Source organism: Streptomyces sp. NPDC052910, assembly GCF_055585605.1.
Genome location: NZ_JBVJJR010000012.1, coordinates 1 through 56,334 on the forward strand (window position 1 = coordinate 1; position 56,334 = coordinate 56,334).

General features: G+C 73.4%; 48 protein-coding genes, 1 pseudogene and 1 riboswitch. Of the genes and pseudogenes, 12 read left to right on the forward strand and 37 right to left on the reverse strand.

What is annotated here, in order from left to right:
- Positions 1–434: 434 nt before the first annotated feature.
- Entirely contained in the window at positions 435–995 is a 561-nt protein-coding gene (locus ACZ6X9_RS30245; protein WP_469781213.1) for a hypothetical protein, read from the reverse strand.
- Positions 996–1,126: 131 nt separating this feature from the next.
- On the opposite strand from ACZ6X9_RS30245, the gene ACZ6X9_RS30250 reads away from it, so the two are divergent.
- The gene (locus tag ACZ6X9_RS30250; RefSeq protein ID WP_469781214.1) at positions 1,127–1,639 is read left to right on the forward strand and encodes a PadR family transcriptional regulator; all 513 of its coding nucleotides are present in this window, start codon (positions 1,127–1,129) and stop codon (positions 1,637–1,639) included.
- A 193-nt stretch (positions 1,640–1,832) separates the two neighbouring features.
- On the opposite strand, the gene ACZ6X9_RS30255 is transcribed toward ACZ6X9_RS30250, so the two are convergent.
- From ACZ6X9_RS30255 to wrbA, 9 genes and pseudogenes are all read right to left on the reverse strand, one after another.
- Positions 1,833–3,152, reverse strand: coding sequence for a class I SAM-dependent RNA methyltransferase (locus tag ACZ6X9_RS30255; RefSeq protein WP_469781215.1), 1,320 nt, complete (start codon positions 3,150–3,152; stop codon positions 1,833–1,835).
- An 84-nt stretch (positions 3,153–3,236) separates the two neighbouring features.
- Positions 3,237–5,291, reverse strand: a complete 2,055-nt coding sequence (locus ACZ6X9_RS30260) for an APC family permease (protein ID WP_469781216.1) — start codon at positions 5,289–5,291, stop codon at positions 3,237–3,239.
- A 125-nt stretch (positions 5,292–5,416) separates the two neighbouring features.
- Entirely contained in the window at positions 5,417–6,652 is a 1,236-nt protein-coding gene (locus tag ACZ6X9_RS30265) for a cytochrome P450 family protein (protein ID WP_469781217.1), read from the reverse strand.
- Positions 6,653–7,101: 449 nt separating this feature from the next.
- A pseudogene (locus tag ACZ6X9_RS30270) lies at positions 7,102–8,502 on the reverse strand (cytochrome P450); the annotation flags it as partial.
- 5 nt (positions 8,503–8,507) lie between these two features.
- Positions 8,508–9,110, reverse strand: a complete 603-nt coding sequence (locus tag ACZ6X9_RS30275; protein WP_469781218.1) for a GTP-binding protein — start codon at positions 9,108–9,110, stop codon at positions 8,508–8,510.
- Entirely contained in the window at positions 9,088–9,450 is a 363-nt protein-coding gene (locus tag ACZ6X9_RS30280; protein ID WP_469781219.1) for a DUF742 domain-containing protein, read from the reverse strand. Before ACZ6X9_RS30280 ends, ACZ6X9_RS30275 begins: the two co-directional genes overlap by 23 nt.
- On the reverse strand, positions 9,447–9,887 hold the full coding sequence (locus ACZ6X9_RS30285; protein ID WP_436783700.1) for a roadblock/LC7 domain-containing protein: 441 nt from the start codon (positions 9,885–9,887) through the stop codon (positions 9,447–9,449). Before ACZ6X9_RS30285 ends, ACZ6X9_RS30280 begins: the two co-directional genes overlap by 4 nt.
- Complete coding sequence (locus ACZ6X9_RS30290; protein WP_469781220.1) at positions 9,884–13,267, reverse strand: ATP-binding protein; 3,384 nt, start codon at positions 13,265–13,267, stop codon at positions 9,884–9,886. Before ACZ6X9_RS30290 ends, ACZ6X9_RS30285 begins: the two co-directional genes overlap by 4 nt.
- Before the next feature lie 281 nt (positions 13,268–13,548).
- Positions 13,549–14,163, reverse strand: a complete 615-nt coding sequence (wrbA, locus tag ACZ6X9_RS30295; protein WP_469781221.1) for an NAD(P)H:quinone oxidoreductase — start codon at positions 14,161–14,163, stop codon at positions 13,549–13,551.
- Positions 14,164–14,648: 485 nt separating this feature from the next.
- On the opposite strand from wrbA, the gene ACZ6X9_RS30300 reads away from it, so the two are divergent.
- Positions 14,649–16,679: a helix-turn-helix domain-containing protein gene (locus ACZ6X9_RS30300; RefSeq protein WP_469781222.1), complete on the forward strand. Its 2,031-nt coding sequence runs from the start codon at positions 14,649–14,651 to the stop codon at positions 16,677–16,679.
- Between the two features lie 73 nt (positions 16,680–16,752).
- Here ACZ6X9_RS30300 and ACZ6X9_RS30305 read toward each other — a convergent pair whose 3' ends face one another.
- A complete protein-coding gene (locus tag ACZ6X9_RS30305; RefSeq protein ID WP_469781223.1) occupies positions 16,753–18,012 on the reverse strand; it encodes an IS701 family transposase in 1,260 nt (419 codons plus the stop codon).
- A gap of 499 nt (positions 18,013–18,511) precedes the next feature.
- Between ACZ6X9_RS30305 and ACZ6X9_RS30310 the strand changes: the two genes are divergently transcribed.
- Both ACZ6X9_RS30310 and ACZ6X9_RS30315 read left to right on the forward strand, forming a co-directional pair.
- Positions 18,512–19,180, forward strand: a complete 669-nt coding sequence (locus ACZ6X9_RS30310) for a potassium channel family protein (protein WP_152263938.1) — start codon at positions 18,512–18,514, stop codon at positions 19,178–19,180.
- Complete coding sequence (locus ACZ6X9_RS30315) at positions 19,180–19,857, forward strand: potassium channel family protein (RefSeq protein ID WP_004949287.1); 678 nt, start codon at positions 19,180–19,182, stop codon at positions 19,855–19,857. Before ACZ6X9_RS30310 ends, ACZ6X9_RS30315 begins: the two co-directional genes overlap by 1 nt.
- 84 nt (positions 19,858–19,941) lie before the next feature.
- Here ACZ6X9_RS30315 and ACZ6X9_RS30320 read toward each other — a convergent pair whose 3' ends face one another.
- The 4 genes from ACZ6X9_RS30320 to ACZ6X9_RS30335 all read right to left on the reverse strand — a co-directional run bounded on the left by ACZ6X9_RS30320 (position 19,942) and on the right by ACZ6X9_RS30335 (position 24,585).
- Positions 19,942–20,691, reverse strand: coding sequence for a DUF3159 domain-containing protein (locus ACZ6X9_RS30320; protein ID WP_469781224.1), 750 nt, complete (start codon positions 20,689–20,691; stop codon positions 19,942–19,944).
- Positions 20,692–20,694: 3 nt separating this feature from the next.
- The gene (locus ACZ6X9_RS30325; RefSeq protein ID WP_185943286.1) at positions 20,695–21,093 is read right to left on the reverse strand and encodes an OB-fold nucleic acid binding domain-containing protein; all 399 of its coding nucleotides are present in this window, start codon (positions 21,091–21,093) and stop codon (positions 20,695–20,697) included.
- A 167-nt stretch (positions 21,094–21,260) separates the two neighbouring features.
- A complete protein-coding gene (locus ACZ6X9_RS30330) occupies positions 21,261–21,950 on the reverse strand; it encodes a response regulator (RefSeq protein WP_436782449.1) in 690 nt (229 codons plus the stop codon).
- Positions 21,951–22,032: 82 nt separating this feature from the next.
- Positions 22,033–24,585, reverse strand: coding sequence for an ATP-binding protein (locus ACZ6X9_RS30335; protein ID WP_469781225.1), 2,553 nt, complete (start codon positions 24,583–24,585; stop codon positions 22,033–22,035).
- A 281-nt stretch (positions 24,586–24,866) separates the two neighbouring features.
- On the opposite strand from ACZ6X9_RS30335, the gene ACZ6X9_RS30340 reads away from it, so the two are divergent.
- A complete protein-coding gene (locus ACZ6X9_RS30340; RefSeq protein WP_469781226.1) occupies positions 24,867–25,631 on the forward strand; it encodes an SDR family oxidoreductase in 765 nt (254 codons plus the stop codon).
- A gap of 44 nt (positions 25,632–25,675) precedes the next feature.
- On the opposite strand, the gene kdpC is transcribed toward ACZ6X9_RS30340, so the two are convergent.
- The 7 genes from kdpC to ACZ6X9_RS30375 all read right to left on the reverse strand — a co-directional run bounded on the left by kdpC (position 25,676) and on the right by ACZ6X9_RS30375 (position 32,388).
- Complete coding sequence (kdpC, locus tag ACZ6X9_RS30345) at positions 25,676–26,329, reverse strand: potassium-transporting ATPase subunit KdpC (RefSeq protein WP_469781227.1); 654 nt, start codon at positions 26,327–26,329, stop codon at positions 25,676–25,678.
- 7 nt (positions 26,330–26,336) lie between these two features.
- Positions 26,337–28,448, reverse strand: a complete 2,112-nt coding sequence (gene kdpB / locus ACZ6X9_RS30350) for a potassium-transporting ATPase subunit KdpB (RefSeq protein ID WP_469781228.1) — start codon at positions 28,446–28,448, stop codon at positions 26,337–26,339.
- Positions 28,445–30,136, reverse strand: coding sequence for a potassium-transporting ATPase subunit KdpA (gene kdpA, locus ACZ6X9_RS30355; protein ID WP_469781229.1), 1,692 nt, complete (start codon positions 30,134–30,136; stop codon positions 28,445–28,447). Before kdpA ends, kdpB begins: the two co-directional genes overlap by 4 nt.
- Positions 30,137–30,144: 8 nt before the next feature.
- Positions 30,145–30,234: a K(+)-transporting ATPase subunit F gene (gene kdpF / locus ACZ6X9_RS30360; protein WP_109284084.1), complete on the reverse strand. Its 90-nt coding sequence runs from the start codon at positions 30,232–30,234 to the stop codon at positions 30,145–30,147.
- A 300-nt stretch (positions 30,235–30,534) separates the two neighbouring features.
- Positions 30,535–31,305 (reverse strand): DUF3710 domain-containing protein, encoded by a 771-nt coding sequence (locus tag ACZ6X9_RS30365; RefSeq protein WP_469781230.1) that lies wholly within the window; start codon positions 31,303–31,305, stop codon positions 30,535–30,537.
- Between the two features lies 1 nt (position 31,306).
- Positions 31,307–31,807 carry a dUTP diphosphatase gene (gene dut / locus ACZ6X9_RS30370; RefSeq protein ID WP_469781231.1) on the reverse strand — a complete coding sequence of 167 codons (501 nt, stop codon included), beginning with the start codon at positions 31,805–31,807 and terminating at the stop codon, positions 31,307–31,309.
- Positions 31,804–32,388: a PaaI family thioesterase gene (locus tag ACZ6X9_RS30375; protein ID WP_469781232.1), complete on the reverse strand. Its 585-nt coding sequence runs from the start codon at positions 32,386–32,388 to the stop codon at positions 31,804–31,806. The genes dut and ACZ6X9_RS30375 overlap by 4 nt, the downstream gene beginning before the upstream one ends.
- Before the next feature lie 59 nt (positions 32,389–32,447).
- Here ACZ6X9_RS30375 and ACZ6X9_RS30380 point away from each other — a divergent pair, with 59 nt between their 5' ends.
- Complete coding sequence (locus ACZ6X9_RS30380; RefSeq protein WP_469781233.1) at positions 32,448–32,915, forward strand: DUF3093 domain-containing protein; 468 nt, start codon at positions 32,448–32,450, stop codon at positions 32,913–32,915.
- Positions 32,916–32,971: 56 nt separating this feature from the next.
- Here the strand turns inward: ACZ6X9_RS30380 and ACZ6X9_RS30385 are convergent, their stop codons facing one another.
- The 4 genes from ACZ6X9_RS30385 to ACZ6X9_RS30400 all read right to left on the reverse strand — a co-directional run bounded on the left by ACZ6X9_RS30385 (position 32,972) and on the right by ACZ6X9_RS30400 (position 36,520).
- A complete protein-coding gene (locus ACZ6X9_RS30385) occupies positions 32,972–33,727 on the reverse strand; it encodes a hypothetical protein (RefSeq protein WP_469781234.1) in 756 nt (251 codons plus the stop codon).
- A gap of 101 nt (positions 33,728–33,828) precedes the next feature.
- The gene (locus tag ACZ6X9_RS30390) at positions 33,829–34,125 is read right to left on the reverse strand and encodes a DUF4193 domain-containing protein (protein ID WP_004949312.1); all 297 of its coding nucleotides are present in this window, start codon (positions 34,123–34,125) and stop codon (positions 33,829–33,831) included.
- Positions 34,126–34,572: 447 nt separating this feature from the next.
- On the reverse strand, positions 34,573–35,862 hold the full coding sequence (locus ACZ6X9_RS30395) for a sensor histidine kinase (protein ID WP_469781235.1): 1,290 nt from the start codon (positions 35,860–35,862) through the stop codon (positions 34,573–34,575).
- A gap of 4 nt (positions 35,863–35,866) precedes the next feature.
- Positions 35,867–36,520 (reverse strand): response regulator transcription factor, encoded by a 654-nt coding sequence (locus ACZ6X9_RS30400; protein WP_223770666.1) that lies wholly within the window; start codon positions 36,518–36,520, stop codon positions 35,867–35,869.
- 371 nt (positions 36,521–36,891) lie between these two features.
- Between ACZ6X9_RS30400 and ACZ6X9_RS30405 the strand changes: the two genes are divergently transcribed.
- A complete protein-coding gene (locus tag ACZ6X9_RS30405; protein WP_436781865.1) occupies positions 36,892–37,059 on the forward strand; it encodes a hypothetical protein in 168 nt (55 codons plus the stop codon).
- Between the two features lie 142 nt (positions 37,060–37,201).
- Here the strand turns inward: ACZ6X9_RS30405 and ACZ6X9_RS30410 are convergent, their stop codons facing one another.
- Both ACZ6X9_RS30410 and ACZ6X9_RS30415 read right to left on the reverse strand, forming a co-directional pair.
- Positions 37,202–38,011, reverse strand: a complete 810-nt coding sequence (locus ACZ6X9_RS30410; RefSeq protein WP_469781236.1) for an inositol monophosphatase family protein — start codon at positions 38,009–38,011, stop codon at positions 37,202–37,204.
- A gap of 85 nt (positions 38,012–38,096) precedes the next feature.
- Positions 38,097–39,224: a ferrochelatase gene (locus ACZ6X9_RS30415; protein ID WP_469781237.1), complete on the reverse strand. Its 1,128-nt coding sequence runs from the start codon at positions 39,222–39,224 to the stop codon at positions 38,097–38,099.
- A gap of 200 nt (positions 39,225–39,424) precedes the next feature.
- On the opposite strand from ACZ6X9_RS30415, the gene ACZ6X9_RS30420 reads away from it, so the two are divergent.
- Both ACZ6X9_RS30420 and ACZ6X9_RS30425 read left to right on the forward strand, forming a co-directional pair.
- Entirely contained in the window at positions 39,425–40,729 is a 1,305-nt protein-coding gene (locus ACZ6X9_RS30420) for an MFS transporter (protein WP_469781238.1), read from the forward strand.
- A complete protein-coding gene (locus ACZ6X9_RS30425; RefSeq protein ID WP_469781239.1) occupies positions 40,671–42,008 on the forward strand; it encodes a D-arabinono-1,4-lactone oxidase in 1,338 nt (445 codons plus the stop codon). Before ACZ6X9_RS30420 ends, ACZ6X9_RS30425 begins: the two co-directional genes overlap by 59 nt.
- A gap of 102 nt (positions 42,009–42,110) precedes the next feature.
- Here ACZ6X9_RS30425 and ACZ6X9_RS30430 read toward each other — a convergent pair whose 3' ends face one another.
- Positions 42,111–43,220: a hypothetical protein gene (locus ACZ6X9_RS30430; protein WP_469781240.1), complete on the reverse strand. Its 1,110-nt coding sequence runs from the start codon at positions 43,218–43,220 to the stop codon at positions 42,111–42,113.
- 379 nt (positions 43,221–43,599) lie between these two features.
- On the opposite strand from ACZ6X9_RS30430, the gene sepH reads away from it, so the two are divergent.
- Entirely contained in the window at positions 43,600–44,631 is a 1,032-nt protein-coding gene (gene sepH / locus ACZ6X9_RS30435; RefSeq protein ID WP_469781241.1) for a septation protein SepH, read from the forward strand.
- A 134-nt stretch (positions 44,632–44,765) separates the two neighbouring features.
- On the opposite strand, the gene ACZ6X9_RS30440 is transcribed toward sepH, so the two are convergent.
- The gene (locus ACZ6X9_RS30440) at positions 44,766–45,614 is read right to left on the reverse strand and encodes a sulfurtransferase (RefSeq protein ID WP_469781242.1); all 849 of its coding nucleotides are present in this window, start codon (positions 45,612–45,614) and stop codon (positions 44,766–44,768) included.
- A gap of 313 nt (positions 45,615–45,927) precedes the next feature.
- Here ACZ6X9_RS30440 and ACZ6X9_RS30445 point away from each other — a divergent pair, with 313 nt between their 5' ends.
- A complete protein-coding gene (locus ACZ6X9_RS30445) occupies positions 45,928–46,725 on the forward strand; it encodes a VOC family protein (RefSeq protein WP_469781243.1) in 798 nt (265 codons plus the stop codon).
- Here the strand turns inward: ACZ6X9_RS30445 and ACZ6X9_RS30450 are convergent.
- The 4 genes from ACZ6X9_RS30450 to ACZ6X9_RS30465 all read right to left on the reverse strand — a co-directional run bounded on the left by ACZ6X9_RS30450 (position 46,700) and on the right by ACZ6X9_RS30465 (position 52,148).
- Positions 46,700–47,389 carry a thymidine kinase gene (locus tag ACZ6X9_RS30450; RefSeq protein ID WP_469781244.1) on the reverse strand — a complete coding sequence of 230 codons (690 nt, stop codon included), beginning with the start codon at positions 47,387–47,389 and terminating at the stop codon, positions 46,700–46,702. The two genes, ACZ6X9_RS30445 and ACZ6X9_RS30450, sit on opposite strands and share 26 nt — an antisense overlap.
- 54 nt (positions 47,390–47,443) lie before the next feature.
- A complete protein-coding gene (locus ACZ6X9_RS30455) occupies positions 47,444–48,652 on the reverse strand; it encodes an alkaline phosphatase family protein (RefSeq protein WP_469781245.1) in 1,209 nt (402 codons plus the stop codon).
- Positions 48,652–49,239: a DUF5998 family protein gene (locus ACZ6X9_RS30460; protein WP_469781246.1), complete on the reverse strand. Its 588-nt coding sequence runs from the start codon at positions 49,237–49,239 to the stop codon at positions 48,652–48,654. Before ACZ6X9_RS30460 ends, ACZ6X9_RS30455 begins: the two co-directional genes overlap by 1 nt.
- A gap of 77 nt (positions 49,240–49,316) precedes the next feature.
- Positions 49,317–52,148 carry a bifunctional acetate--CoA ligase family protein/GNAT family N-acetyltransferase gene (locus ACZ6X9_RS30465; RefSeq protein WP_469781247.1) on the reverse strand — a complete coding sequence of 944 codons (2,832 nt, stop codon included), beginning with the start codon at positions 52,146–52,148 and terminating at the stop codon, positions 49,317–49,319.
- A gap of 108 nt (positions 52,149–52,256) precedes the next feature.
- Between ACZ6X9_RS30465 and ACZ6X9_RS30470 the strand changes: the two genes are divergently transcribed.
- Entirely contained in the window at positions 52,257–52,538 is a 282-nt protein-coding gene (locus ACZ6X9_RS30470; protein WP_469781248.1) for an HPr family phosphocarrier protein, read from the forward strand.
- Positions 52,539–52,729: 191 nt separating this feature from the next.
- On the opposite strand, the gene ACZ6X9_RS30475 is transcribed toward ACZ6X9_RS30470, so the two are convergent.
- The 3 genes from ACZ6X9_RS30475 to ACZ6X9_RS30485 form a co-directional block, all read right to left on the reverse strand.
- Positions 52,730–53,458, reverse strand: coding sequence for a GntR family transcriptional regulator (locus tag ACZ6X9_RS30475; RefSeq protein WP_469781249.1), 729 nt, complete (start codon positions 53,456–53,458; stop codon positions 52,730–52,732).
- A gap of 269 nt (positions 53,459–53,727) precedes the next feature.
- Positions 53,728–54,534: a M23 family metallopeptidase gene (locus tag ACZ6X9_RS30480; RefSeq protein WP_469781250.1), complete on the reverse strand. Its 807-nt coding sequence runs from the start codon at positions 54,532–54,534 to the stop codon at positions 53,728–53,730.
- Between the two features lie 13 nt (positions 54,535–54,547).
- Positions 54,548–54,704: riboswitch (cyclic di-AMP (ydaO/yuaA leader) on the reverse strand.
- A gap of 224 nt (positions 54,705–54,928) precedes the next feature.
- On the reverse strand, positions 54,929–56,296 hold the full coding sequence (locus ACZ6X9_RS30485) for a M16 family metallopeptidase (protein ID WP_469781324.1): 1,368 nt from the start codon (positions 56,294–56,296) through the stop codon (positions 54,929–54,931).
- Between the last annotated feature and the right edge of the window lie 38 nt (positions 56,297–56,334).

Consider the following 56,334-nt stretch of genomic DNA (forward strand, 5'->3'; position numbering starts at 1 on the left):
CGGCATGTACCGCGTGGCCATCGAGGACGTCAGGGCCTGGACCATGGGCGACTTCCACTACTCCGACCACTGACCCACCCGACACCCCACCACACGGATCACGCCGAGCCACCGACCGGGTCCGCACCCGCAGAGGACGCGAACCCGGCCGCACGCGCGCGCGGACACGCCCCCCCGGCCCGACGGGCGCGTCCACGCGCTGATCGTCGGACTTCGGCCGCGCTTCCCGGTTCGACGCCGAAAGGACGCGCGGCCGCGGACATTCACCTGCGACCCGTACCCGATCAGGCACTCGACCGGCCCGCGGAGACCGGCGTCGGCCACCCATGGGCCGTACGACGCCCCCGACCCACTCGGCCGCACCCGTAGCCGCAGGCGGTGGCCCTAGGAGACCGGTGCGCAGTCGCCGGCGAGGCGGCGGGGGGCGGAGGCGGTCATCGGGCCGCCTGCCCGGCCTTGGCCTGGACGTGGGCGACGTAGCGCGCGGTGAAGAGCATCGGGACGACGAAACCGGCGATCTGGACGACGGTCGCAGCGGTGGAGTGGGCGTGCCCGGCGTGCGCCACGAGCACGAGGGCGACGGCGGTGACGGCGAAGGCCGCGGTCCACACCGCCGTGATGACGACGTTGGTGCGGACGAACGGCTTGAGCCCCCACACCTCGCGCGGGGTGGTCCGCTTGGCGATGCCGAGGGTGAACGGCCTGCCCACGGCCAGCGAGACGCCCGCGATCACGGCGAGGGTGCCGGAGGAGAGGGCGGCGGAGTAGGGGTGGGCGCCGGAGTGCGGGTCGGCGAAGGCGACGACGGCCAGCACCGCGAAGAAGACGGCCGATCCCAGCTCGATGATCAGGGCGTCGAACCCCGCCCCGTCCCGCCGCTGCTGCGCGACGACCGCGACGGCGACGGCGAGCGCCGCCAGTGCGCCCCACTGCCAGATGCCCGAGGGCAGGACGGCGAAGACGATCCACGGCAGGAACGTGCGCAGACAGGACATCGATCTCTCCCCCTGTGATTTCCGGTGATCCCGGTGCTCCGGATCCCGGAGGCTTCAGGATTCCACTCCTGACATGTCGAAACTAGAAGGTCTACTCATGACATGTCAACAGTGGAATGTAGAGTGAGGGCATGAGCTTGAAACACGCACTTCTGGGCCTGCTCACGGAGCGCCCCGCGAGCGGGTACGACCTGCTGAAGCGCTTCGAAGGGGCCTTGGCCCACGTGTGGCCGGCGACCCAGAGCCAGATCTATACGGAGCTGACGAAACTCGCCAATTCCGATCTCATCACCGTGGCCGCCGAGGGCCCGCGCGGCCGCAAGGAGTACGCCCTCACCGACGAAGGCCTCGCCGAGCTGCGGCACTGGCTGACGGAGGCGAAACCGCAGCGGACCTCCCGCAGCGACGACCTGCTGCGCGTCTTCTTCCTCGGCGTCCTCGAACCCGCCCAGGCCCGCGCCTACCTGACCGGCCTGGCCGGACAGTCCACCGATCTGTACGACGAACTCCGCCGTCTCGTCGACACCGTCGACTGGGACACCGTCGATCTGTCGGCCTACGGCCGCATCGTCGTGGAGTACGGCCTGCGCTTCCACGAGATGCGTCGGGACTGGGCGGCCTGGGCGGCCGAGCAGGTCAAGTAGCCCGCCCCGGCCAGGGCCGGGGCTCGGTTCCGTCCCATTCGCCGGCGAGGCACCGTACGGCGCCCCGGCCGGCGACACCGGCCCCGCGGCCGGTCAGGGCACCCAGGCCCCTCACCCGGCACCGGTCCCGGGCATGCCCTCAACCCCGCCCCGCACCTCGCGCACAGGCGCGAACCGCAGAGGCCGGAGGGCTCTACGCCGCCCGCTTGAGAATGGCGACGCACTCCACATGGTGCGTCACCGGAAACAGGTCGAACACCCGCAGCGTCGCCGGGCGGTAGCCCTCCTCCGCGAAGTACTTCAGGTCGCGGGCGAGGGCGGCCGGGTCGCAGGCCACGTAGGCGATGCGGCGGGCGTCGAGGGCGGCGAGGTGGCGGACGGTGGTGCGGCCGGCGCCGGCGCGCGGGGGGTCGAGGACGATGAGGTCGGCGCTGTCGATGCGGGTGCGCGGGAGGACGTCCTCGACCTTGCCCTGTTCGATGCGGACGCGGTCGAGGTCCTGGAGGTTGTGGCGGGCGTCCTCGACGGCGCGCTTGGAGGATTCGATGCCGAGGACGGCGCCCTTGTCGCCCACGCGCTCGGCGAGGGCGCCGGCGAAGAGGCCGACGCCGCAGTAGAGGTCGAGGGCCATGTCGCCCTTGCGCGGCATGAGGCCCTGCATGACGGCCTTGACGAGGGTGTCGGCGGCCTGGGGGTGGACCTGCCAGAAGCCGCCCTCGCCGACGCGGTAGGTGCGGCCGTCGGCGCGTTCGCGGACGAAGGGGCGGCCGTGGACGCGGTGGATGCGCTGGTCCTTCTCGCCGACCCGCAGCACCGAGACCGGCTTGTCCAGTTCGACGATCGGGAGGCGGCCGCCCGGCTTGGGGGTGAGGACGACCTGGCGGTCGGCGGAGCCGGACGCGGCGATGGCGTCGACCGAGGCGATCTGCGGCCATTCGCGCTTCTCGATGCCGAGTTCGCTGACGCCGGGGGCCGCGATCAGGCAGCGGTCGATGGGCTGGACGTCGTGCGAGCGGTGCTTGCGGAGGCCGGCGTGGCCTTCGGCGTCGATCGCGTACTGGACGCGGGTGCGCCAGGCGGGGACCTGGCCGGCGGGGACCTTGTCGCCCTCGGCCGGTGCCACGGTGCCGTCCCAGCCGGCTTCCTCGGGGGTGAGGCCCGCGAGGCGCTTGAGCTGTTCGGCGACGACCTCGCCCTTGAGGCGGCGCTGCGCGCCGGGCTTCACGTGCTGCCAGTCGCAGCCGCCGCACTTGCCCGGGCCGGAGAACGGGCAGGGGGCTTCGATGCGGTCCTTGGAGGGCTCCAGCACCCGCACCGCGTCCGCGCGCAGGAAGCGGGAGGTCTGCTCGCCCTCGGTGATCCGGGCGATGACCCGCTCGCCGGGGAGCGTGTGGCGGACGAAGAGGACGCGGCCCTCTTCCGTCCGGGCGACGCAGTGGCCGCCGTGGGCCACCGGGCCGACCTCGACCTCGTACTCCTCGCCGACCAGCGACTTCGTCGGTTCCGTCTGCATGGGGGGAGGGCTCCTGAGGGGGTCGGTGGTGCGGCGGGACAACAGCCGTCCAGTCTACGTCCCGCCGCACCACCCCCGTGACCGCTACTTTTTCGCCGCGGCCTTTTCCTTCTTCTGCGGCGGGGCGACCGGACCGCGTCGCACCGAGCCGGGCGCGTTCCACTCGGCGCGCTTGCGGGCGCGGCGGCGGGCGACCTCGGAGGAGTCGAGCTGCCAGGGCACCGAGGTGACCATGACGCCCGGGGTGAAGAGCAGCCGGCCCTTGAGCCGCAGGGCGCTCTGGTTGTGCAGCAGGTGCTCGTACCAGTGGCCGACCACGTACTCGGGGATGTAGACGCTGACCACGTCGCGCGGGCTCTCCTTGCGGAGCGACTTCACGTAGTCGATCACCGGCCGGGTGATCTCGCGGTACGGCGAGTCGAGGATCTTCAGCGGGACGTCGACGCCCCGCTGGTGCCACTCCTCGCGCAGCGCCTTGGTCTCGGCCGGGTCGACGCTGATGCTCAGCGCCTCCAGGGTGTCCGAGCGCATCAGCTTGGCGTAGGCCAGGGCCCGCAGGGTCGGCTTGTGGACCTTGGAGACCAGGACGATGGAGTGCACCCGGGAGGGCCGGACGGCCGCCTCGCCGGGCTCGTCCTCGAGTGCGATCTCGTCGGCGACCCGGTCGTAGTGGCGGCGGATGGCGGTCATCGTCGCGTAGAAGATGACCATGCCGAGCAGGGCGACCCAGGCGCCGTGGGTGAACTTGGTCAGCAGCACGACGACCAGCACCATGCCGGTCAGGAAGCCACCGAAGGTGTTGATCGCCCGGGAGCGGACCATGTGGCGGCGCTTGCCCGGGTCGGTCTCGGTCTCCAGGTGACGGTTCCAGTGCCGGACCATGCCGATCTGGCTCAGGGTGAAGGAGACGAAGACGCCGACGATGTAGAGCTGGATCAGCTTGGTGGAGTCGGCCCCGTAGATGTAGACGAGGACGATCGCGGCGCCGGCCAGCAGCACGATGCCGTTGGAGAACGCCAGCCGGTCGCCGCGGGTGTGCAACTGGCGCGGCAGGTAGCGGTCCTGGGCGAGGATCGAGCCGAGCAGCGGGAAGCCGTTGTAGGCGGTGTTCGCGGCCAGGAAGAGGACCAGCGCGGTGGCGGCGGCCAGGATGACGAAGAGGAACGAGCCGTGGCCGAAGACCGCCTCGGCGACCTGCGAGATCACCGGGTTCTGGGTGTATCCCTCACCGAGCGGCTTGCCGTCCTTCAGGAGGTCGCTCGCCGGGTTCTCGGCCATGCGCACGTGGGTGGCCATGGCCAGGGCGATGATGCCGCAGAACATGGTGACGGCGAGGCCGCCCATGAGGGCGAGCGTGGTGGCGGCGTTCTTCGACTTCGGCTTGCGGAAGGCGGGCACGCCGTTGCTGATCGCCTCGACGCCGGTGAGCGCGGCGCAGCCGGAGGAGAAGGCGCGCAGCAGCAGGAAGACCAGCGCGAAGCCGGCCAGGCCCTTGTGCTCGGCGTTGATGGTGTAGTCGGCGGTGGGCGCGCGCATGGAGTCGCCCATGAACACGCCCCGGACGACGCCCCAGGCGATCAGCAGGAAGACGCCGCCGACGAAGACGTAGGTGGGGATCGCGAAAAGCTTGCCGGACTCCTTGACGCCTCTCAGGTTCATCAGGGTCAGCAGCACGATCACGGCGATGGCGCAGGCGGTCTTGTGCTCGACGACGAACGGGATCGCGGAGCCGAGGTTCTCGATGCCGGAGGCGATGGAGACGGCGACCGTGAGGACGTAGTCGACGAGGAGGGCGCTGGCGACGGTGAGTCCGGCCTTGGGGCCCAGGTTGGTGGTGGCGACCTCGTAGTCGCCGCCGCCGCTCGGGTAGGCGTGGACGTTCTGGCGGTACGAGGCGACCACCGTGAACATCAACACGACGACCGCGACGGCGATCCACGGGCTGAAGTGGTAGGCCGACACACCTGCCACGGAGAGGACGAGGAGGACCTCGCCCGGCGCGTACGCCACAGAGGAGAGAGGGTCGGACGCGAAGACGGGGAGGGCGATGCGCTTGGGGAGAAGGGTTTCTCCGAGCTTGTCGCTGCGCAGCGCCCGCCCGATCAGGATCCGTTTCGGCAGGTCGGTCAATTTGGACACGCAGAGGATCGTAAGCGTTCGGTCCCCCGGTCGCCCACCCGCCACCCACCGGTGCCCGGATCGGTCCGGTGGGCGGCGGGCGGGGGCGGGCTCGCGACGGCGCGGGACGGGCGGGCGGGAGCCGGTCAGCCGTGCAGGAGGGCCGGGAGGGACCGGTGTCCGTTGGAGATGAAGGACTCCACCGGCTCCAGGCCACCGGCCCGCGGGGCGAGGCGCAGCTCCGGGAAACGGGCGAAGAGGGCGGGCAGCGCCACGGCGGCCTCCAGCCGGGCGAGCGGGGCGCCGAGGCAGAAGTGGACGCCGTGGCCGAAGGCGAGGTGGTCCTTGGTGGCGCGCGTCACATCGAAGACGGCCGCTCCCTCCCCGTACAGCTCCGGGTCGCGGCCGGCGGCGGCGTAGGCGGCGACGATCGCGTCGCCCTTGCGCAGGACCGTCCCGTCGTCGAGCGTGATGTCCTCGACGGCGTAGCGCAGCGGGAGGTTGGCGACGGGCGCCTGGACGCGGAGTGCCTCTTCCACGACGTCGTCCCAGCCGGCCCGGCCGGAGCGGACGAGGGCGAGCTGCTCGGGGTGGGTGAGCAGCAGGTGGATGGCGTTGTCGAGGAGGTTGACGGTGGTCTCGTGTCCCGCGCTGATCACCAGCAGCAGGGTGTCGACCAGTTCCTGCTCGCTGAGCCGGCTGCCGTCCTCGTCGTCGCGGGCCGAGATCAGGACGCTGGTCATGTCGTCGCCGGGCTTCTCGCGCTTGGCGGCGACGAGCTCGCCGAGCAGCCGGTAGATCTCGGCGTAGGTGGCCGTGACCTCGGCGGGGTCGGCGGAGGTGTGGAAGATCGAGTCGACGCAGCGCCGCAGACCCTCGCGGACGGTCTCGTCGTCGACGCCCATCAGCTCGCAGATGACCTGGATGGGCAGCGGGTAGGCGTAGCCCTCGCGGAGATCGACGACGTCGCCGGGCTCCGTGGCGGCCAGACCGTCCAGCAGGTCCGCGGTGATCTTCTCGACGCGGGGGCGCAGGGCGGCGGTGCGGCGGGCCGTGAACGCCTTGGCGACCAGGGAGCGGAGGCGCCGGTGGTCGGGGCCGTAGGCGGTGAACATGTTCTGTACGGCGACCCAGGTGAAGAGCGGCCACTCCGGGGAGATCTCACCGTTGATCCAGGCCGGCCAGTGCTGCCGCGGGTCCTTGGAGACGCGGGGATCGGTGAGGAGCCGCTTGAGCAGCGCCTGGGAGCTCACCGCCCACGCCACCACGCCCCCAGGGAGCTCCACGGGGACCGCCGGTCCGTGGGCCCGGATGCGGGCGGCCTCGCCGTGGATGTCCCGGCCGGCGGGATCGATCGTGACGGGGCGGGCGGGACGTTCCATCTGCGGTCTCCCAGGGGGTCGGCGCCGAGAGCGTCGGCGGACGAGGTGACGGGTGTGGTGGTCGGAGAAGCGGAGGGGCCGGGTCCGGCGGGGTGGCCGGGAACGGTGGGGTGGCCGGGAACTGCGGGGTGGCCGGGTCCGGCGGAGGGGCCGAGTCCGGCGGAAGCGAAGTTGCCTGGCCCGGCGGTGGGGTCGCCGGGAACGGCGGAAGCGGAGTGGCCCGGCCCGGTGGAAGCGAAGGGGCCGGGTCCGGTGGAAGCGGATGAATCGGGGGCGGCGGACGGGCCGGGGGCGGCGAAAGCGGATGAACCAGGGACGGCGGACGGGCCGGGGACGGCGGACGGGCGCGGTCCGGCCGCGGCGCCCGGCCGGCCTTGTGCACGGTCCGGATGCCCGGGCGCATGCCCCGGCCGGTCTCGCGTACGGTCCGGGCGACCGGGTGCCTGCTCCGGGTGACCGGGCGCATGGCCCAGGGGCCCGGACGCACGGCCCGGGTGGTCTCCCGGCCGGCCGGGGGCGCCCGCGGGTCCCGCGTGGCGTCCGGGCGCGGGCGCGGTGGCCGGCACGGGCTGCGGCGGGAAGCGGACGGGCAGCGCGGTCAGGGCCCGGTGGAAGGGGCCGGGCCGCCACGCCAGGCGGTCGGCGGGGACCGCCAGCTCCAGGTCGGGCAGCCGGTCGAGCAGGCGTTCCACGGCGGCGGAGGCGATCAGCCGGGCCGGGTCCTTGGCCGGGCAGTGGTGCGGCCCCGCGCTCCACGCGAGGTGGGCGCGGTTGCCGGTGCGCTGCCCGATGTGGGGGTCGGGGCGCAGGGCGGGGTCGGTGTTGGCGGCGGCGAAGCTGACGACGACGGGTTCGCCGGCGCGCAGCCGGACGCCTCCGAAGTCCAGGTCGGCCGTCGGGTAGTGGACGCCGTAGTTGGCCATCGGCGGGTCGAGCCAGAGCACTTCGTCCAGGGCGTCGTCGACGGGCATGCTGCCGCCGGCCAGGTCGCCGGCGAACCGGTCGTCGCAGAGCAGCAGCCGCAGGGCGCCCGCGATGAGGTTCTGCTGGGGTTCGGTGCCCGCGCCCATCAGCACCACGAGCTGGTGAATCATCTCCTCGTCGGTGAGCCGGGCCGGGTGGGCCATGAGCCACGAGGTCATGTCCGCGCCGGGCTGCCGGCGTTTGAGGGCGATGAGTTCGGTGAGAGTGGTGGTGACGAGGGCGTTGGCGCGTTCGGCGTCGACGCCGTCGAAGATCCCGGACATGCCTTCGACGAGCCGGTCGCCCAGCGCGGGCGGGCAGCCGAAGAGCTGGTTGAAGACGAGCAGCGGCAGCACCTTGGCGTAGGCGCCGAGCAGGTCGGCCTCGCCGGCCTCGGTGAACCGGTCGATGAGCACGTCGGCGCTGCGCTCGACGTAACCGCGGAGGGCGTTGGGGTCGATGCGCTCCAGGCTGTCGGTGACCGCCTGACGCAGCCGCCGGTGCGCCTCGCCGTCGGTGAAGAGGCAGTTGGGCCGGTACGCCATCATCGGCACGACGGGATTGTCCGGCGCGACGCGGCCGTCGGCCAGGGCGCGCCAGCGGCGGGCGTCCTTGGCGAACGCCTCGGGGCTGCGCAGTACGTCCAGGGCGGCGCGGTAGTCGGTGACGAGGTGGGCGCGCACGCCCGGCGCGAGCTCGACGGGGGCGACCGGCCCGTACCGGCGCAGCCGCCGGTAGACGGCGTGCGGGTCGGCGGCGAAGTCCGGCCCGTGCAGCGGCGTGACGTCCCGGGGGGTGGCGGCCTGGTGGGCGGCGGCTTGGTGGGCGGGGCAGCCGGCCGGCGGGCCGGCGGCCGGCTGCCGACTCACAGAGGTCACAGGTGTCACACGGGTCACACGAGCTCCTGGGCGGTGCGGGCGTGCAGGTGGTCCACGAGGGTGATCAGCGCGCGGGTGGCGGAGACCCGGTCCCGGGCGTCACAGGTGACCAGCGGGGTGTCGGGAAGAAGGTCGAGGGCCTCGCGGATCTCCTCCTCCGGGAACACGGGCGCGTCGTCGAAGTGGTTGACGGCCACGGCGTACGGCAGGCCGTGCTCCTCCAGCAGCTCCATCACGTCGAAGGACTGGTCCAGCCGCCGGGTGTCGGCGAGGACGAGCGCGCCGAGCGCCCCCTGGGTCATGTCCAGCCAGAGACGGGTGAAGCGCTGCTGGCCGGGCGCGCCGAAGAGATAGAGGACGAGGCTGTCGCTGAGGGTGAGCCGGCCGAAGTCCATGGCGACCGTGGTGGTGGTCTTGCCGTCGAGCCCGGCGAGGTCGTCCACGTGCGCGCCGGCCTGCGTCATCGTCTCCTCCGTACGCAACGGCCGGATCTCCGACAGCGCGCCGACGAAGGTCGTCTTGCCGACGCCGAAGTGGCCGACGACGAGCAGCTTGGCCGCGGTGCGGACGGTTCCGCGCAGATAGACGCCGCTGTCAGAGGCGAGCGCGGAGTCCATCGAGCACCTCCTGGAGGATCTGGGCCTCGGGCAGTCGTGCCGAGGGGATGGGCGCCCTGGTGCTGAGGTGGCCGCTGTCCACGAGGTCGCTCAGCAGCACCTTGGTGACGCTGACGGGCAGTTCGAGATAGCCGGCGATCTCGGCGACGGACAGGGCGCCGCCGAGGCAGAGCTCCATGAGGCGGTGTTTCTCCGGGCTCAGCCCGTCGAGCGGCCGGTCGCCGTGCGCCATGACCAGGGTGACCAGGTCGAAGGTGTTGCGGGTCGGGTGGGACCGGCCCTCCGTGACGACGTACGGCCGTACCAGCCCCTTGTCGCGCCGGGGCACGGCCGGGGTCATGCGGGGCTGCCGGGGCCGCCCTGCCACCCGGCGTCGTGGCGCGGCGGGCTGACGAGCTCCTTGCCCAGCCGGTCGACCGTCTTCTGCATGCGGTAGGTGACGGCCTCCATGTCGACGTTCTCGGTCGCGGAGACGGCCAGGTAGGCGCCGGGACCCGCCGCGATCAGGAACACGTAACCGTGCGCGAACTCCACCAGCGTCTGCCGCCAGGGCGTCTCGTGCCGCGCCGGGTGGGTGCAGAAGTCCGCCGTGGACCGGCTGATGGACTGGAGCCCGGACAGCGCCGCCGCCTGCCGCTCGGCCTCGTCGCGCGCGATGCCCGCCGAGTGGGCGCGCAGCATCCCGTCGGCGGAGAGCAGGATCGCGTGCCGGGCCTCGGGGATCTTCACGACCTCGTCCAGCATCCAGGCCAGATCGTTGTTCAGGTGGTCGTTCACGCGTGCGGGTTCCCTTCGTCTTCTGCGGGGGCGGCCGCGGGGTGCGGGCCTGGGGCGGGACGGGCGCCGGGGGCGGGCCGCCCGTCCGGGGAGGAGTACGGGCCGGAGCCGTCGGCGGGCCGGCCGGGTGCGGCGGGGTACGGCTGGGGGGCACTCTGGCCGGGATACGGGCGGGGAGTCCTCCCGTCCGGGTACGCGCCGGGCCCGCTGTGGGAAAGGCCCTCGGCGACCGGGCGGCCGGGATCCGGGTCGCCGGAGGACCGGCCGGGTGCGGCCGGGTACGGGCGGGGGGCACCCTCGCCCGGGTACGCGCGGGGCGCGCCTTGGTACGGGTCCCCGACGGCCGGGCGGCCGGGCGCGGGGGCCTGCCCGGGCAGCGGTTCGCGGCCCGGGGCCGGGTCGTGGGCGTGCGCGGGGTCGTGGGCACGCGGGGCGTTCCCGCCGGGACGGAAGGCGTCCTCCGGGGAGCGGGACACGTTCCCGCCGGAACGGGGGTCGGTCTCCGGATGCCGACCGGCGGCCTGGGCGTACGCACCAGCACCGTCGGCGGAGCGGCCGACGGACTCGGCGGACCGGCGGGCGGCCTCGGCTGCATGGCCGGCGGACTCGACGGGCCGGGCGGTGGTCTCGGCAGCACGACCGGCGGACTCGACAGGCCGGCCGGCGGACTCGGCAGCATGGCCGACGGACTCGACAGGCCGGCCGGCGGACTCGGTGAAACGGCCTGCGGTTTCGGCGGAAGCACCGGCGGCGGTGCCGGCCCGACCGGTGTCGGAGGCACTCGGGCCGGCCGTTTCGACGGTTGGGCCGGCGTCGGAGACGGTCGGCCCACCGGCCTCGGCGGACCAGCCGCTGCCCGCGTCGAAGACGGACCGGCCGGCGTCCCCGGCGGCGGTACGGCCGGGGGCGGACGGGCCGGAGCCGAAGGCATGCCGGCCGGCGGCCTCACCGTACGAACCGGCTCCCTCGGCGGTGGTGTGCCCGGGGCCGGGCTGCCCGGCGGTGGGCTGCTCCGAGTCGAAGGGGTTCCGCACGGCCGCCTCGGCGGACGGACCGCCTCCGGCGCGCCGGTCGGCGGGCTCCGCAGCACGGCCGGTGACCGCGGCGGACCTGCCGGGGGCGGACTGCCCGGAATCGAAGACGCTCCGGGAGGGCGCCTCGGGGTAAGGACCGGCGCCGTCGGCGGGCCGGTCCGCAGGGGCGGCGACTCGGCCGGCGGCCTCGTCGGTGGTGTGGCCAGGCGTGGGCTGCCCGGCGTCGGAGACGCTCCGGCCGGCCGCGTCGGCCGGCGAACCGCCGCCGGGGCGCCGGTCGGCGGGCCAGGCAGCACGGCCCGCGAGCTCGGCGGACCCGCCGCCTGCCTCGGCGGCCGTGTGGCCGGAGGCGGGCTGTCCAGGATCGAAGAAATGCCGGTCGACGGCCTCGCTGTACGATCCGCCGCCCCCGGCGGACCGGCCGGCGGATTCGGCAGCACGGCCGGCGGTCTCGGCACCGGTGTGCCCGGGGACGGGCTGCCCGGGGACGGACTGCCCGGGAGCGAAAACGCCTCGGCCGGCCGCCTCGGCGGTACGGCTGGTGCCGGTGTCGGCACCGGCCCGGCCGGTGGCATCGACCCCGGCGCCGGATCGGCGGTCGCCGGCACCGGCATCGGCGCCGGACCGGTCCACGGCCCCGACAGCCCGGCCGGCCCCGGCGTCGGGCCGGTCGGTGGTCTCGGCGGGCCGGCCCGCGCGGCCGGAGCGCGTGCCGCGGGCGAACGCGCCCATGCGGCGAGCGGTCTCCTCGGGGGTGCGTTCCGGGGCCGCGGGTGCCGGTGTCTCGGGAGGCAGGGGTGTGGAGCCGGCCGGTGGGCCGGCGGGGCGGCGTCGGCGGCGCTTGGGCAGGCCGCCGGCGGTGGTCCCGGCGGACGGCACGGGGGGCTCGGCGGGTGGCCGCGTCTCGGCGGGCGGAGGCGTGGAGGACGCGGTGCCGAAGGCCTCGGCACCGGACGTCCCGAACGCCCCGGAGCCGGACGTCCCAGGGCCGGACGTCCCAGGACCGGACGCCCCGGTACCGGACGCCCCGATACCGGACGCCCCGATACCGGACGGCCGGGAAGCGGTCGGGCCGGCAGTCGGCGTCCCCGCGGTGGTCGGCCGCCGGGTGCCACCCGGGCCGGACGCCGAGGCGTTCCCAGGGCCGGACGCCGAGTGCCCCCGAGGCCCGGCCGCCGGAAGGCCGCCCGCACCGGCGGGCGCGCCCGGCGACCGCGGCACTCCCGGAGCGCCCGAGGTGCCCGAAGCACCGCCGCCCCGGCCACCGCGCGGACCCGCGCCCGCCCCGGCCGTCCCCCCGTCGGCGCGGCCCGGCGCGACGAGCGGTGTGGTGCCGGGGCCGTCCAGTTCGAGGTGGGTGAGGAGCGCGGTGGGCAGGAAGACGACCGCCCGCACACCGCCGTAGGGCGAGCGGGTGTCGACGGAGACGCTGAAGCCGTAGCGCGCGGCGAGCACGCCCACGACGGGGAACCCGAACTGCGGCGGGTCGCCCAGCCGTGACACGTCCACGACGCGGTGTCCGGAGAGCAGGGCGACGGCCCGTTCGATCTCCTGGCCGTCCATGCCGACACCGGCGTCGTCGATGACGACGCAGGCGCCGTTGTGCACCGGCTGGAGGCTGACCTCCACGGTGGTGTTGGGCTGCGAGTGCCGGGCGGCGTTGTCGAGGAGCTCGGCGACGGCGAGCACCACGGGCTCCACGGCTCGGCTGACGACCGCGAGTTCCCCGTCGCCGTGCACCCGCACCCGGCGGTAGTCGCGGATGCGGGAGGTGGCGCCGCGGACGACGTCGGTGAGCGGGGACGCGACGCGCTGCCGGCCGGGCCACGAGCCGCAGAGCACGCCGATGGCCTGGGCGCGCCGCCCGAACTGCGAGTTGGTGTGGTCGATCTCCAGCAGGTCGCGCAGCACGGCGGGGTCGTCGTGCCGCTCCTGCATGCCGGAGATGGCCTGCTGCTGTTCGTGCGCCAGCCCCTGGAGGGCGCGCATGGAGGCCCGCAGCGCCGCCTTGGCGGACTGGTCGGCGCGTTCCTGCGCCTTGTCCACGGACTGCGCGAAGAGTTCCATCACGGCCTGGAGGCTGTGGGCGAAGTCGGTGCCGGTGAGCCGCTCGTCGAGCAGGCCGGGCAGCGGCGCCGACTTGTTCATCGAGTCCGCGACGGCCGGCAGGCGCACGTCGACCAGACGCGCGGCCTCCTCGTCACGTGCCCGGACGTTCTCCTCCAGTGCGGCGGCGCGGGCCCGCAGCGCGGTGGTGATCCCCCGCTGCCGGACCAGCAGGACCACCACGGCGGCCAGTGCCACGATCAGGCACCAGACCCCCGCCTCCGGTATGTGATGCGACATCAATTCCTCTTGGACGCCGGTGTACGCGTACGGCAGGACAGGTCATGGCGTCCTGACCTCCCGTCCAAAAGCGGAATACGCGGATCATCCAATCACACCCGCGATCCCTCGTCCGGTCTCCTTCTCGAATTGCGAACACATGAACGCCTCCCGTCCGCCCATGTACGGGCGGACGGGAGGCGACAGAGCGTTTCCGGCCGATATCCGGCCGGAATTCATCGCGGCATGACGGGTAGGCGGCCTGGTTCGGTCACGTGACGGCGGCCCCGGTGCCGCGTCCGTCAGACGGACAGCCCGGCGCCGAGCGCCGTGGCGATCTCGACCACCCGACGGGTCTGGTAGGCGATCGAGGCCAGGTTGTCCGGGTGGACGTTGCCGGGAACGTTGTCCGTGACGCTGCTCGCGCCGTACGGGTTTCCGTTGACCTTCTCGAACTGGACCGGGTCCGCGAATCCGGCCGGAACGATCACGGCACCCCAGTGGTAGAAGGTGTTGTTCAGCGCCAGGATGGTGGATTCCTGACCGGCGTGGGCGTTGTTCGACGAAGTGAAGGACGACACCACCTTGTTGACCAGCTTGCCCTGGAACCACAGACCGCCGGTCGTGTCCAGGAACTGCTTGAGCTGGGCGGCCGGCAGGCCGAACCGGGTGGGGGTGCCGAAGAGGACGGCGTCCGCCCAGTCGAGGTCGTCGAGCGTGGCCTCCGGGACGTCGCGGGTGGCGGCCACGTGGGCGGCCCACGCCTCGTTGCGCTCGATCGCGCTCTGCGGCGCCAGTTCGGCCACCCGGCGCAGCCGCACCGAAGCGCCCGCCTTCTCCGCCTCGGCCGCGGCGGCCTCGGCCATCTTGTGCACGTTCCCGGTGGACGAGTAGTAGACGACGGCGACGTTGGTCATGGCCGTGGGGGCTCCTTCGCTGATCAGGGGGGGTGCGCTCCTCGGGGGAAGCGCCGGATCATCGTGGAGCCCGGCCGGCCGCCGGGCCAACGACGGAACGCGCACTACGTCAACTCTCCGGCGCACCGGCTCGATCCGTACCCGGGACCCGCGGGGACCGGTATGCGGCGAAGTGGCGGGTGCGCTACGGGCGGACCGTCCGCCGGTGGAACGGCCCCCGCCAAGTTTCCCGGGGGCGGCAGGTGTTGCGTCCCCGGCCGCCCCGCCGCCCCGCCGCCCCGTCACCGCCTCGCCCCCACCTCACCCCACGCCTTCGACGCTTGCGCCTCTTGTGCCCCTCGCATACCTTGACGCCTTGGCCGCGTAGGCACCGCACCCGGGGACTGGGCATTACAGGTGGGGAACGCGCGGCCCGCGCCATGCCGCGGCGCCGACGCGCGACCCGTTCGTCGGGGCGCGGCGCGGTCGGTACCGGGGAGGGGCACGTGGCATCGGACGCATCGGAGACGCCGGACACATCGGAGGCGGCGGGGGCACCGGAGGCGACAGGGCAGCCGGAGGCGACGGCACACCCCGACGCGTCCGCGGACGGGGCACTCGCCGTCCTGGAGCTGCTGGGCGGCAACGCGCCCCGGGACCGGTACGAAGCGCTGCTGGCGGACGCCCGCCGGGCCGGGGCCGGGCCGGCGGGGTCGGCCGCGCTGGAGCGGGCCGTGCGGCTGGGCCTGGCGGTCCGCTCCCGGATCGAGGAAGAGCAGCAGCGGGCCAACGACCTGTCCGCCCTGCTCGACACCACCGCCGACCTGGCGGCCCACCAGGACCCCGGCGCCCTGATGAAGGTCGTCGTCCGGCGGGCGCGGTTGCTGCTCTGCGCGGACATGGCCTGGATCGGCCTGGACGACGAGGAGCTGGACTGCCACGTCGTCCGCGCCTCCGAGGGCCACATCACCGACCGCAACATCGGCCTGCGGATCGCCCGGGGCGCCGGGCTGGGCTCCGCCACCACCCGGCGGGAGAACCCCTCCCCCTTCTGGACCTCCGACTACCTTCCCGACGAGCGCATCGAGCACAGCCGGGAGGTCGACGACGTGGTCCGGGCCGAGCGGCTGCGCGCCGTCCTGGCCGTGCCGATGATGCACGGCACCCGCCCGGTGGGCGCCCTGTACATCGGGGATCGCACCGTCCGGCACCACACGCCCGCCGAGGTGACCCTGGCCGGCGCGCTCGCCAACCTGGCCGCGGCGGCCGTCGAACAGGCGCGGCTGGCCGAGCGGAACGCGGCCCTCATCGCGGGGCTGGAACGCCGGGCCACCGCCGTCGAGGCGGGGCTGCGCGGCGCCCGGGGGCTCGGCGAGACCCACCACCGGCTGATCGAACTGGTCCTGGACGACGGCGATCTGACGGTCCTCGCCGAGGAGATCCACCGCGAACTGGACGCCGACGTGCGGCTCTTCGGAGCCGACGGCACCCCGCTCGCGACCGTCGGCGATCCGCCCCCGTGCGGCGCCGACGAGGTACTGATCTCCGGCCTGGGGGCGCATGCCGCCCGTGAACCGGTCGAGGTGAGCCCGGGTTTCTGGGCCGTGCCGGTCGCCGCGGGCACCGGCCACCTGGGCACCCTGATGCTGCGTCCGAGGCGGCCCCGGCGCCCGTGGACGCCGGCGGAGGAACGGCTGGTCCGGCTGATCGCCCAGGTCGTCTCCGTGCAGTTGCTGGTGGAGAGCAGCCGGGCCGCCATCACCGAGGGCCAGGCCCGCGAGGACTTCCTCGGCCGGCTGCTGCTCGGCCCGGGGCGCCCGTCCCGGCAACTGGAACAGGGCGCCCGGCGGCTGGGGATCGATCTGCGCGCGGACCACGTCGTGGTGGTCGCCCGGCCGGAGGGCGAGGCGTGCGGCAAGCCGGCCGTGTGGGCCTCGTCGTACGCGGCCCGCAAGAAGGGGCTCAAGGCCATGCACCACGGCTGTGCCGTGCTGCTGTTGCCGGGCTCCGACCCCGGCGGCGCGGCCCGCGCGGTCGCGGCGGAGCTGTCGCCCCTGCTGGAACACCAGGTGACGGTGGGAGCGGCGGGGCCGGTCGCCGATCCGGCGTCGGTCCGGCACTGCTTCCAGGAGGCGCTGCGCTGTCTGGAGGCGATGACCGCGCTGGGCGCCACCGGGCGCGCCGGGTCCCTGGGCGACCTGGGGTTCCTCGGGGTGCTGCTGTCGGACCACCACGACGTGGAGGGCTTCGTCCGGGCGTCCGTCGGGCCGGTGCTCGACTACGACGCGCGGCGGTTCACCGACCTGACCCGCACCCTGGAGACCTACTTCGAGGCGGGCGGCAGCCCCACCAACGCGGCCAGGCGGCTCCACGTCCACCCCAACACCGTCGCCCGGCGGCTCGAACGCATCGGGGAGCTGCTGGGGCCGGGGTGGCAGGAGCCGGAACGGGCCCTGGAGGTGCGGCTCGCGCTGCGCCTCTCCCGCGTCCGGGACACCCTGTCCCGGCCGGAGCCGGCTTCGCCGCCGGAGGGCTGACCTCAAGGATCCGGTGCCTCGGCCACAGGGCTGACCCCGAGGATCCGGTACCCCGGCCGCCGGCCCGCGGGCTTCAGGAGGCCCGCCCCGGACACGCGTCCACCGTCATGGCGTTCGTCTCCCACCAGGCCTCCGCCTCCGCCCGCCGCGTCAGCGCGACCACCGCGTGTGCGGCCGAGGCGAGGGTGGTGTGCCGGTGCCAGCCGCCGAAGGAACGTCCGGCGAAGTCCCGGACACCCACCCGGTCGGAGATCTCGTGGAAGTCCCGGTCGACCCGGTCCTGCAGTCGGGTCAGCCGCACCAGCGCGGCCGGCGACACGTTCAGCAGGTCGGTGAGCCACAGCTCGGCGGGCCGGTGGGCGGCCCGTTCCGTGCGTTCCCCGAGACCCAGCAGCACCATCTCCCGGTGCCGGACGGGCGCACCCGCCACCCCGCGTGCCGCCGGCAGCCCGACCCGCACGGCTGCGACCAGGGCGCTCCGCGCGGTGCCGGACTCCCCGTCGCGCCAGAGCACCGGGCGCCGGAGGTCGCGGGCGGCGGCCATGACGTGCCGGGCGGTGAAGGAGCCGCCGCGCCCCGGCAGGGTCGGCTCGGACAGCGTCAGCCGCAGTCCGCCGCCGACCCGGGCGAGGACGGGCACGCCGGCGGCCCGCAGCCTGGGCAGCGCCGCCAGGGTGTCCGCCTCCCGGGCGTCCAGCACCACCGGCCGCGCCGGCAGGCCCCAGTCCCGTGTCATCCCCGTGAACGCCTCGACCGCGCACTCGCCCCAGGTCTCCTCGGTCACCGAGTCCGGGATGCCGGCCTGGCGCCGCCGTGCCGGGTCGTCCAGCCAGGCACCGGAGAGGTGCAGCCGCCAGTCGACCGGGACGGTGAGGTCCGGGGAGGCCGCCCACACCCCGACGGCCTGCTGGGAGTTGATCACCTGGCGGGCATCGGGGCAGTAGCGGCGCTCGACGCCGACGGAGTTGTCGCCCGCCTTCGGGATCGTCATCGGCCGCACCACCCACGCCTGCGGGGGCGCGGCCCGTACGACGTGGTGCGCCAGCGCGCGGCGTACCGGTCCCCACGCCCAGGGGGAGGCGGCGACGAAGTGGTGGAGGCTCTGCTCGGCGGCCGGGCCGCCGGTCATGGCGGCGATGGTGCGGATGGACTTGCGGCCCCGCGCCCCCAGCAGGCCGCGCAGGTAGGCCTCGCCGCGGCGGCGCTGGTCGGTGCGGGGCAGGGAGGCGAAGAGGGGTGCGCAGAGGTCGGCGAAGACCAGGTCGCGCAGGTCAGGTCCGACCACCGGCGGTCGTCGTCCGGCCGTCGGCGGGTACACAGCCGTCCCGTTCATCCCTGTCCCCCACGTCGTCGTTCCGCCGGCGCCGTCAGGCACCGGCGTCGTACACCGGCGTCCCGCGTCGGCCCGGCCGGTCACCACCCTCGCCCCGGGTCCCCCACCCGGCACAGGTGCGCCGGACACCCGGTGGGCCCGCCTGACGGTGGTCCGGCCACCAGGGCGGCGCGGAGGGGAGGCCGGGGGTGCGCGGCGTCGCGTACGGGGGTGCACCGCGGTCACCGCGCCCCGCGGCGGGCGCTCCGGCGCCCCGGTGGACGACGGCCGTGCGGCCGGTCGGCGGGTCCGGGGGGTCGGGCGGCACGGCGTTGCGGCTACCGTGGTGACGTGCGCCGGCGGGAACGAGACACCCGTGGGCGTGGTCGTACCGGTGCCGCCGGCCGCCCGCACGGGAGCGGCGGACCGGTGGACACCGCAGGGGCTCGGCTGAGCAGGAAGAAGTGAGCAGGGTGTTGGTGCAGGTCAGCGCGGAATTCCGGAGTACGGGGCAGGCGTCGTGCACATTGTGATCATGGGGTGTGGGCGGGTCGGCTCGGCCCTGGCCCAGACCCTGGAGCAGCAAGGCCACACGGTCGCGGTCGTCGACCAGGACCCGACCGCCTTCCGGCGCCTCGGGTCCGGCTTCGGCGGGCGGCGGGTGACCGGGGTCGGCTTCGACCAGGACACCCTGCGCGAGGCGGGCATCGAGGAGGCCGGCGCCTTCGCCGCGGTGAGCAGCGGCGACAACTCCAACATCATCGCGGCCCGGGTGGCCCGCGAGATGTTCGGCGTCGAGAACGTCGCGGCCCGCATCTACGACCCGCGCCGCGCGGAGGTCTACCAGCGGCTGGGCATCCCCACGGTGGCCACGGTCCGCTGGACCGCCGACCAGATGCTGCGGCGCCTGCTGCCGTCCGGCGCCGAGCCGCTGTGGCGTGACCCCACCGGGGGCGTCCAGTTGGCCGAGATCCCGGTCGCGGAGGCCTGGATAGGGCACCGGATCAGCAAGCTCCAGGAGGAGACCGGGGTCCGGGTGGCCTTTCTCACCCGGCTGGGCGAGGCGGTCCTCCCGTCGTCCTCGACGGTGCTGCAGGAAGGCGACCTGGTGCACGTGATGATGCGCACCGACGAGGTCGAGACGGTGGAGGCCGCGTTCGCGCAGGGCCCCGAGGAAGGTGGCCACTGATGCGCGTCGCAATCGCGGGAGCGGGCGCCGTCGGCCGTTCCATCGCCGGGGAACTGCTGGAGAACGGGCACGAGGTCCTGCTCATCGACAAGGCGCCGTCCGCCATCTCGGTGGAGCGGGTGCCGCTGGCCGAGTGGCTGCTGGCCGACGCCTGCGAGATCACGTCGCTCGACGAGGCGGCGCTCCAGCGCTGCAACGTCGTGATCGCCGCCACCGGTGACGACAAGGTCAACCTCGTCGTCTCGCTGCTCGCCAAGACGGAGTACGGGGTCCCGCGCGTCGTGGCGCGCGTGAACAACCCCAAGAACGAGTGGCTCTTCAACGAGTCGTGGGGCGTGGACGTCGCCGTCTCGACGCCGCGGCTGATGTCGGCCCTGGTCGAGGAGGCGGTGAGCGTCGGCGACCTGGTCCGGCTGCTGCGCTTCAGCCAGGGTGACGCCAACCTCGTCGAGCTGACGCTGCCCCCGGAGGCGGCGCTGGCCGGGACGCGCGTCGGCGACGTGGACTGGCCCGAGGACACCTCACTGGTCACCATCATCCGCGGCAACCGCGTCCTCACCCCCAACAAGGAGGACGCCCTGGAGGCCGGCGACGAGCTGCTGTTCGTCGCGGCGCCCGCGCGGGAGGAGCAGTTGGAGGACCTGCTGTCGGTCCGCCGCGAGGAGCCCACCGACTGACGGTGACCCGCCTGACATACGAGAGCCCCCGGGACATGCCGTCCCGGGGGCTCTCCGCGTCGCGCGCGGGTCGAACGGTGTGCGCTACGGGGTCGCCTTGCCCCCGGTGCCGCTGCCCGCCGCCTTCGCCTCGCGCTCGGCGGCCTCCGCCGCCTCCATCTCCGCGAACACGTCGATCGGCGGCGGCGCCTTGGCCAGGAAGATCCAGGTCAGGTAGACGGAGAGCAGCATCGGCGGGATGCCGAGCGCCACCTTGACCCAGCCGAGCTGGGTCGCGTCGCCCCACCAGTACAGCGGGAAGAGGATCGCCGACTTGGCGAGCAGGATCAGCCCCCAGGCCCAACTGGCCTTGGTGTACGCCTTCTTGCGGCCGGGGTTGCGGGTGCGCCAGGAGAGGTTCTCCTTGAACACCGGGCCCAGGATCAGACCGAGCAGCGGACAGCCGAGCATGGCCGTCACGATGTAGGCGACGGCCAGGCCGAGGGTGTAGAGCATGCCCGGCAGGTAGAAGTTCTTGGCGTCGCCGGACATCATCGCGAAGACCGCGCCGAAGGCCACGCCGAAGACGCCGCTGAAGGCGTGCTTCAGGGTGTCCTTGCGGACCAGCCGGGCGACACCGAGCACCAGGGACAGCGCCAGCGCGGCGATGGCCGCGGTGTGGATGTCCCGTTTGACGGTGAAGACCGCGACGAACACCAGGCCGGGCACGGTGGTCTCCACCATGCCCCGGACCCCGCCGAACGCCTCGAACAGGGCGGCTTCGGTGGCCGAGCGGGAACCGTCGTCCCGGTGCTTTCCGGTCGGCCGGTCCATCGGTTCGTCGAGAGACGACAAGGGCTACTCCTGTCCGAGCGGTCGGAGTTCGTATCGGGGGTTGAACAGCACTCTCCGGCCGTGGCTCATGGAGATCCGGCCGGAGGCGATCAGCTTACGGCCCGGTTCTATCCCGGCGATGGAACGGCGCCCCAGCCAGACGACGTCGAGGGCGGCGGAGCCGTCGAACAGCTCGGCCTCCAGGGCGGGGACCCCGGCCCGGGGGCGCAGGGTGACGGTCCGCAGCGTTCCGGTGACCGTGACGATCTGCCGGTCACCGCAGTCGCCGATCTTCGTGCAGCCCACCGCTTCCGCGTCCTGCTGCAGCTCCGCGTCGTGCAGCTCCTCCTGCGAGGTGGAAAGCCGGTCGAGCATCCGGCGGAATCGGCCGGTCGGCTTGTCGGAACGGGATACGGCACTCATGAACCCAGCGTACCGGGGCCGGGGAGGGGCCTTGCAGTCTCCGGTCCCGGCTTTCACGACGGCCACGGGAACCCCGGCCCTCACTCCCTACGGCTCGAACCGGTCACCCGACCCCGGCTCGGCGACACTCCACTCCCCCGGCCCCCGGAGCCCCACGCGCATCGCGCCTACAGCTCGAAGCGGTACCCCATCCCGGGCTCCGTGATGAAGTGCTTCGGGTGCGACGGATCCTGCTCCAGCTTCCGCCGCAACTGCGCCATGTACACCCGCAGGTAGTTCGTCTCCGTCCCGTACGACGGCCCCCACACCTCCTGGAGCAGTTGCTTCTGGCTGACGAGCCGGCCCGTATTGCGGACCAGGACCTCCAGCAGATGCCACTCCGTCGGCGTGAGCCGGACGTCCCGGCCGCCGCGGTTGACCTTCTTCGCCGCCAGGTCGACCGTGAACGCCTCCGTCTCGACGATCGCGTCGTCCCCCGCCGCCGCGGCCCCCGTGGGCTCGGCCCGGCGGACGGCCGCGCGCAGCCGGGCCAGCAGCTCGTCCATGCCGAACGGCTTGGTGACGTAGTCGTCGGCGCCGGCGTCCAGCGCCTCGACCTTCTCGTCGGAGGTCTGGCGAGCCGAGAGCACCAGGATCGGCACCCGGGTCCAGCCGCGCAGCCCCTTGATCACTTCGACGCCGTCCATGTCGGGCAGGCCCAGGTCGAGGATGACGACGTCGGGGTGGCGGGCGGCGGCGAGCTGGAGGGCGGTGGCGCCGTCGGGGGCCGCGTCGACCTCGTACTTGCGGGCCTTGAGGTTGATCACAAGAGCGCGGACGATCTGCGGCTCGTCATCCACCACGAGCACCCGGTTCATGCGGGACCACCTCTGCTGTTCGAGCGGGCCCCGCCGTGGGGCCCGGGAAATCGACGGGAAGGCCGGGGAGCGGCCGGACGGCTCACGTCGTGGCCTGCGCCGGCAGGTCCGGGCGCACCGGTGGGCGCCCCGCCGCCATCCGCAGGGTGAGCACCATCGTCATGCCGCCGCCGGGGGTGTCCTCGGCGGCGAGCGTGCCGCCCATGGCCTCGGCGAAGCCGCGGGCCACCGCGAGGCCCAGCCCGACGCCGGCGCCGCGCGGGGCGTCGCCATAGCGCTGGAAGGGCTCGAAGATGCGGTCCTTGGCGCTGTCGGGGACGCCGGGCCCCCGGTCGGCGACCCGCAGTTCGACGCGGTCGCCGAGGGCGCTGGCGGCCACGTGCACGGGCGTGCCGGCCGGGCTGTACTTGACGGCGTTCTCGACGATGTTGGCGACGCTGCGCTCCAGCAGGCCCGGATCGACGGCGACCATGGGCAGGGTCTCCGGGATGTCCAGCGTCACGCTGCCCTCCGGGACGCCGCCGAGTGCCATCGGGACGACCTCGTCGAGGTCGATCTCGCGGATGAGCGGGGTGACCGTGCCGGTCTGGAGACGGGACATGTCGAGGAGGTTGCCGACGAGGTGGTCGAGGCGGTCGGCGCCGTCCTCGATGCCGGCCAGCAGCTCCGCCTCGTCCTCCTCCGACCAGGCGACGTCGTCGGAGCGGAGCGAGGTCACGGCGGCCTTGATGGCGGCGAGCGGGGTGCGCAGGTCGTGGCTGACGGCGGCCAGCAGCGCGGTGCGGATCCGGTTGCCCTCGTCCAGCCTGCGGGCCCGCTCGGCCTCGCCGACCAGCCGCTGGCGGTCGAGGACGAGGGCGGCCTGGGCGGCGAAGGCGGCGAGCACCCGGCGGTCCTCGGCGGGCAGGACGCGGCCGGCCAGGACCAGCGCCATGGTGTCGCCGACGGGCATGTCCACGTCGCCGTCCTCGGGGCGCAGCAGCGGCTTGCCGCCGTTGCCGACGACGCTCGCGGCACAGGTCCAGGGGTCGACGTCGCTGGCGCGTTCCAGAAGGGCGACGGAGTCCATGGAGAAGGTCTCCCGCAGCCGCTCCAGCAGCGCCTCCAGGCTGTTGTCGCCGCGCAGCACGCTGCCGGCCAGGAACGACAGGATCTCCGACTCGGCCCGCAGCCGGGCCGCCTGGTGGGTGCGGCGGGCGGCCAGGTCCACCACGGACGCCACGGACACCGCGACGAAGACGAAGATCGCCATGGCGACGATGTTCTTCGGATTGGTGACCGTCAGCCGGTGCACGGGTTCGACGAAGAAGAGATTGAGCAGCAGCGAGCCGAAGGCCGCCGACGCCAGGGCCGGAAGCAGACCGCCGAGCAGGGCGGCGGCCACCGTCATGCACAGGAACAGCAGCATGTCGTTGGCCAGGCCGAGCTCGGGGACGACGTGGGTGAGCAGCAGGCTGAGCAGGGCGGCCCCGGCGACGCCGACGAGCCAGCCGGCCACGATGCGGCCCCTGCCGAGCCGGGCGCCGCGCGCGACGGGCAGCCCCCGGCCCTTGGCGACCTCCTCGTGGGTGACGATGTGCACGTCGAGGTCGGGGCCCGAGTCCCGGGCGACGGTCTGCCCGACGCCGGGTCCGAAGATGTACTGCCAGCTCTTGCGGCGGCTGGAGCCGAGGACGATCTGGGTGGCGTTGACGCCGCGCGCGAACTCCAGCAGCGAGGCGGGCACGTCGTCGCCTATGACGTGGTGGAAGGTGCCGCCCAGGTCCTCCACGAGGGTCCGCTGGACCGCCAGCTCCTTGGGCGAGGCGGCGGTCAGCCCGTCGCTGCGGGCGATGTAGACGGCGAGGATCTCGCTGCCGGAGCCCTTGGCGGCCATCCGGGCGGCGCGCCGGATGAGGGTGCGTCCCTCCGGGCCGCCGGTGAGGCCCACGACGATGCGTTCGCGGGCCTGCCATATGGTCGAGACGTCGTGGTCGGAGCGGTACTGCCGCAGGTACTCGTCGACCCGGTCGGCGGTCCACAGCAGGGCCAGCTCGCGCAGGGCGGTCAGGTTGCCGGGGCGGAAGTAGTTGGAGAGCGCCGCGTCGACCTTGTCCGGCTTGTAGATGTTGCCGTGCGCCATCCGCCGGCGCAGGGCCTGTGGCGACATGTCGACCAGCTCGATCTGGGCGGCCCGGCGGACGACCTCGTCGGGGACGGTCTCCTGCTGGCGCACGCCCGTTATCGACTCGACGACGTCGCCCAGCGACTCCAGGTGCTGGATGTTGAGGGTCGAGACGACGTCGATACCGGCCCGGAGCAGCTCCTCGACGTCCTGCCAGCGCTTGGTGTTGCGCGCGCCGGGGACGTTGGTGTGGGCGAGCTCGTCCACGAGGACGACGGCGGGACGGCGGGCCAGGACGGCGTCCACGTCCATCTCGGTGAAGACGCTGTCCCGGTAGGCGATCTCGCGCCGGGGCACCTCTTCCAGGCCGTGCAGCATGACCTCGGTGCGCGGCCGGCCGTGGTGCTCCACGAACCCCACGACGACGTCGGTACCGCGCTCCACCCGTCGGTGGGCCTCGGAGAGCATGGCGTAGGTCTTGCCGACGCCCGGTGCCGCACCGAGGTAGATCCGGAGATTGCCGCGTCCCATGGCCCCATTGTCTTTCAGCGTCGCGCCGGGGACCGGGCCGGTTCTCCGTCCTGGATGCCGCACCGCCGCGCAGTCGAAGCTTACGGCGGGCGGTCCGGACATTCCGGGCGCTCAGGGGGCTCGCACCGGGTATTGACGCAGCTCTGACGCCTGCCGGGCCCGGCGGGCGGGGCGCGGACGGACCGGCAGGCGTACCGGGGCATTCCGGAATAACGTGAAGGTATCGGCGGTGAGGGTCGGAGCCCGCCGCCGCTCCCCACGCTCACGACGAGGAGGGACTCATGTCCGCTCGACCCGATCGCACACTCCGGGACAAGGTCGTCGTGATCGGCGGCGCCTCCCGCAACCTCGGCGGCCTGATCGCGCGCGAGATCGCCCCGGACGGCGCCAAGGTGGTCGTCCACTACAACAGCGACTCCTCGCGCGACAAGGCCGAGCGGACGGCCGAGGACGTCAGGAAGGCCGGCGGCCAGGCCGTCACGCACCAGGGCGACCTGACCCGGGTCGCCGAGGTGGAGAAGCTCTTCGACACGGCGGTGCGGGAGTTCGGCAGGGTCGACTGCGTGGTCAACACCGCGGGCATGGTCATCAAGAAGCCGATGACCGAGACCACCGAGGAGGAGTTCGACAAGATGTTCGCCGTCAACACCAAGGCGGCGTACTTCATGATGCGCGAGGCCGCCAAGCGCGTGGAGGACGGCGGGAAGATCATCACGATCGTCACCTCGCTGCTGGCCGCCTACACCGGCCTGTACTCCGTGTACGCCGGCAGCAAGGCGCCCGTCGAGCACTTCACCCGCGCCCTGTCCAAGGAGCTGTTCGGCCGGAACATCTCGGTCAACAACATCGCCCCCGGCCCGATGGACACCGGCTTCTTCTACCCGGCCGAGACGGACGACTCCATCGCCTACCACAAGTCGTCCGCCATGAACGGCGACCTGACGAAGATCGAGGACATCGTCCCGTACGTGAAGTTCCTGCTCACGGACGGCTGGTGGCTCAACGGGCAGACCCTGTTCGTCAACGGCGGCTACACCACGCGCTGACGCGAGGGGCCGCGCCGGACGGATCCGGCGCGGCCTTGGCACGCCTACCGGGAGGCGGCGGCCAGCTCCTTCAACGCCACGTTCAGTTTCAGGACGTTGACGCGCTCCTCGCCCATGAAGCCGAGCTGCCGCCCGGCCGTGTGGTCCTTCACCAGCCGCTCGACCGCGTCGGCCGGCAGACCGTTGGCCTTGGCGACGCGGGCCGCCTGGAGGCGGGCGTACGCCGGGGAGATGTCCGGGTCGACACCGGAGGCCGAGGCGGTGAGGGCGTCCACCGGGACCGACGACGGGGAGACGCCGTTGAAGGCGGCGACGTCCGCGCGGCGCTTCTCGACGCTCTCCAGCAGCACCTTGCTGTCGGCCGCCAGGTTGGAGGCGCCCGAGACGAGCAGGCTGTGGCGCGTGTTCTCGGTGTTGGGGCCGGCCGCCGAGGGGCGCGGCTGGAAGAACCGGGGGTCGGGCAGCGGGTTGCCGTCCTTGTCCTTCCTGTCCAGCGTGTAGCTCTGGCCGAGCAGCGCCGAGCCGACGGACTTGCCGTCCACCTTCACCTCGGAACCGTTCGCCTTGTCGTGGAAGGCCAGTTGGGCCAGGCCCGTGACGACCAGCGGATAGATCACGCCGCAGATCACCGTGAGGACCAGCAGGGCCCGGAGCCCCGCTCCGGCGAGCCGGGCCGCGCTGCGTACGGAGATGTTCATGGTGTCGTCACCCGATGCCAGGGATGAGGGAGATGAGCAGGTCGATGATCTTGATGCCGACGAACGGGGAGACGAGACCGCCCAGTCCGTAGATCAGGAGGTTGCGCCGGAGCATCGCGTCCGCGCTCATGGGCCGGTAGCGCACGCCCTTGAGGGCGAGCGGGACCAGCGCCACGATGATCAGCGCGTTGAAGATCACGGCCGACAGGATCGCGGTCTGCGGCGAGTGCAGGCTCATGATGTTGAGCTTGTCGAGGCCCGGGTAGGCCACCGCGAACATGGCCGGGATGATCGCGAAGTACTTCGCGACGTCGTTGGCGATCGAGAAGGTGGTGAGCGCGCCGCGCGTGATGAGCAGTTGCTTGCCGATCTCGACGATCTCGATGAGCTTGGTGGGGTTCGAGTCCAGGTCCACCATGTTCCCGGCCTCCTTGGCGGCCGAGGTCCCGGTGTTCATCGCGACGCCGACGTCCGCCTGGGCCAGCGCGGGCGCGTCGTTCGTCCCGTCGCCGGTCATCGCGACGAGCTTGCCGCCGGCCTGCTCGCGCTTGATGAGGGCCATCTTGTCCTCGGGGGTGGCCTCGGCGAGGAAGTCGTCCACGCCGGCCTCCTCCGCGATGGCCTTGGCCGTCAGCGGGTTGTCGCCCGTGATCATGACGGTCTTGATGCCCATGGCCCGCAGTTCGTCGAAGCGCTCCCGCATGCCCTCCTTGACGACGTCCTTGAGGTGGATGACGCCGAGGACCCGGGCGCCCCGGTCGTCCTCCACGGCCACGAGCAGGGGGGTGCCGCCCGCCTGGGAGATGTCGTCGGTGAGGTGCCGGGCGTCCGCGGCGACGGTGCCGCCCCGCTCCTCGACCCAGGCGATGACCGAGCCGGTCGCGCCCTTGCGGACCTTGCGGCCGGCCACGTCCACGCCGGACATCCGGGTCTGTGCGGTGAACGGGATCCACTCCGCGCCCACCAGCTCGCCCTCGTGCCGCTCGCGCAGCCCGTACTTCTCCTTGGCGAGGACGACGATCGAGCGGCCCTCCGGCGTCTCGTCGGAGAGCGACGAGAGCTGCGCGGCGTCCGCCACCTCGGCCGCCATGGTGCCCTTGACCGGTACGAACTCGGCGGCCTGCCGGTTGCCGTAGGTGATGGTGCCGGTCTTGTCGAGCAGCAGCGTCGAGACGTCGCCCGCGGCCTCCACCGCGCGCCCGGACATCGCCAGGACGTTCCGCTGCACCAGCCGGTCCATGCCGGCGATGCCGATCGCCGACAGCAGCGCGCCGATCGTGGTCGGGATGAGGCAGACCAGCAGGGCCGCCAGGACGATCATCGTCTGCTCGGCGCCCGCGTAGACGGCGAACGGCTGGAGGGTGACGACCGCCAGCAGGAAGACGATGGTCAGCGAGGCGAGCAGGATGTTGAGCGCGATCTCGTTCGGCGTCTTCTGCCGGGCCGCGCCCTCCACCAGGTTGATCATCCGGTCGATGAAGGTCTCGCCCGGCTTGGTGGTGATCTTGATGACGATGCGGTCGGAGAGCACCTTGGTGCCACCGGTGACGGCCGACCGGTCGCCGCCGGACTCCCGGATCACCGGGGCCGACTCGCCGGTGATCGCCGACTCGTCGACGGAGGCCACCCCCTCGACGACGTCGCCGTCGCCCGGGATGACGTCCCCCGCCTCGCAGACGACCAGGTCGCCCACGCGCAGCTCGGTGCCCGGCACCGACTCCTCGGTGCCCCCGGACAGCCGGCGGGCCACCGTGTCGGTCTTGGCCTTGCGCAGGGTGTCGGCCTGCGCCTTGCCCCGGCCCTCGGCGACGGCCTCCGCCAGGTTGGCGAAGAGGACCGTCAGCCACAGCCAGACGGTGATCGTCCAGCCGAACCAGTCGCCCGGGTCCTTCAGGGCCAGCGCGGTGGTGACCACCGAGCCGACCTCGACCACGAACATCACCGGGGACTTGACCATCACCCGGGGGTCGAGCTTCCGGAAGGCGTCCGGCAGCGACCTGACGAGCTGCGCGGGGTCGAAGAGGCCACCGGAGACCCGGCCGTGCTCCTCGGGGCCCGGCGCCCCCTCGTCACCCTGGGGGCCTTCGGAGGCGGTACGGACAGGGGTGGTCGTGCTCATGAGAGTCCCTCCGCCATCGGGCCAAGGGCCAGGGCCGGGAAGTAGGTCAAGCCGGTGATGACGATGATCGCGCCGACGAGCAGCCCGGCGAACAGCGGCTTCTCGGTGCGCAGGGTGCCCGCGGTCTCCGGCACGGGCCGCTGCTCGGCGAGCGAGCCGGCCAGGGCCAGGACGAAGACCATCGGGAGGAAGCGGCCGAGCAGCATGGCGAGGCCGATCGTGGTGTTGTACCAGGGCGTGTTGGCGTTGAGGCCGGCGAACGCCGAGCCGTTGTTGTTGGCGCCGGAGGTGAAGGCGTACAGCACCTCGGAGAAGCCGTGCGCCCCGCTGCCGTGCACCGAGTTCCCCGCGGTGTTGAGGATCGACTCCGGCGGCGACGACAGCGCCATCGACAGCGCGGTGAAGCCCAGCACGAGCGTCGGCGTGACGAGGATGTAGCAGGCGGCGAGCTTGATCTGCCGGGTGCCGATCTTCTTGCCCAGGTACTCGGGCGTCCGGCCGACCATCAGGCCCGCGATGAACACCGCGATGATCGCCATCACGAGCATGCCGTAGAGGCCGGAGCCGACACCGCCGGGCGCGATCTCGCCGAGCATCATGCCCAGCAGGGTGATCCCGCCGCCGAGGCCGGTGAACGAGGAGTGGAACGAGTCCACGGCCCCGGTCGAGGTGAGCGTGGTGGTCGTCGCGAAGATCGCCGACGCCCCGACGCCGAACCGCTGCTCCTTGCCCTCCATCGCCCCGCCGGCCGCCTGGAGCGCGGCACCGTGGTGGGCGTACTCGGTCCACATCATCAGCGCGGTGAAGCCGAGCCAGATGAGGCCCATGGTGGCCAGGATCGCGTAACCCTGCTTGACGTTGCCGACCAGCTTGCCGAAAGTGCGGGTGAGCGCGAAGGGGATGACGAGGATCAGGAAGATCTCGAAGAGGTTGGAGAACGCGTTCGGGTTCTCGAAGGGGTGGGCGGAGTTGGCGTTGAAGTAGCCGCCGCCGTTGGTGCCCAGCTCCTTGATGACCTCCTGCGAGGCCACGGCACCACCGTTGACCTGCTGGGTGCCGCCCGTCAGCCGCCCGATCTCGTGGATCCCCGCGAAGTTCTGGATCGCGCCGCAGGCCACCAGGACCAGCGCGCCGACCACCGAGATCGGGATCAGGATGCGGACGGTGCCGCGCACCAGGTCGGTCCAGAAGTTGCCGAGTTCGCCGGTGCGGGACCGGGCGAAGCCCCGGACCAGCGCGATGGCGACGGCCATGCCGACGGCGGCGGAGACGAAGTTCTGCACCGCGAGGCCGAGCGTCTGCACGGCGTGGCCCATGGCCTGCTCACCGCTGTACGACTGCCAGTTGGTGTTGGCGACGAACGACGCGGCGGTGTTGAACGCCTGGTCGGGTGAGATCGCGGTGAAGCCGAGCGACAGCGAGTCGGGCAGGACGCCCTGGGCCCGCTGGAGCAGGTAGAGGAACAGGACGCTCGCGAGCGAGAACGCGAGGACACCGCGCAGGTAGGCGGGCCAGCGCATCCCGGCGCGGGGGTCGGCGCCGATCAGACGGTAGATCCACCGCTCGACGCGCAGGTGCTTCTCGGAGCTGTACACGCCGGCCATGTAGTCGCCCAGCGGGCGGTACGCCAGCGCCAGCGCCGCGACGACCGCGGTGAGCTGGAGGACTCCGGAGAGGACGGGGCTCATGTGAGTGCTCAGAACCTCTCCGGGAAGACGAGGGCGAGGATCAGGTAGCCCAGCAGGGCGACGGCCACGACCAGGCCGACGACGTTCTCGGTGCTCACAGCTTCGTCACCCCCTTGGCGACGAGAGCCACCAGCGCGAAGACCGCGATCGCGGTGGCGACGAAGGCCACGTCGGCCATCGTGTGCTCCTAGAGAGATCGGGCAGGAAGGACCTCTAGAGGAAACCTCCGCGATCAGAGCGCGGGACGTTCGTTGACGCCTCCCTTACGGCCCTTGGCGCCCCCTTGACGAGATCCATACGGCCGCTCCGGGGACCTGCGAAAACGCCGCCGGGCCGGAACCCCTGGGAAGGGGTTCCGGCCCGGCGGAAGGATGGGATCAAGCCAAGGACGCAGGGCGTCAGCGGACCTCGGAGATCTCCGGCCCGCGCTGGAGGCGCTCCACGCCCCCGGCGAAGCGGGAGCCCTGCTGCTGGTCGTCCTGCATGCCCTCGGCGACCATCTGGGCGTCGTCGGGCAGCTTCAGGACGATCGGGTCGCGGGGCGCCATCGGCGCATCGCCGCGCACCACGACGGTGTCCCGGAAGATCTGCTCCAGCATTCCGGCGGTCTGCGGCTGCACCGCGCCCTGCCCGGAGATCACACCGCGCAGGAACCAGCGCGGCCCGTCACAGCCCACGAAACGCACCAACTGCACGCCGTTCGTCCCGTCCGGGAGGGCGACGGGCACCTGCGCCCGCAGCTCCCAGCCCAGCGGGCCCTGTACCTCGTCCACGACACCGCCCTGCTGGGTGATACCGCCGGCGATCTCGTCCCGCACCTCGTGCCAGATGCCCTCGCGCTTCGGGGCGGCGAACGCCTGGAGCTGCACCGCGCTGTCGCGCAGCACCACGGTCGCGGCGACGATGGCGTCCCCGGCGACCTCGACCCGCAGCTCCATTCCCTCGACGCCCGGCACGAACAGGCCGCCCAGGTCGACCCGGCCCTCGGCGGGTGCGTGGACCTCGGAGACGTCCCACGGCCCGTCCGGGCGCGGCTCCGGCTCCAACCGGACCCGGCTCTCGGCCGCGGCGTCCTGTACGGACTCCGCATCCTCCGCGGACTCCTCGGAGGTCACGTCGTCGAACTGCTCGACGGCGTCCTCGCTGCGCTTGCGGCGACGACCGAACACGTCACTGTCCTTCCCGGTCAAAGGCGACCGAAGCGAATCCATGCCCCACGGCGGCGTGGCCCCCGGTGGACCCGAAGCCCCCTTCGCCCCGCGCCGAGCCGGGAAGCTCCGCCACCTCGTGGAAGCGGACCTTCTCGACCTGCTGGACAACCAACTGGGCAACGCGGTCGAACCTCTCGAACCGCACGCTCTCGCGCGGATCCAGATTGACCACGATCACCTTGATCTCTCCACGGTACCCGGCATCGATGGTCCCCGGGGCGTTCACCATGGAGACCCCGCACCGGGCCGCGAGACCCGAACGTGGATGCACGAAGGCCGCATACCCATCGGGCAGCGCGATCGACACCCCCGTGGGAAGAACGGCGCGCTCACCGGGGGCGAGCACGGCCGCCTCGGTGGTCACCAGGTCGCAACCGGCGTCGCCGGGATGACCGTAGGCGGGGACCGGCACCTCGGGGTCGAGGCGGCGGATCAGCACGTCGACGGGCGGACGGCTCACGGGTTCACCTCGAAGGCTCGGACGACCTTGACCTGGTCGGGATCGGCGAGCGCCGCGTTGATCTCCGCGGGGCGGCCGTTGTTGATGAAGTGCTCGACCTTGACCTCGATGAAGACCGCGTCCGCGCGGACCGCGACGGGCCCGTCCGGGCCGCCGAGCCGCCCGGTGGCCGTGCAGTAGATCTTGCGGTGGTGGACGGCGACGGCCTTCGCCTCCAGGTACAGCACGCTGTCCACGGGGACGGGCAGCAGGAAGTCCGTCTCCAGCCGGCCGGTGACGGAGATGACCCGGGTCAGCCAGTTCAACGACCCCAGGGTCTCGTCGAGCGCCGTCGCCAGCACGCCGCCGTGCGCCAGGCCGGGGGCTCCCTGGTGTGCTTCCTTGACCCGGAACTCGGCCGTCACGGCGACGCCTTCGCCGGCCCGCACCTCCAGGTGCAGACCGTGCGGCACGCCCTGGCCGCAGCCGAAGCAGTTCTCGTAGTGCGCCCCGATGACCTCGCCCGGCGCGGGGGCCTCGGGGTGCCGCACCGGCGGCCCGGCGTCGGCCGGCGGTGTCAGCGCTGTCGTTCGTCCACTCACAGGGGCTGACCTTACCCGCGCGAGCGGTGCCCGGTCCCGCCCGTGCCAAGCTTGAGACCATGCAGCACTACGAAGAACGCCTGACCGCGCCCCGCTCCTGGTGGGTCATCGCGGCTCTCATCGGGGTGGCCACGGCCCTGATCACGCTGCCGCTCGGCACCATCCCGATGCTGGGCGGGCTGGTCGTCGGCGGCGCGCTGGCGACGATCGCGGTGAGCGCCTACGGCTCGGCGCGGATCCGGGTGGTGGGCGACACCCTGCTGGCCGGGGACGCGCGGATCCCCTGCGCGGCGCTCGGCGCGGCCGAGGTCCTCGATCCCGAGCAGGCCCTGGCCTGGCGCACCCACAAGGCGGACAGCCGGGCGTTCATGCTGCTGCGCGGCTATGTGCCGACCGCCCTGCGGATCGAGGTCACCGACCCGGCCGACCCGACGCCGTACCTGTACCTGTCGACCCGCTCCCCCGAGCGGCTGGCGGCGGCTGTCGCCGCCGGGCGGGACGCGGCTTCGACGGCCGAGCGGGGCTGACCCCCGCTTCCGGGCGGGCCCAGGCCCCGGGCCGGGCTTCAGGGCTCGGGCCGGACTCAGGGCTCGGCCTGAGGCCCCTCGGCCGCCGGCAGCGCCGCCCAGGACACCTGGCGGCGGCGCAGGTCGGCCCGGACCTTCTCGGCCAGCCTGCGGGTGTCCCGGCGGTTCATGACGGCCCCGACGGTCGCGCCGATCATGAACGGTGCGAGGTTGGGGAGGTTGCGGAAGGTGCGCTTGAGGACCCGCTGGCGCAGCTCACGGCGGAGCTGCCCGCCGAGGGCCGCGTTGACGCTGGTCGGCTTGGTGACGTCCACCCCGCGTTCGTCGGCCCAGGCCGCGAGGTAGGCGAGCGCGCGCTGACGCGCCGTGCCGGGCGCCCGGAGGCCGTAGACCTCGTGCAGCTCGGCGATCAGTTTGAGCTCCACGGCCGCGACGCCGACGATCTCGGCGGCGAGCTCGGCCGGCATGGCCGGCGGGACCGGCAGCATGGCCGCCGCCCCGATGCCGGCTCCCACGGTGGACGTGCCGTTGGCGGCGCCGGTCACCAGCTTGTCGGCGATCTCCTCCGGGCCGAGGTCCGGGAACTGGCCGCGCAAAGTGGCCAGGTCGCGTACGGGGACGCGGGGAGCGGTGGCGATGATCCGGTCGACGACGGCCGCGAGGCCCGCTCGCGCGCCCCGGCTCCATCGCCCGGTCCCGCCCTTGGGGGGCTCCACCCCTTCGGGTGCCCCATCATGGCCGCGCGCGGCGGCGAGCGAGGCCTCGGGGCCCCGCTCGGCGTGCGCGCCAGCCGCTTCGTGCGCGCCCGTCACGGCGCGGTCCGGCCCGGCGTCCCCCGTACGCCGAAGAGCCCTGGACCGCCGTGCGAGCCGCTTACGGAACGGTTCCGAGCCTGCCATCGCAGACCCCTGCCTCACTCGCAGTCGCGGCAGATGGGCTGGCCGTTCTTCTCACCGGCCAGTTGGCTGCGGTGGTGCACGAGGAAGCAGCTCATGCAGGTGAACTCGTCGGCCTGCCGGGGCAGGACGCGGACGGACAGCTCCTCGTTCGAGAGGTCCGCCCCCGGCAGCTCCAGGCCCTCGACGGCCTCGAACTCGTCGACGTCTACGGCCGAGGCCGACTTGTCGTTCCGCCGGGACTTCAGTTCCTCGATGCTGTCCTCGTTGACGTCATCGTCGGTCTTGCGTGGGGTGTCGTAGTCCGTTGCCATGTCGCTCTCCCCCTCTGGGTGTCTGCGGTGTCTCCAGCGCACGTAACGCGTGAGAGGCCGGACTTGTGCCCGACCCGAGGCGGAGATTTTGCCTCACATCAAGGTCTGTTACTCAATCGACACCCAACCGCGCACCTGAAGAGGTGATCGGATCGGGTGGCGAACCGGACCGTACACGGTCCACAGGCCGCTCGTGGCAGCGCCATCTCCTGTACTTCCCGTGATCAAGACCCCTGGAAACCCCCATTTTCCAGGCGTTCCCTTAGGGGATCCGATCACGGAGAGTGGATGGCCGGTTGTCCCTCCGTGTGATCGATCACACACGACGACAGCGTCCATCAGACCGGGAAAATTCCGCCCAAAGCGAACCCGTGTCCGCGCCATTGTCGCAGAATTCCCCGGCCGGTGGAGTTTGTCAGGTGTCCGTCAGATGCCGTCGGGTTTCCGTCAGGCCGGCAGCACCACCCGCATGACGAGTCCGCCGCCCTCCCGGGGCTCCGCGGTGATCCGGCCGCCGTGCGCCCGGGCCACCGACCGCACGATGGACAGGCCGAGACCCACGCCCTTGTCGCTGCCGGTGCGTTCGGTGCGCAGCCTGCGGAACGGCTCGAAGATGTTGTCCAGCTCGTAGGCGGGGACCACGGGACCGGTGTTCTCCACCACGAGCACGGCCTCGCCGGGCCGCGACGCGGTGGTGACCTCCACCCAGCCGCCCTCCGGCACGTTGTACCGGACGGCGTTCTGCACCAGGTTCAGCGCGACGCGCTCCAGTAGGACGCCGTTGCCCTGGACGACCGCGGGCAGCCGCTCGCCCCGCAGCTCCACGCCCTTGGCCTGGGCTTCCCCGCGGGCCTGGTCGAGCGCCTGGGAGGCCACCTCGGCCAGGTCGACGGGCTTGCGGTCCACGATCTCGTTGTCGCTGCGGGCGAGCAGCAGCAGGCCCTCCACGAGCTGTTCGCTGCGCTCGTTGGTCGCCAGCAGCGTCTTGCCCAGTTGCCGGAGCTCGGGCGAGGCCCCGGGGTCGGAGAGATGCACCTCCAGCAGCGTCCGGTTGATCGCCAGTGGGGTGCGCAGCTCGTGCGAGGCGTTGGCCACGAAACGTTGCTGCGCGGTGAAGGCCCGCTCCAGCCGGTCCAGCATCTCGTCGAAGGTGTCCGAGAGCTCCTTGAGCTCGTCGTCCGGGCCGCCCAGCTCGATCCGCCGGGTCAGATCGGTGGCGGCCACCCGGCGGGCGGTGCGGGTGATCTTGCCCAGCGGCGAGAGGACGCGTCCGGCCATGGCGTACCCGAAGGCGAAGGCGATCACGGCGAGGCCGAGGAGGGCCAGCAGGGAGCGGCGGAGCAGGCCGTTGAGGGCTATGGCGCGCTGGTGGTTCATGCACACCTGGACGGCGTTCTCCAGCTCCCGGGCGTCGATCCGGCCGGGGCGGAGGGACGGGCAGGCGTTGCTGGTGCTCTCCAGGTTGCCGTCGATGAAACGGAACGGCAGGTAGCTGCCCTCCCGCATCGCGTCCGCCGCCAGCAGGTAGATGATCGTGAGCAGCAGCACGCCCGCCATCAGGAACATCCCGCCGTACAGCAGGGTGAGCCGTATGCGGATGGTGGGCCGCAGCCACGGGAAGGGCCGGACGACGGGCTGACGCGGGTCCCAGGCGGGCCGTGGCGGGGCCGCGGGCCGCGGCGGGGGCTGGGAGGCCGCCGGGGGCGAGTTCGTCGGGGAGGGGGGCGTGGAGGCCATCGGCTCAGATCCGGTATCCGGAGCCGGGGACCGTGACGATCACGGGCGGCTCGCCGAGCTTGCGGCGCAGCGTCATGACGGTGACGCGGACGACGTTGGTGAAGGGGTCGGTGTTCTCGTCCCATGCCTTCTCCAGCAACTGCTCCGCGGAGACCACGGCACCCTCGCTGCGCATCAGCACCTCCAGCACCGCGAACTCCTTCGGCGCCAACTGCACCTCGCGTCCGTCGCGGAACACCTCGCGGCGGTTGGGGTCGAGCCGGATGCCGGCCCGCTCCAGGACGGGCGGCAAGGCGACGGTGGTGCGCCGGCCCAGCGCCCGGACGCGGGCGATCAGTTCGCTGAAGGCGAAGGGCTTGGGCAGGTAGTCGTCGGCGCCGATCTCCAGGCCCTCGACGCGGTCGCTGACGTCACCGGAGGCGGTGAGCATCAGGATGCGGGTGGCCAACTGGAGCTCGACGACCTTGCGGCAGACGTCGTCGCCGTGGACCAGCGGCAGGTCGCGGTCGAGGACGACCACGTCGTAGTCGTTGACGGCGATGCGCTCCAGGGCGGCGGCCCCGTCGTACACGACGTCGACGGCCATGGCCTCCCGGCGCAGTCCGGTGGCGACGGCATCGGCGAGCAGTTGCTCGTCCTCGACGACGAGTACGCGCACGGGTCTTCCTTCCTCAGGGGCCCGACGGGCCTGGGGGTGCGGGGGTGGCTCCGGCGGGCCCTGCGGGCAGGCCGGACGGCCACTGGTGGTCCCTCCATCCTGCCCCGAACACCGATAAACCGGCTGTAAGGGGCTTCGGGCGGCCCGCGGAGGCGGGTTCCCGTCCCGTTCGCGGACGGGAGGTTTCCGCCTGGACCGGGGTGGGGAAGACGTCTGCACACCCGCGATCACGACCCCCGTAATGCGGTGCGCCATGACCACGTGGCACCGCGGGGGGACCACCACGCACGTGATCGTCTTCCCCGGCTACCCACCGGGGAACCCCCCGGCACACCCCCGTGCCACCGAGCCGACCCAGGAGGGGGCGCAGCATGGACGCGTTCACCGCCGGCATTCTGCAGCGCATAGAGACCACGCGGAGTGATCTCGACCGGGCCCGCCGCAGCGGAGACGACTTTCTCGCCGACATGGAACAGGCGGAACTGGACGACCTGCACCGCCTCGCCGCGGAGCACGGCGTCGAGGTCAGCGCCGCCTGACCCCTGAACACCCACCGACCAGCCGCCGAACAGCCGCTGACCGCCGTGTGAACGGCCGGAGCGCCCCGGTGCCTCGTGCACCGGGGCGCTCCGCCGTCATGACGCCGTGGGCCACCGCCGCGGCCCCCGCCGGACGCCGGGCTCAGTCGTGCCAGGCACCCAGCTCCTCCAGCCGGGCCTGGAGGGGCTCGAAGAAGCCGGGCGGGGCGGCGACGGTGAGCTCGCCGGAGGCGGGGGCGCCGGGCCGGCCGCCGGTGAGCGCCCCCGCCTCGCGGGCGATGAGGTCGCCTGCGGCGAGGTCCCAGGGGTTGAGCCCGCGCTCGTAGTAGCCGTCGAGCCGGCCGCAGGCCACGTCGCAGAGGTCGATGGCGGCGGATCCGCCGCGCCGGATGTCCCGGACCTCGGGCAGCAGCCGGCGGACCACCTCGGCCTGGGCGGTGCGGCGGGCGGTGAGGTAGCCGAAGCCGGTGCCGAGCAGGGCCTGCTCGAAGGCGGGCGCGGGGCGGACGCGCAGCCGGCGGTCGTTGGCCCAGGCGCCCCCGCCGAGGGCGGCCCGGTAGGTCTCGCCGCGCAGCGGCGCCGCCACCACGCCGACGACGGTCTCGCCGGCGTACTCGGCGGCTATGGACACGGACCAGGACGGCAGGCCGTAGAGGTAGTTGACCGTGCCGTCGAGGGGGTCGATCACCCAGCGGACCCCGCTGGTGCCGGGCGTGCTGGCGCCCTCCTCCCCCAGCACGCCGTCGTCGGGGCGGCGCTCGGCGAGGAAGCCGGTGATCAGCTTCTCGGAGGCGAGGTCCATCTCGGTGACCACGTCGATGGAGCTGGTCTTGGTGGCCGCCACGCCGAGGTCGGCGGGACGGCCGTCCCTGAGCAGCGCGCCGGCCCGCTCGGCGGCCTCCAGGGCCACGGTCAGCAGCTCGGTCTTGAGGGCCTCGGTGGGGGCGTTCACAGGTGCTCCTTGCCTGGTGCGGGTGGGGTCGGACGTGGCCGGTACGCGGCCCGCGCGGGGGGGCACGCGGGGATTCACGCAGGGTTCACGCGTAGGGGCTGTCCGCGCCCGCGGCGGCGGGGCGCGGCGCCCGGGCCGGGCAGCAGCCGACGGGGCAGAGGTCGTGGGACGGGCCGAGGGCGCCCAGCGCGCAGCGCTCGGGCCGCTCGCCGCGCTCCGCGGCGGCCCGCTCCAGGACCAGCTCGCGGACGGCGGCGACGAACCGCGGGTCGGCGCCGACGGTCGCCGCGCGGGCGACGGGCAGGCCCAGCTCCACGGCCTTGGCCTTGGCCTCGGTGTCGAGGTCGTACCTGACCTCCATGTGGTCGGAGACGAAGCCGATCGGGATCATCACGACCGCGGGGGCGCCCTCGGCGTGCACCGCCTCCAGGTGGTCACAGATGTCCGGTTCCAGCCACGGGATGTGCGGGGCGCCGCTGCGGGACTGGTAGACCAGCCGCCAGGGGCGGTCGGTGCCGGTCTCCTCGCGCACGGCGTCGGCGATGGTCCGGGCCACGTCGAGGTGCTGGGCGACGTAGGCGCCGCCGTCCCCGTGGGACTCGGCGGGGCCGGAGGTGTCGGCGGCGGCCGTGGGGATGGAGTGGGTGGTGAAGGCGAGGTGCGCGCCGGCCCGGGTGTCCTCGGGGAGCTCCGCGAGGGCCGCCAGGGTGGCGTCGATCATGGGGCGGACGAAGCCGGGGTGGTTGAAGTAGTGCCGGAGCTTGTCGACGCGCGGGACGGGAAGCCCCTCGGTCTCCAGGGCGGCCAGCGCGTCGGCCAGGTTCTCCCGGTACTGGCGGCAGCCGGAGTAGGAGGCGTAGGCGCTGGTGGCGAGGGTGAGGATGCGGCGGTGACCGTCCCGTACCAGCTCGCGGAGGGTGTCGGTCAGGTACGGCGCCCAGTTGCGGTTGCCCCAGTGGACCGGCAGGTCGACGCCGCTCGCCGCGAACTCCTCGCGCAGGGCGCGCAGCAGCTCGCGGTTCTGGTCGTTGATGGGGCTGACGCCGCCGAACAGGAAGTAGTGCTGCCCGACCTCCTTGAGCCGCTCGCGGGGGATGCCCCGGCCACGCGTCACGTTCTCCAGGAACGGGACGACGTCGTCCGGGCCCTCGGGGCCGCCGAAGGAGAGCAACAGCAGGGCGTCGTAGGGGGCGTGCGCTGGCTGATCCGACATGGTGACGATCCTGCCACCCCCCACTGACAGCCGCGTCACCCGGCACCACCGGCCGGGGGCGGGGAACCCGGGCGGGCCCTGGGGGACGGGAAAAACCGCGCGACGAACTCAGGTTCCCCCGTAACCTGTATGGGCCATCGATGGCTCTGGATGCACTCTCGTTTTAGAACCTCTCATTCCTCTTTCAGGGCGGAGCCGGATTGTCCAGTCCGTATCGCGCGATCTTCGCCGCACCCGGCGCCAAGGGCTTCGCGGCGGCCGGACTCCTCGGCCGGATGCCGCTGTCCATGATGGGCATCGGCATCGTCACCATGGTCTCGGAACTCACCGGCGAGTACGGGCTGGCAGGAGCGCTCTCCGCGACGCTCGCCCTGGCCGCCGCGGCGGTGGGACCGCAGGTCTCGCGGCTCGTCGACCGGTACGGGCAGCGGCGGGTGATGCGGCCGGTCACCCTGTCCTCCGTGGTGGCGACGGCCTTCCTGCTGCTGGGCGCGCAGTTGCGGTGGCCGCACTGGACCCTCTTCGTCTTCGTGCTCGGCGCCGGCGCGGTGCCCAGCGTGGGGTCGATGGTGCGGGCCCGCTGGGCGGCCCTGTACCGCGACTCCCCGGGCCACCTGCACACCGCGTACTCCGCGGAGTCCGTGATCGACGAGCTGGTGTTCATCGTGGGCCCGCTGCTCGCCATCGGCCTGTCCACCGGCTGGTTCCCGGAAGCCGGACCGCTGCTGGCGGCCGTCTTCCTGGTGCTCGGCGTCTTCTGGCTGACCGCGCAGCGGGCCACCGAGCCGGTGCCGGCCGGCGCCGCGCACGGCCGGGACGGCAGCGCCCTGCGCTCGGGTGGTCTCCGGGTCCTCGTGGGGACCGCCGTCGCGATGGGCGCCCTCTTCGGTTCCATCGAGGTGGTGACCGTCGCCTTCGCCGAGGAGCTGGGCCACAAGGCGCTGTCGAGCGTCGTGCTGGCCGTCTGGGCGCTCGGCTCGTGCCTCGCGGGCACGGTGTTCGGTCTGCTGCGTCTCAAGGGCGACCCCGCCCGCCGCTGGCTCCTCGGGGTCTGTGTGATGGCCGTGAGTATGATCCCCCTCCAACTGGTCGGGGGCCTGCCGTCCCTGGCCGTCGCGCTCTTCTTCGCGGGCCTGGCCATCGCACCCACGATGGTCACCACCATGGCCCTGGTCGAGCGGAACGTACCGCGCGCGAACCTCACCGAGGGCATGACCTGGACGAGCACCGGGATGGCCGTCGGAGCGGCGCTCGGCTCGTCCGCCGCCGGCTCGGTGGTGGACGCCGCGGGGGCCGGCACGGGGTACGCCGTGCCCGGTGTGGCGGGGGCGCTGGCGGCCTTCGGGGCGTTCCTCGGACACCGCCGGCTGCGGTCGGCTCCGGAGGATCGGGTCTCCCGGCGGACCGGGACGTCCGTCCCGCTGCCTAGGGGAGGGTCTGGCGCACATGACGGAGACACCAGCAAGGGCACCAAGGACGTCGGCGAGGACAAGCGCGTGGCGTAACTGGGCGGGGAACGTCACCGCCCACCCGCTGCGGACGGTCACCCCGGGCTCGGTCCCGGAGCTGGCCCGGACGGTGGCCGCCGCGGCCGCGGACGGGCTGCGGGTGAAACCCGTCGGCTCGGGACACTCGTTCACGGCCGCGGCCGTGACGGACGGGGTGCTGATCCGCCCGCACCATCTGGCCGGCATACGGTCGGTCGACCGGGCGGCCGGCACGGTGACCGTCGGGGCCGGCACCCGGCTCGCCGACCTCAACCGGGCGCTGTCCGCGCTCGGCCTGTCGCTGACGAACATGGGCGACATCATGGAGCAGACGGTCTCCGGTGCCGTCGGCACCGGCACCCACGGCACCGGCCGCGACTCGGCCTCGATCGCCGCGCAGGTCAGGGCCCTGGAGCTGGTCACCGCGGACGGCTCGGTGCTCACGTGCTCGGCGACGGAGCACCCCGAGGTCTTCGCGGCGGCCCGGGTCGGTCTGGGCGCGCTGGGGGTGATCACCGCGATCACCTTCGCCGTGGAGCCGGAGTTCCTGCTCACGGCGTGTGAGGAACCGATGTCCTTCGACCGGGTCACGGACGAGTTCGACCGGCTCGCCACGGAGAACGAGCACTTCGAGTTCTACTGGTTTCCGCACACCGAGCACTGCACCACCAAACGCAACAACCGCAGCGCGGGCCCCGCCGCGCCCCTCGGCCGCCTGGGGGCCTGGGTGGACGACGAGCTGCTGTCCAACGGCCTGTTCGGCGCGGTCTGCGCGGTGGGCCGGGCGGTGCCCGCGGCGGTGCCCCCCATCGCCCGCATCACCGGCCGCGCCCTGTCCGCCCGCACGTACACCGACATTCCCTACCGGGTCTTCACCAGTCCCCGGCGCGTCCGTTTCGTGGAGATGGAGTACGCGCTGCCGCGCGAGGCCGCCGTCCCGGCGCTGCGCGAACTGCGGGCCGTCATCGAGCGGCGGCGGCTGCGGGTGGCCTTCCCCGTCGAGGTCAGGACCGCCCCGGCGGACGACGTCTGGCTGTCGACCGCCTCCGGCCGCGACACCGTCTACCTCGCGGTGCACATGTACCGGGGCGCGCCGTACCGGGCGTACTTCTCGGCCGCCGAGGAGATCATGACGGCGCACGGCGGCCGGCCGCACTGGGGCAAGCTGCACGGCCGGGACGCCGCCTACCTGGCCGGGGTCTACCCGCGGTTCGCGGACTTCACGGCGGTACGGGACCGGCTGGACCCGGACCGGGTGTTCGGCAACCCGTACCTGCGGCGCGTGCTCGGCGACTGAGCACGCCGGCACGGAGAAGACGGGAGCGGGGGAACGGGAGCGGAGGGAAACGGAAGAGCCCCGCTCCGGGACCACGGGCCCCGGAGCGGGGCCGCACGGGGCTCAGGCCCCGCTCCCCTTCTCCCCGGCCGGCGGCGCGCTCGCGCCGCCCTTGCCCTCGGCCGTGGCGCCCTTGCCCCCGTCCTGGCCGGTACCGGACGAGCCGCCCGGGTCGGGGGTCCGGTCCGGGCCCGGCGAGGTGCCGCCCGAGGGGGACTTCCCCGGGTCCGGGGTCTGTCCGCCGGAGCCGCCCGCGGGCCGGGAGGCGTCGGGGGACGGCGACGCGCCGCCCTCGCCCTTGTTCCCGCCGTTCCCGCCGTTCTCGCCGTCCGTTCCGGAGGTGCCGGTGCCGGGCGAACGCGACGGCTCGCGGGTCCCGCCGCCGTCACCGGCGTCCGGCCCGGTGCCGGAGGAGCCCTCCCGGCCCTTCTCCCCGTTCTCCCCCTGCTTCCGGCCGCCCTTGTCGTCGCCGTGCCGCTCGGGCTTGTCCTGCTGGAACGGCCGCAGGATGGTCGTCCTGTCCTTCGTGCCGTCGGCGCTCTGCCCGGACACCAGCTCGACCGCCGTCACCGCGCCCATGGCCAGGACGAAGACCGCGCCGGCGGCGAGCAGTGGCCGCTTCCAGCCGCGCCACCGGGTGCCGTGCGTCGTGCCGGCCGAGAACTTCTCGGAAAACCTTTCGGAGCCGTGCACGGGGTGCGCACTGTCGTACGCGCCGGGGTACGCACCGGCGTGTGCTTCCGGCAGCATCCGCGTCGCGTCCTCGTCACGGTCCGTGCCGAGGTGGGCGAACAACCGGGTGCGGTCGGGGTCCGGCGGCAGAGCCGCGGCCGGTGGCCCGGCCGGGAGGTCGGAGGCGTCGGCGGCGCGCGCCCGACCGACCGCGCGCTCCGCGTGGTCCAGCGGGACCTGGCGCAGCCGGGGCCGTGCGGCCTGGACGGCCACATCGCGCACCTGTTCGCCCGTTCGTCTGAAGAGGTGATGGAAGACCGTGCCACCCGTGGTGGCGACCACGCTGACGACACCGGCGCCGATCACCGTGCCGTAGACCCCGAGCTTGCCGGCGAGCAGGGCGGCGATCACCGCGGCCAGCGCGCTGCCCGCCACCTGGGCGACGCTCAAGTCCAGGCGTTTGGCCTTGCCCTTTGCGCCACTTTCGGCTTTGTCGTCCATCTCCAGCCTCTGTCGAACCTTTCGCGCCTCTTGCACTAGGAAGGGACATTCGAGCGTAACGAACAGTTCCGAATCCGGTGATTGTGTGAACCTCGCCACCCGTGGGAAGGTCTCCGGCGCAAGAGGGCGCGATCAACTCCCTTGCCGGACGTGAACATCGATGGCGCGCCGCTCCACCCCCGGTGGTCCGAATGGAGTACTGTGGCGAGCCCGGCCCCGGTATACCGTCCGGTTGCCCGGACCCAACGGGAGGGGCCCGGGCGGCTCTCGCCCCGTCAACTCGGCAATGTTGTGGCAGGCTGCTACCCGGGCAGGCCACACTCGACCAGCGGAAGCAGCGACGCACGTGACGTCGGCAGGCACCACCCGGGAGGTCCCCATGCCCGAACTGCGTGTCGTGGCCGTCTCCAACGACGGCACACGGCTGGTGCTCAAGGCTGCGGACAGCACGGAGTACACCCTTCCCATCGACGAGCGGCTGCGCGCCGCCGTGCGCAACGACCGCGCACGCCTGGGGCAGATCGAGATCGAGGTGGAGAGCCACCTCAGGCCCCGTGACATCCAGGCCAGGATCCGGGCCGGCGCCTCCGCCGAGGAGGTCGCGCAGCTCGCCGGCATCCCCGTCGAACGAGTGCGCCGTTTCGAGGGTCCGGTCCTCGCGGAGCGCGCCTTCATGGCCGAGCGCGCCCGCAAGACCCCCGTACGCCGCCCCGGCGAGAGCACCGGGCCGCAGCTCGGTGAGGCCGTCGCGGAGCGGCTGCTGCTGCGCGGCGCCGAGAAGGACACCGCGCAGTGGGACTCGTGGCGGAGGGACGACGGCACCTGGGAGGTGCTGCTGGTCTACCGCGTGGCCGGCGAGCCCCGGGCCGCGAGCTGGACCTACGACCCGCCGCGCCGGATCGTCTCTGCGCTGGACGACGAGGCGCGGGCGCTGATCGGCGAGACCGAGGACACCCCGGAGCCCAGCTTCCCCTTTGTCCCGCGCATCGCCAGGCTGCCCCGGGAGCGGCTCCAGGACCGTCCGGCGCCGGAGCCCGCCGAGGCCCCGGCGGCCGTCGCGGCGCCCGCCGCCGAGGAGGCGGCCAAGGAGCGCGACTCCCTGACCAGCCTGCTGGAGGCCGTGCCCAGCTTCCGGGGCGACATGGTGGTGCCCGAGCCGCCGTCGGCCGCCCCGCCGGGCGAGGTTCCGGCCGAGGAGGCGGAGGCCGTCGAGCCGCCCGCCCCCGCGGCGAGCGCGGGCTCGGCCTACGCGGACGTGCTGATGCCCCGGTCGGTGGCCGGGCACCGGGAGCGGCTGATCGGCACCACGGACCGGCAGGCCGAGGCGGACGGTGTCCGTCCGGGCCGCAGGGCCGCGGTGCCGAGCTGGGACGAGATCGTCTTCGGGACGCGGCGCAAGAAACAGGAGTGAGGACGGGCGGACGGATGCGTTCCGCCCGATACCGACCCTTTCGCGTGGTCTCGCACGGCCGCGACTCCGTAACCCTTTTGCCTGAATTGCCGGGCAGTCGCGCCCGGCAATCGGCATGCGGTGGAAACCCCGGCTCAGCCCGGCTGCGCCCCGGTGGCCACCGGGCGGGACGGATCCGCCGTCCATTCGCTCCACGAGCCGGCGTACAGCGCGGCCGGCACGCCCGCCACGGCCAGCGCCAGCACCTCATGGGCCCCGGAGACCCCGGACCCGCAGTAGACGCCCACCTCGGCACCCGGCACCGCGCCCAGCGCGGAGAACCGCCCGGCCAGTTCGGCGGCGGGGCGGAACAGCCCGTTCCCGTCCACGTTCTCGGTGGTCGGCGCGGAGAGCGCGCCCGGGATGTGCCCCGCCACCGGATCCAGCGGCTCCACCTCGCCGCGGTAGCGCTCGCCCGCGCGGGCGTCCAGCAGGACGCCCCGGCGGGCGAGCGCCGCCGCGCCGTCCGCGTCGAGCAGCGGCACCGCGCCCGGCGCCGGGACGAAGTCACCCTCGGCGACCTCCGGCACCTCGTCGGTGAGTTCGCCGCCCGCGGCCGTCCAGGCGGCCACGCCACCGTCGAGCACGCGCACCGCCTCGTGACCCGTCCAGCGCAACAGCCACCAGGTGCGTGCCGCCGCCCAGTTCTGCCCGCCGTCGTACACGATCACGTCGTCGTCGGCGGAGACGCCCGCGCGGCGCATCGCGGCCCCGAAGACGGCCGGGTCGGGCAGCGGGTGGCGGCAGCCGGTCCCCTCGGGGCCCTTGGGGCCCGTCAGCTCGCCCTCCAGGTCGACGTAGACGGCACCGGGGAGGTGACCGGCGTCGTACTCCGGGCGGCACGACGGGCCGCCCGACTGCCAACGCACGTCCAGCAGACGGGGCGACCGCTCCCCCGCCGCCAGCCGCTCCGCCAATTCCCTTGCGCTGATGATCGGATTCATACCGGCCATCCTGACGTAGCCACCCCTGCGTCCGACAGGCACCCTGGCGGGACAGCGCACGACCGATCGATACCGGACGGCAAGGGCCGCGAAACGGAAGCGAAACGCGATTTCCGGCCTCTTCCTGCTGGATCCCACGGGAACCCGTGTCATCCGGCGCGGCCGGGGGGCATGACACGACCGGTGGTGCAACCATCTGCTCAGGCACCGTCCCGCACCACCCCGCGCGCCGCGGTCCACGGGTGTTCCGCCCGTGCCGTCAGACCATGGGAGCGCCGCGCGGCCACCATGATGGTCCGAGGAGAGAGCGACGATGACCGAGGTTTGGGGGTCCGCCCCGCAGCGGAGCGAGGGGCGGGTCCGGCATGTTCCGGGCACCCCCTGCTGGACGAGCCTGCTGGTGCACGACCTGGGGGCGACGAAGGAGTTCTACGGCGGCCTCTTCGGCTGGAGCTACGACAACCCCGGGCCGTGCCGGCTCGGCCCCTGCGTCCGCGCCACGCTCGACGGCCACGAGGTCGCGGGGCTCGGCGAACTGCCGCCCGACCGGCGGCTGCCGAGGGAGTGGACCACCTATCTGGCCAGTGACGACGCCGATGTGACGGCGGAGTGGATCCGCTGTTCGGGCGGCACGGTGGGGGTGGGTCCGCTCGCCACCGGGGACACGGGCCGCCTGGTGCTGGCCTCGGACCCGGCCGGCGCCCCCTTCGGTATCCGCCAGGCGCAGGTGCCGCCCGCGCAGGCGGCGCCGGGGAGGCCCGGGACGGCCGTGTGGCACGAACTGCTGACCCATGACGCGGCCGTCGCCGTGAAGTTCTACAAGGCGCTCTTCCGCTACGAGGTCAAGCCGGCCGACTCCGTGGACTCCGACCGGCTCACCCTCCACCTGGACGGCCGCCCGGTCGCCTCGGTGCGCGGGGTCGGGACCGCGGTGCGGCGCCCGCACTGGACGACCTGGTTCGAGGTGGCCGACACCGATGCCGCCGCCCGGCGCGCGGAGGAGCTGGGCGGACGGGTGCTCAAGGCCCCGCAGGACGGGCCGGCGGGACGGACGGCGTCGGTCGCGGACCCGGAGGGGGCCGTCCTCACGCTGGTGCGGTCACCCCGTTAGCCACGTCGTCCGCCGTCTCGGGGTCCACCGGCAGCACGTCCGGGGAGAGGGCGGCGGCCCGGGCCGCCGCGGCGGTGAGGCGCCGACGGTGGTGCCTGCGGCACAGCACCTCGTAACCCACCACCGTCTCCGGCTGGTTGACGTCCCCGACGACCACCTGGGCGCCCTCGACGACCATCTGCCCGCCGACCGTCCGGGCGTTGTGGGTGGCGCGGGCGCCGCACCAGCACAGGGCCTCGACCTGGAGCACCTCGATGCGGTCGGCGAGTTCGACCAGCCGCTGCGAGCCGGGGAAGAGCCGGGTGCGGAAGTCGGTGGTGATGCCGAAGGCGAAGACGTCGAGTTCGAGGTCGTCGACGATCCGGGCCAACTGGTCCACCTGCTCGGGGGCGAGGAACTGGGCTTCGTCCGCGATGACGTAGTCCACCCGGCCGCCCGCGGAGAGGTGGCCGACCACGTGGGCGTAGAAGTCGAACCCCTCGCCCGCCTCGACGGAGTCCGTCACCAGGCCGAGCCGGGACGACAGCTTGCCCTCGCCCGCGCGGTCGTTGCGGCTGTAGATCATCCCTTGCAGGCCGCGGGCCGAACGGTTGTGCTCGATCTGCAGAGCGAGGGTGCTCTTTCCGCAGTCCATCGTTCCGGAGAAGAACACCAGCTCGGGCATGGGAAGGCCGACGCCTTTCGTTTCGGGGGGCGGGAAAAGGTACAGGGGGGGTGCTCAGGTGCGCACTTCGAGGAGCGGCACCAACTGCTCGACGGGCGTCATGGAGCCGTGCAGGCCCACCATCTTGGACTCGTTGGGCTCGGTCTCGGTGGCGACGATCGCGACGTCGTCCCGGGCCGCGGCGACCACGTCACCGATCCGCGCGTGCACCCGGTCGTCCACGCCCGCGCCGGGCGGCCCGAACCAGCCGGCCTCGATGGCCTCGTCACGGCCCGCGACCCACATCTGCTCGCCCAGCACCTCGCGCCACACGGCGAGCACATCGGCGGCGGCCCCCGGCACGGCGTAGACGTGCCGGGCACGGGCCTCTCCGCCGAGCCGTGCGACGCCCGCGCGGAGCTCCCAGTCCTCGTCGAAGTCGATGCGGGCCTCGGGGGTGAACGGGATGTCGATCATGCCGTGGTCGGCGGTGACGTAGAGCACGGAGCGCGGCGGCAGTTGCTCCGCGAGCCGGCGGGCCAGCAGGTCGACGTACATCAACTGGCCGCGCCACTCCTCGGAGTCGACGCCGAAGCGGTGGCCCTTGCCGTCCACCTCGCTGTAGTACGTGTACACGAGCGAGCGGTCGGCGGCGCCGAGCTGCGCGGCGGCGAGGTCCATCCGGTCCTCGCCGGACAGCCGGCCGTGGAAGGTGCCGCCGCTGAGGGCGACCCGGGTCAGCGGGGTGTGCTCGAAGTCGGGGGCCGAGACCTGGCAGGTGTGCACGCCCGCGTCGTCCGCGAGCCGGAAGACGGTGGGGTACGGCTGCCAGTGGTGCGGGTCCGTCCAGGGGCGCCAGCGCAACTGGTTCATCAGCTCGCCGGTGGCCGGGTCGAGGACCGTGTACCCGGGCAGGCCGTGGACGCCCGGCGGCAGACCCGTGCCCACCGAGGCCAGGGAGGTGGCGGTGGTGGACGGGAAGCCGGCGGTCAGCGGGGCGCCGACGCCGTTGAGCGAGGTGCCGAGCAGCGAGTGGAGGAACGGAGCCTCGGCCGGGTGGTCACGCAGCAGCTCCCACCCCAGGCCGTCGATCAGGAAGACGCAGACCCGGTCGGCGGGCGCCAGTTCCAGCCCGGAACCGAAGCCCGGGACGCCCATGCCCGCCACCGCGGCGGGCAGCAGGTCGGCGAGGGAGCCGGAGCCGTAGCGCGGCAGCGGCGCGGTGCCGGGGTCCAGCGGGGCGGGCTCGGGCCAGGCGGCGCCCGCGGTGCTCGGGTACGACATCAGCGGCCGGTGACCGCGGTCGCCTCGGAGATCGCCTGGGCGAAGGCGAGGGTCTGGCGGACGCTGTCGGGGCCGTCACCCGCCTCGCTGACGCGCAGGCTGAGGTCGTCGGCGGTCGAGGAGCCCGTGTAGCCGTGATCCGCGTCGCAGTTGTGGTCACCGCAGGCGGCGGGCTCGAGGTCGATCCGGGAGACCGCGCCCCAGCCGATGGTGAGGACCACCTCGCGGGGCAGCGCGCCCGGCGTGTAGGACTCGGGGTTGGCCACGACCCGGCTGACGACCACCGACGAGATCCGCTCCAGCTTCACGGACTCGGTCGAGGTGGTGGCGTACGGGGACGGCGAGGTGCCGTCGGCCGCCTGCTCGTCGGTGTGGCTGACGATGAACCGCGTACGGGTGAGGACGAGGACCGTCACATGGCGGCGGACCTCGTTGGAGTCGAACGTCGTCTCCTGGTGGACCAGGTACGACACGACCGGCTCCCCGCCCACGGCCGCCTCCACGGCCTCGGCCACGAGGGCCGGGTAGTAGCCGCTGCGCTCGATCGCCGCGCGCAGCCCCTGGGTCGTCGTACCGGTCTTCGCCATACGCCCATCCTACGGGGCGTACGGACCCCTGCCGCCGCCGATGCCCGGGCCGGTGCCCGGATCCGGGCCGGACCGCGTCAGTACGTCGGAAGGCTCCGCGGCCCCAGGTCGGTGCGCGGCGGGGGCGGAGCCAGGCGTATGGAGGCGCCCAGCACGTGGATGCCGTGCTGGGCGACGATCACCGGCTCCAGGTCGGCCCCGACCACCTCGGGGTGGTCGTCCATCAGGCGGGAGACGCGCAGCAGCAGCTCCTCCAGCGCTCCCGTGTCGACGGGGGCGGCGCCGCGCCAGCCGAAGAGGAGCGGCGCGGTGCGCACCGAGCGGATCAGCTCGGCCGCGTCCCGGTCGGTGGCCGGGACGAGGCAGTGCGCGGTGTCGCCGAGCAGCAGCGACGGGGCTCCGGCGAGGCCGAAGGAGAGCACCGCTCCGGCCGCCGGGTCGATCGAGGCGCGGACGACGGTGTCGACGCCGCGCGGGGCCATCGACTGGACCACCAGGCGGGTCTCGGAGGGCTTGCCGAGCAGCTCGGTCAATTCGGTGTAGGCGCGCAGCAGTTCGGCCTCGCCACCGAGGTCCAGGCGGACGCCGCCCAGGTCGGCGCGGTGCCGCAGGTGCGGGGCGGTGGGTTTGAGGGCGACCGGGAAGCCCAGCCGGTGGGCCGCCGCCACGGCGGCGTCCGGGTTGGGGGCGGGCAGCGCGGGGAGGACGGCGATGCCGTAGCGGGCGAGGAGGCGCTGGGTGTCGGCGGCGGACAGGGTGACGGCGCGGGGCCCGGCGGGATCGCCCTCGGTGACGCCGTGGGCGGCGAGCAGCACCTCGACGTCGGCCGCCGCGCCCGCCTCGTCGATGTCCTCGTACTCGGGGACGCGGCCGGGGCGCTCCTCGGTGCGGCGCCGCCACTCGGCGTACCGGGCGGCGTGGGCCAGGGCCCGGGCGGCCCGTTCGGCGGCGGGGTAGGCGGGGACGCGCACCGAGCCGGGACCCGTGCGACCGGCGGGATCAGCGGGGTCAGCAGGACCGGCGGGATCAGCGGAGGCGCCGGCCTCCGGCGGGGCGGCCAGGGCCTCGGCGAGGCCGGGGATCTCCAGGTGCACCACGCAGACGGGCTTCGCCGTGGGGGCGGCGGCCACGGCGGCGCGCAGGGCGGTGGCGAGGCCGGCCGCCGACTCGCCGTCGACCCGGGGGATGGCGGTGACGACGACGGCGTCGCAGGCCGGGTCCGCCAGGGCGGCGGCGAGCGCCCGGCGGAAGTCCTCCGGGCGGGCGTCGGTGGTGAGATCGCGCGGGGCCAGCGGGCGCAGGCCATCGGTGAGGCAGGCGTCGTAGGTGAGCAGGGCCAGGGACTGGGAGTTGCCCAGGATGGCCACGCGCGGGCCGGCGGGGAGCGGCTGGGCGGCCAGCAGCAGACCGGTGTCGGAGAGTTCGGTGACGGTGTCGACGCGGATGACGCCGGCCTGCCGGAGGAGGTGGGAGACGGTGGCGTCGGGCATGCGGGTGGTGGGGACGGTGTGGCCCGCGGGGGTGACGCCGCCGTGCCGGGCGCCCTTGACGACGACGACCGGCTTGTGCCGCGCGGTGCGCCGGGCGATGCGGGTGAACTTGCGCGGGTTGCCGATGGATTCCAGGTACATCAGGGCGACGTCGGTGTCCGGGTCCTCGTCCCAGAACTGGAGGAAGTCGTTCCCGGAGACGTCCGCGCGGTTGCCCGTCGAGACGAAGGTCGATACCGAGGCGAGACCGGCCAGTCCGGCCGCCCGCCGCTGGAGGCCGGAGAGCAGCGCGATGCCGATGGCCCCGGACTGGCTGAACAGGCCGACCCGTCCGGGCGGGGGCAGCTCGGGGGCGAGGGAGGCGTTGAGGCGGACCCCGGCGGCGGTGTTGACCAGGCCGAACGAGTTGGGGCCGATGATGCGCATGCCGTACGAGCGGGCCTGCCGCACCAGCTCGCGCTGGCGGTCCCGGCCCTCGGCCCCGCTCTCCGCGAACCCGGCGGAGAGCACCACGAGGCCCTGGACGCCGTGCTCCCCGCAGTCCTCGACGACGGAGGGCACGCGGTCGGCGGGCACGGCGACGACGGCGAGGTCGACCGGCCCTCCGGCCTCGCGCAGCGAGCGGAGGGCGGGGACGCCCTCGGGGTCGAGCGTGGTGAGGCCGTCGGGGAAGGAGGTGTTGACCGCGAGGACCCGTCCGGTGAACCCGCCGGCGAGCACGTTGCGCAGCACCGCGCGGCCCATGCCGCCGGGCTCGCGGCCGGTGCCGAAGACCGCGACGCTGCCGGGGGCGAGGAGGCGCTGCACCGAGCGGGCCTCCGCGCGCTGCTCGCGGGCGCGCTGGACGGCGAGCGACCGGTCCGTCGGCTCCAGGTCGAGCTCCAGCCGGACGACGCCGTCCTCGAAGCTCCGCTTCTGGGTGTACCCGGCGTCCGTGAACACCTTGATCATCTTGGTGTTGGCGGGCAGCACCTCCGCCGCGAAGCGCCGGATGCCGCGCTCGCGGGCGACGGCCGCGATGTGCTCCAGCAGGGCGGAGGCGACCCCGCGGCCCTGGTGGGCGTCCTGGACCAGGAAGGCGACCTCGGCCTCCTCGGTGGGGCCGTGGGCCGGACGCCCCCGGGAGTCGATGCGGTCGTAGCGGACGGTGGCGATGAACTCGCCGCCGACCGTGGCGGCCAGCCCGACCCGGTCGATGTAGTCGTGGTGGGTGAAGCGGTGCAGGTCGCGGTCGGACAGCCGGGGGTAGGGCGCGAAGAAGCGGTAGTACTTGGACTCGTCCGAGACCTGCTCGTAGAAGCTGACCAGCCGCTGGACGTCGTCGGGGGTGATGGGCCGGACGCGGGTGGTCCCGCCGTCGCGGAGGACGACATCGGCTTCCCAGTGGGCCGGGTACGCGTGCTCGGACGGCGTCTGCATGGGATCAGCGTACGACCGACCACCGACAGTCCCCCGGGCGCGGCGGAGCACTGCCCACACCGTGCGACACTGGTCTAGACAACCAATAGCGATTCGAAGGGCAACACCATGGTTGAGCGCCGCGTAAACGTCGGCTGGGCCGACGGCCTGCACGCCCGCCCGGCGTCGATCTTCGTCCGTGCGGCGACCGCCGCCGGCGTCCCCGTGACCATCGCCAAGGCCGGCGGCACCCCCGTCAACGCCGCCTCGATGCTGGCCGTGCTGGGCCTGGGCGCCCAGGGCGGCGAGGAGATCGTCCTCGCCTCGGAGGACGCGGGTGCCGAGGCCGCGCTCGACCGCCTGGCCAAGCTGGTCGCCGAGGGGCTCGAGGAGCTCCCGGAGACCGTCTGAGCCCTCGCCGCGGGGAGCCTCCCGGTTTCCGGGGAGGCTCCCCGCGGCACGCGAGCGGGGCCGTGGCGGCCGGAGAACCGGCCGCCGCGGCCCCGTCGTGTGTTTCCCCCCGCGCGGGAGAATTCCGGCCGGAAAACGTCAGGTGTTCCACGCCGGGCCATTCCCGTCCGGCCCGGAATGGCGGACGCGCCTCACATTCCGGCGCCCGCCGTGTGCACGGCGCGTTTCCGGACGGCCGCCCGGGGCGCCGGGGCGGCCGGCACGGGACGCCAGAACCGGAATTCGCCGGGCGCCCGCCCGGCCCGCCCGGCGGCGATGTCCCGGGCGCGTTCCGCGTCCCTCCTGACCACCGCGTCGACGAGCGCGGCATGTGTCTCCCAGGTCTCCACGGGCCGGGCGGGCGGCTCGGGCGCGTACACCCAGGCGATCTTGCGTCGCACCTGGGTGAGCAGCGCGGCCAGGCTCGGACTGCCGGAGGCCTGGGCCAGCGTCTCGTCGAACCAGTCGCCCAGCGGGCACAGCTCGCCCGGCTGACCGCCGCGAGCGCGCTCCCGGCCCAGCCGGACCAGTCCGCGCAACACCTTCAGATGCGCCTCGGTGCGCCGCTGCGCGGCCCGGGCGGCCCCCAGCGGCTCCAGCAGGGCCCGCACCTCCAGCAGGTCGGCCGCCTCCTGCTCGGTCGGCTCGGCGACACAGGCGCCCGCGTGCCGGCGCGTGGTCACGAAGCCCTCGGAGGCCAGCGTGCGCAGCGCCTCGCGCACCGGGACGCGGGAGACGCCGTAGCGGCGGGCGAGGAGTTCCTCGATGAGCCGGGTGCCGGGCGGGAAGGCACCGGAGACGATGTCGTCGCGAATGGCCGTGCACACCGCCTGCGCGGAAACGCGGCGGTTGTCGGAAACCGCGCCACTCCCGCCGTTCACAAACGTCCCCGCATTGGACGAACCTCCGGATCGACCCCGATACGACCCCGCGGAAAGCGACGGCCCGCACGCGATGGACGCTTCTTCAGGATCCGCTCGACTCTATGGCAATTCCCCGCGGTTTCCGATGGCCGCCCGGACGCCATGGAAATGATTTGGCCACGCGGTACGGCCGGGTGACTCCCCGGTGACGTACCGGACGGCCGAAAGCCCCGCTCCGGGACGCATGGTCCGGGCGGGGCTCGGCGGAAGGAAGGTGACGGCGGAGGTCAGATGTTGACGCCGTGCGAGCGCAGGTACGCGACCGGGTCGATGTCCGAGCCGTAGGTGGGCGCGGTGCGGGCCTCGAAGTGCAGGTGCGGGCCGGTCACGTTGCCGGTGGAACCGGAGAGGCCGATCTGCTGGCCGGGGGTGACGGTCTGGCCGACGCTGACGGCGATCGACGACAGGTGGCCGTACTGGGTGTAGGTGCCGTCGTTGTGCTTGATGACGATGTTGTTGCCGTACGCGCCGCCGAAGCCGGCCTCGACGACCGTGCCGGCGCCCACGGCCTGCACGCTGGTGCCCTCGTCGGCGTGGAAGTCGACGCCGGTGTGGCTGCCGGAGGACCACAGGCCGCTGGAGGCGTGGTACTGGGTGGAGACGAAGGAGCCGGCGATCGGCATCACGAAGGTGTTAAGGCGCTTGCGCTCCGCCTCGCGGGCCGCCCGCTCCTTCTTGGCGCGCTCGGCCTCGGCCTTGCGCTTGGCCTCGTCGGCGCGCTTCTTGACCAGGGCGGCCTGCTCCTTGGCCGCGGCCTCCGCCTTCTGGGTGGCGGCGTCCTGCTCGGCGACGCCGCGCTGCATCTGCGCCTGCTCGTTGATGTTGTCGGCCACGTGGTCGGAGAGGACGACGGCCTGGGTGAGGCCGGTGTCCTGCGGGCGGGGCGCGTCCTCGGGGGAGGCGGCGAAGGCCGGAGCGGCGACACCGGCGACGACGCCCGCGGCGCTCAGGGTGGCTATGCCGGCGACGTTGGCGCCGACCCGCACGGCACGGCTCGGACGACGGTGCTTCCCGGTGGCACGGGTGAACGCCATGGCTGCGGCTGTTCCTTTCCTTCCCTCTCGCCTACCGGGTTAGCTGACGGGTTCGGAGCAGGAAGGTCTCCTACGGTTCCCTCCGGAGAGGGGCCCGATTCACCCCAGGGAACATGTGGTTCCCCGGCTCCCCTGGCTCGCGCCGTACGGGGACTCGGCGATGGCTGCCCGGGGCCGCGGTTGCGGCTCCGATCCGACGGGCTGCCGCCATGAAGCTAATCGCCGTCAGATTCGAACGGCAAACGGAACCCCGTTTTCGTGACGCACGCCACACAGGAAAGGTGCAACCGCTCCTATAAATCGGGCATAACGGAGGCGCGTGGCTCCCGAAGGACCCACGCGCCTCTCCGCCCCCGCGCGTGCGCCGGGGCGCACGCCGAGGCTTGAGCTTCCGTCAGGCGGAAACGACCGTCACCTCGCCGATGCCCAGCGCCCGGACGGGCTCCGCGATCTCCGCCGCGTCCCCGACCAGCACGGTGACCAGGCGGTCCGCCGGGAAGGCGTTCACGACGGCCGCCGTGGCCTCCACCGTCCCGGTCTCCGCGAGGCGTTCGTACATCCGGGCCTGGAAGTCGTCCGGGAGGTACTGCTCGACCTGGTCGGCCAGCGTGCCCGCGACGGCCGCCGCCGTCTCGTACTTGAGCGGGGCGACACCCACCAGGTTCTGCACGGCGACGTCACGCTCGGCGTCGGTCAGCCCCTCCGCGGCGAGGGTGCGCAGCACCGTCCACAGGTCCGCCAGCGCCGGGCCGGTGTTGGGGGTGTCGACGGAGCCGCTGATGGCGAGCATCGCCGCACCGGAGCCGTCGGGAGCGGACCGCAGCACCTGGCCGAACGAGCGGACGCCGTAGGTGTAGCCCTTCTCCTCGCGCAGCACACGGTCCAGGCGCGAGGTGAGCGTGCCGCCGAGGCAGTACGTGCCGAGCACCTGGGCGGGCCAGACGCGGTCGTGCCGGTCGGCGCCCACGCGGCCGATCAGCAACTGCGTCTGGACGGCGCCGGGGCGGTCCACGATGACGGCACGGCCGGTGTCGTCGGCGGTGACGGGCGGGACGGGCCGCGGCTCGGCCGGGGAGCCCGTCCAGGCGCCCAGGGTGTCGGCCAGGGCCTCGTCCAGGTCGACGCCGGTGAGGTCGCCCACGATCACGGCGGTGGCGGTGGCCGGACGGACGTGCGCCTCGTAGAAGGCCCGCACGGAGGCCGCGTCGATGCGCGCGACCGACTCCTCCGTGCCCTGCCGGGGCCGGGACATCCGCGAGTCGGCCGGGAAGAGCTCGGCGGAGAGCGCCATGGCGGCCCGGCGGGCCGGGTTGGCGAGCTCGTGCGGGATCTCGTCCAGCCGGTTGCGGACCAGGCGCTCGACCTCGTTGTCGGGGAAGGCCGGGGCCCGCAGGGCGTCGGCGAGCAGCCCGAGTGCCTTGGTCAGCCGGGAGGCCGGGACCTCCAGGGAGAGCCGTACGCCGGGGTGGTCGGCGTGGGCGTCCAGGGTGGCACCGCACCGCTCCAGCTCGGCCGTGAAGTCCTCGGCGCTGAGCTTGTCCGTGCCCTCGGAGAAGGCGCGGGCCATGATCGTGGCCACGCCCTCCAGCCCGGCAGGCTCGGCCTCCAGCGGCGCGGCGAGGCTGACCTCGACGGCGACGACCTGCTGGCCGGGACGGTGGCAGCGCAGCACCGTCAGGCCGTTGGGCAGCCGGCCGCGGCCGGGCGCCGGGAACTTCCACGGGGTGGCCGTGCCGGGCCGGGGCCGCGGGTGGAACTGCATGGTGGGTTCGGCGGTGCCGGTGGCGCCCACGACTGCGG

Bases quoted from the DNA above. Each gene is read 5' to 3' on its own strand.
- ACZ6X9_RS30245 (WP_469781213.1), bottom strand. From the start codon at position 995: ATGTCCTGTCTGCGCACGTTCCTGCCGTGGATCGTCTTCGCCGTCCTG.
- ACZ6X9_RS30250 (WP_469781214.1), top strand. From the start codon at position 1,127: ATGAGCTTGAAACACGCACTTCTGGGCCTGCTCACGGAGCGCCCCGCG.
- ACZ6X9_RS30255 (WP_469781215.1), bottom strand. From the start codon at position 3,152: ATGCAGACGGAACCGACGAAGTCGCTGGTCGGCGAGGAGTACGAGGTC.
- ACZ6X9_RS30265 (WP_469781217.1), bottom strand. From the start codon at position 6,652: ATGGAACGTCCCGCCCGCCCCGTCACGATCGATCCCGCCGGCCGGGAC.
- ACZ6X9_RS30275 (WP_469781218.1), bottom strand. From the start codon at position 9,110: ATGGACTCCGCGCTCGCCTCTGACAGCGGCGTCTATCTGCGCGGAACC.
- ACZ6X9_RS30280 (WP_469781219.1), bottom strand. From the start codon at position 9,450: ATGACCCCGGCCGTGCCCCGGCGCGACAAGGGGCTGGTACGGCCGTAC.
- ACZ6X9_RS30290 (WP_469781220.1), bottom strand. From the start codon at position 13,267: ATGTCGCATCACATACCGGAGGCGGGGGTCTGGTGCCTGATCGTGGCA.
- wrbA (WP_469781221.1), bottom strand. From the start codon at position 14,163: ATGACCAACGTCGCCGTCGTCTACTACTCGTCCACCGGGAACGTGCAC.
- ACZ6X9_RS30305 (WP_469781223.1), bottom strand. From the start codon at position 18,012: ATGAACGGGACGGCTGTGTACCCGCCGACGGCCGGACGACGACCGCCG.
- ACZ6X9_RS30315 (WP_004949287.1), top strand. From the start codon at position 19,180: ATGCGCGTCGCAATCGCGGGAGCGGGCGCCGTCGGCCGTTCCATCGCC.
- ACZ6X9_RS30325 (WP_185943286.1), bottom strand. From the start codon at position 21,093: ATGAGTGCCGTATCCCGTTCCGACAAGCCGACCGGCCGATTCCGCCGG.
- ACZ6X9_RS30330 (WP_436782449.1), bottom strand. From the start codon at position 21,950: ATGAACCGGGTGCTCGTGGTGGATGACGAGCCGCAGATCGTCCGCGCT.
- ACZ6X9_RS30335 (WP_469781225.1), bottom strand. From the start codon at position 24,585: ATGGGACGCGGCAATCTCCGGATCTACCTCGGTGCGGCACCGGGCGTC.
- ACZ6X9_RS30340 (WP_469781226.1), top strand. From the start codon at position 24,867: ATGTCCGCTCGACCCGATCGCACACTCCGGGACAAGGTCGTCGTGATC.
- kdpC (WP_469781227.1), bottom strand. From the start codon at position 26,329: ATGAACATCTCCGTACGCAGCGCGGCCCGGCTCGCCGGAGCGGGGCTC.
- kdpB (WP_469781228.1), bottom strand. From the start codon at position 28,448: ATGAGCACGACCACCCCTGTCCGTACCGCCTCCGAAGGCCCCCAGGGT.
- kdpA (WP_469781229.1), bottom strand. From the start codon at position 30,136: ATGAGCCCCGTCCTCTCCGGAGTCCTCCAGCTCACCGCGGTCGTCGCG.
- ACZ6X9_RS30380 (WP_469781233.1), top strand. From the start codon at position 32,448: ATGCAGCACTACGAAGAACGCCTGACCGCGCCCCGCTCCTGGTGGGTC.
- ACZ6X9_RS30390 (WP_004949312.1), bottom strand. From the start codon at position 34,125: ATGGCAACGGACTACGACACCCCACGCAAGACCGACGATGACGTCAAC.
- ACZ6X9_RS30395 (WP_469781235.1), bottom strand. From the start codon at position 35,862: ATGGCCTCCACGCCCCCCTCCCCGACGAACTCGCCCCCGGCGGCCTCC.
- ACZ6X9_RS30405 (WP_436781865.1), top strand. From the start codon at position 36,892: ATGGACGCGTTCACCGCCGGCATTCTGCAGCGCATAGAGACCACGCGG.
- ACZ6X9_RS30415 (WP_469781237.1), bottom strand. From the start codon at position 39,224: ATGTCGGATCAGCCAGCGCACGCCCCCTACGACGCCCTGCTGTTGCTC.
- ACZ6X9_RS30425 (WP_469781239.1), top strand. From the start codon at position 40,671: ATGACGGAGACACCAGCAAGGGCACCAAGGACGTCGGCGAGGACAAGC.
- ACZ6X9_RS30430 (WP_469781240.1), bottom strand. From the start codon at position 43,220: ATGGACGACAAAGCCGAAAGTGGCGCAAAGGGCAAGGCCAAACGCCTG.
- sepH (WP_469781241.1), top strand. From the start codon at position 43,600: ATGCCCGAACTGCGTGTCGTGGCCGTCTCCAACGACGGCACACGGCTG.
- ACZ6X9_RS30440 (WP_469781242.1), bottom strand. From the start codon at position 45,614: ATGAATCCGATCATCAGCGCAAGGGAATTGGCGGAGCGGCTGGCGGCG.
- ACZ6X9_RS30445 (WP_469781243.1), top strand. From the start codon at position 45,928: ATGACCGAGGTTTGGGGGTCCGCCCCGCAGCGGAGCGAGGGGCGGGTC.
- ACZ6X9_RS30450 (WP_469781244.1), bottom strand. From the start codon at position 47,389: ATGCCCGAGCTGGTGTTCTTCTCCGGAACGATGGACTGCGGAAAGAGC.
- ACZ6X9_RS30455 (WP_469781245.1), bottom strand. From the start codon at position 48,652: ATGTCGTACCCGAGCACCGCGGGCGCCGCCTGGCCCGAGCCCGCCCCG.
- ACZ6X9_RS30460 (WP_469781246.1), bottom strand. From the start codon at position 49,239: ATGGCGAAGACCGGTACGACGACCCAGGGGCTGCGCGCGGCGATCGAG.
- ACZ6X9_RS30465 (WP_469781247.1), bottom strand. From the start codon at position 52,148: ATGCAGACGCCGTCCGAGCACGCGTACCCGGCCCACTGGGAAGCCGAT.
- ACZ6X9_RS30470 (WP_469781248.1), top strand. From the start codon at position 52,257: ATGGTTGAGCGCCGCGTAAACGTCGGCTGGGCCGACGGCCTGCACGCC.
- ACZ6X9_RS30480 (WP_469781250.1), bottom strand. From the start codon at position 54,534: ATGGCGTTCACCCGTGCCACCGGGAAGCACCGTCGTCCGAGCCGTGCC.
- ACZ6X9_RS30485 (WP_469781324.1), bottom strand. From the start codon at position 56,296: ATGCAGTTCCACCCGCGGCCCCGGCCCGGCACGGCCACCCCGTGGAAG.